41 protein-coding genes and 8 tRNA genes (2 of these 49 running past the window's edge) are annotated in these 57,671 nt (G+C 30.5%); 28 read left to right on the forward strand and 21 right to left on the reverse strand.

The features are described from left to right. Nucleotides 1-325, reverse strand: the 5' portion of a protein-coding gene (locus CR532_RS03090) for a ComEC/Rec2 family competence protein (protein ID WP_108729354.1). It extends 941 nt beyond the left edge of the window; the window shows 325 of its 1,266 coding nt (coding positions 1-325); it begins with the start codon at nt 323-325; the stop codon falls past the left edge of the window. A gap of 104 nt (nt 326-429) precedes the next feature. Between CR532_RS03090 and CR532_RS03095 the strand changes: the two genes are divergently transcribed. Next, nucleotides 430-1,149 (forward strand): CPBP family intramembrane glutamic endopeptidase, encoded by a 720-nt coding sequence (locus tag CR532_RS03095; RefSeq protein WP_108729355.1) that lies wholly within the window; start codon nt 430-432, stop codon nt 1,147-1,149. Between the two features lie 9 nt (nt 1,150-1,158). After that, nucleotides 1,159-3,090: an AMP-binding protein gene (locus tag CR532_RS03100; RefSeq protein WP_108729356.1), complete on the forward strand. Its 1,932-nt coding sequence runs from the start codon at nt 1,159-1,161 to the stop codon at nt 3,088-3,090. Between the two features lie 30 nt (nt 3,091-3,120). On the opposite strand, the gene argS is transcribed toward CR532_RS03100, so the two are convergent. The 3 genes from argS to CR532_RS03115 all read right to left on the reverse strand — a co-directional run bounded on the left by argS (nt 3,121) and on the right by CR532_RS03115 (nt 7,729). Continuing rightward, nucleotides 3,121-4,875 carry an arginine--tRNA ligase gene (gene argS / locus CR532_RS03105; protein ID WP_108729357.1) on the reverse strand — a complete coding sequence of 585 codons (1,755 nt, stop codon included), beginning with the start codon at nt 4,873-4,875 and terminating at the stop codon, nt 3,121-3,123. 69 nt (nt 4,876-4,944) lie between these two features. Continuing rightward, nucleotides 4,945-5,517 carry a hypothetical protein gene (locus tag CR532_RS03110; protein WP_108729629.1) on the reverse strand — a complete coding sequence of 191 codons (573 nt, stop codon included), beginning with the start codon at nt 5,515-5,517 and terminating at the stop codon, nt 4,945-4,947. A 22-nt stretch (nt 5,518-5,539) separates the two neighbouring features. Next, nucleotides 5,540-7,729, reverse strand: a complete 2,190-nt coding sequence (locus CR532_RS03115; RefSeq protein WP_108729358.1) for a methyl-accepting chemotaxis protein — start codon at nt 7,727-7,729, stop codon at nt 5,540-5,542. Between the two features lie 188 nt (nt 7,730-7,917). On the opposite strand from CR532_RS03115, the gene CR532_RS03120 reads away from it, so the two are divergent. After that, nucleotides 7,918-10,119 (forward strand): methyl-accepting chemotaxis protein, encoded by a 2,202-nt coding sequence (locus CR532_RS03120; RefSeq protein ID WP_108729359.1) that lies wholly within the window; start codon nt 7,918-7,920, stop codon nt 10,117-10,119. A 2-nt stretch (nt 10,120-10,121) separates the two neighbouring features. Here CR532_RS03120 and murB read toward each other — a convergent pair whose 3' ends face one another. Further along, entirely contained in the window at nt 10,122-11,039 is a 918-nt protein-coding gene (gene murB / locus CR532_RS03125) for a UDP-N-acetylmuramate dehydrogenase (protein WP_108729360.1), read from the reverse strand. Nucleotides 11,040-11,237: 198 nt separating this feature from the next. On the opposite strand from murB, the gene CR532_RS03130 reads away from it, so the two are divergent. The 4 genes from CR532_RS03130 to CR532_RS03145 are packed head-to-tail and all read left to right on the forward strand — an operon-like array spanning nt 11,238 to nt 16,268. Continuing rightward, nucleotides 11,238-12,686, forward strand: coding sequence for a cysteine--tRNA ligase (locus tag CR532_RS03130; protein WP_108729630.1), 1,449 nt, complete (start codon nt 11,238-11,240; stop codon nt 12,684-12,686). A 3-nt stretch (nt 12,687-12,689) separates the two neighbouring features. Beyond that, entirely contained in the window at nt 12,690-14,249 is a 1,560-nt protein-coding gene (locus tag CR532_RS03135; RefSeq protein ID WP_108729361.1) for an IPT/TIG domain-containing protein, read from the forward strand. Further along, nucleotides 14,239-15,492 carry a serine hydroxymethyltransferase gene (gene glyA / locus CR532_RS03140; protein ID WP_108729362.1) on the forward strand — a complete coding sequence of 418 codons (1,254 nt, stop codon included), beginning with the start codon at nt 14,239-14,241 and terminating at the stop codon, nt 15,490-15,492. Before CR532_RS03135 ends, glyA begins: the two co-directional genes overlap by 11 nt. A gap of 26 nt (nt 15,493-15,518) precedes the next feature. Continuing rightward, complete coding sequence (locus CR532_RS03145; RefSeq protein ID WP_108729363.1) at nt 15,519-16,268, forward strand: J domain-containing protein; 750 nt, start codon at nt 15,519-15,521, stop codon at nt 16,266-16,268. Nucleotides 16,269-16,374: 106 nt separating this feature from the next. Here CR532_RS03145 and CR532_RS03150 read toward each other — a convergent pair whose 3' ends face one another. Continuing rightward, the gene (locus CR532_RS03150) at nt 16,375-18,189 is read right to left on the reverse strand and encodes an integrin-binding adhesin P66 family protein (RefSeq protein WP_108729364.1); all 1,815 of its coding nucleotides are present in this window, start codon (nt 18,187-18,189) and stop codon (nt 16,375-16,377) included. 270 nt (nt 18,190-18,459) lie between these two features. Next, nucleotides 18,460-19,956 (reverse strand): lactate permease LctP family transporter, encoded by a 1,497-nt coding sequence (locus CR532_RS03155; protein ID WP_108729365.1) that lies wholly within the window; start codon nt 19,954-19,956, stop codon nt 18,460-18,462. Nucleotides 19,957-20,032: 76 nt separating this feature from the next. Between CR532_RS03155 and CR532_RS03160 the strand changes: the two genes are divergently transcribed. The 12 genes from CR532_RS03160 (at nt 20,033) to CR532_RS05410 (ending at nt 29,656) form a co-directional block, all read left to right on the forward strand. Further along, nucleotides 20,033-21,211, forward strand: a complete 1,179-nt coding sequence (locus tag CR532_RS03160) for a D-alanyl-D-alanine carboxypeptidase family protein (RefSeq protein WP_108729366.1) — start codon at nt 20,033-20,035, stop codon at nt 21,209-21,211. A gap of 12 nt (nt 21,212-21,223) precedes the next feature. Further along, nucleotides 21,224-21,715, forward strand: coding sequence for a chemotaxis protein CheD (locus tag CR532_RS03165; RefSeq protein WP_108729367.1), 492 nt, complete (start codon nt 21,224-21,226; stop codon nt 21,713-21,715). A 154-nt stretch (nt 21,716-21,869) separates the two neighbouring features. Further along, nucleotides 21,870-23,291, forward strand: a complete 1,422-nt coding sequence (gene pepD / locus CR532_RS03170) for a beta-Ala-His dipeptidase (RefSeq protein ID WP_108729368.1) — start codon at nt 21,870-21,872, stop codon at nt 23,289-23,291. A gap of 98 nt (nt 23,292-23,389) precedes the next feature. After that, nucleotides 23,390-23,464, forward strand: a tRNA-His gene (locus CR532_RS03175). Between the two features lie 20 nt (nt 23,465-23,484). Further along, nucleotides 23,485-23,558, forward strand: a tRNA-Arg gene (locus CR532_RS03180). Between the two features lie 62 nt (nt 23,559-23,620). Continuing rightward, a tRNA-Leu gene (locus CR532_RS03185) sits at nt 23,621-23,701 on the forward strand. Between the two features lie 6 nt (nt 23,702-23,707). Beyond that, nucleotides 23,708-23,779 (forward strand) — tRNA-Gly (locus CR532_RS03190). Nucleotides 23,780-23,820: 41 nt separating this feature from the next. After that, entirely contained in the window at nt 23,821-25,170 is a 1,350-nt protein-coding gene (gene tig / locus CR532_RS03195; protein WP_108729369.1) for a trigger factor, read from the forward strand. A gap of 14 nt (nt 25,171-25,184) precedes the next feature. Beyond that, nucleotides 25,185-25,769 (forward strand): ATP-dependent Clp endopeptidase proteolytic subunit ClpP, encoded by a 585-nt coding sequence (gene clpP, locus CR532_RS03200; protein WP_108729631.1) that lies wholly within the window; start codon nt 25,185-25,187, stop codon nt 25,767-25,769. Between the two features lie 23 nt (nt 25,770-25,792). Continuing rightward, the gene (gene clpX, locus CR532_RS03205; protein ID WP_108729370.1) at nt 25,793-27,082 is read left to right on the forward strand and encodes an ATP-dependent protease ATP-binding subunit ClpX; all 1,290 of its coding nucleotides are present in this window, start codon (nt 25,793-25,795) and stop codon (nt 27,080-27,082) included. Beyond that, nucleotides 27,057-29,465, forward strand: coding sequence for an endopeptidase La (lon, locus tag CR532_RS03210; protein ID WP_108729371.1), 2,409 nt, complete (start codon nt 27,057-27,059; stop codon nt 29,463-29,465). Before clpX ends, lon begins: the two co-directional genes overlap by 26 nt. 41 nt (nt 29,466-29,506) lie before the next feature. Then, complete coding sequence (locus CR532_RS05410) at nt 29,507-29,656, forward strand: hypothetical protein (protein WP_199911305.1); 150 nt, start codon at nt 29,507-29,509, stop codon at nt 29,654-29,656. Between the two features lie 46 nt (nt 29,657-29,702). Here CR532_RS05410 and rpsD read toward each other — a convergent pair whose 3' ends face one another. The 3 genes from rpsD to CR532_RS03225 all read right to left on the reverse strand — a co-directional run bounded on the left by rpsD (nt 29,703) and on the right by CR532_RS03225 (nt 31,854). Beyond that, nucleotides 29,703-30,329: a 30S ribosomal protein S4 gene (gene rpsD, locus CR532_RS03215; RefSeq protein ID WP_108729372.1), complete on the reverse strand. Its 627-nt coding sequence runs from the start codon at nt 30,327-30,329 to the stop codon at nt 29,703-29,705. Between the two features lie 26 nt (nt 30,330-30,355). Next, nucleotides 30,356-30,428, reverse strand: a tRNA-Met gene (locus CR532_RS03220). Nucleotides 30,429-30,486: 58 nt separating this feature from the next. Continuing rightward, nucleotides 30,487-31,854 (reverse strand): cation efflux transmembrane domain-containing protein, encoded by a 1,368-nt coding sequence (locus CR532_RS03225; protein WP_108729632.1) that lies wholly within the window; start codon nt 31,852-31,854, stop codon nt 30,487-30,489. Nucleotides 31,855-31,967: 113 nt separating this feature from the next. On the opposite strand from CR532_RS03225, the gene CR532_RS03230 reads away from it, so the two are divergent. After that, nucleotides 31,968-32,336 carry a hypothetical protein gene (locus CR532_RS03230; RefSeq protein WP_108729373.1) on the forward strand — a complete coding sequence of 123 codons (369 nt, stop codon included), beginning with the start codon at nt 31,968-31,970 and terminating at the stop codon, nt 32,334-32,336. Nucleotides 32,337-32,384: 48 nt separating this feature from the next. Here CR532_RS03230 and cdd read toward each other — a convergent pair whose 3' ends face one another. After that, nucleotides 32,385-32,813: a cytidine deaminase gene (cdd, locus tag CR532_RS03235; protein ID WP_375537739.1), complete on the reverse strand. Its 429-nt coding sequence runs from the start codon at nt 32,811-32,813 to the stop codon at nt 32,385-32,387. 144 nt (nt 32,814-32,957) lie between these two features. On the opposite strand from cdd, the gene CR532_RS03240 reads away from it, so the two are divergent. Further along, nucleotides 32,958-33,917, forward strand: coding sequence for a DHH family phosphoesterase (locus CR532_RS03240; RefSeq protein ID WP_108729375.1), 960 nt, complete (start codon nt 32,958-32,960; stop codon nt 33,915-33,917). On the opposite strand, the gene CR532_RS03245 is transcribed toward CR532_RS03240, so the two are convergent. Next, nucleotides 33,907-35,448 (reverse strand): glycoside hydrolase family 3 N-terminal domain-containing protein, encoded by a 1,542-nt coding sequence (locus CR532_RS03245; protein ID WP_234416436.1) that lies wholly within the window; start codon nt 35,446-35,448, stop codon nt 33,907-33,909. The two genes, CR532_RS03240 and CR532_RS03245, sit on opposite strands and share 11 nt — an antisense overlap. A gap of 345 nt (nt 35,449-35,793) precedes the next feature. Here CR532_RS03245 and CR532_RS03250 point away from each other — a divergent pair. Continuing rightward, a tRNA-Met gene (locus CR532_RS03250) sits at nt 35,794-35,867 on the forward strand. Nucleotides 35,868-35,882: 15 nt separating this feature from the next. Continuing rightward, entirely contained in the window at nt 35,883-36,428 is a 546-nt protein-coding gene (locus CR532_RS03255; protein ID WP_108729377.1) for a DJ-1 family glyoxalase III, read from the forward strand. 109 nt (nt 36,429-36,537) lie between these two features. Here the strand turns inward: CR532_RS03255 and CR532_RS03260 are convergent, their stop codons facing one another. Then, the gene (locus tag CR532_RS03260) at nt 36,538-37,785 is read right to left on the reverse strand and encodes an acetate kinase (protein ID WP_108729378.1); all 1,248 of its coding nucleotides are present in this window, start codon (nt 37,783-37,785) and stop codon (nt 36,538-36,540) included. A 10-nt stretch (nt 37,786-37,795) separates the two neighbouring features. Beyond that, the gene (mfd, locus tag CR532_RS03265; protein ID WP_108729379.1) at nt 37,796-41,164 is read right to left on the reverse strand and encodes a transcription-repair coupling factor; all 3,369 of its coding nucleotides are present in this window, start codon (nt 41,162-41,164) and stop codon (nt 37,796-37,798) included. Between the two features lie 96 nt (nt 41,165-41,260). Between mfd and CR532_RS03270 the strand changes: the two genes are divergently transcribed. The 3 genes from CR532_RS03270 (at nt 41,261) to CR532_RS03280 (ending at nt 44,383) form a co-directional block, all read left to right on the forward strand. Beyond that, nucleotides 41,261-42,223 (forward strand): hypothetical protein, encoded by a 963-nt coding sequence (locus CR532_RS03270; protein WP_108729380.1) that lies wholly within the window; start codon nt 41,261-41,263, stop codon nt 42,221-42,223. Then, nucleotides 42,180-44,243 carry a LysM peptidoglycan-binding domain-containing protein gene (locus CR532_RS03275; RefSeq protein ID WP_108729381.1) on the forward strand — a complete coding sequence of 688 codons (2,064 nt, stop codon included), beginning with the start codon at nt 42,180-42,182 and terminating at the stop codon, nt 44,241-44,243. Before CR532_RS03270 ends, CR532_RS03275 begins: the two co-directional genes overlap by 44 nt. 68 nt (nt 44,244-44,311) lie before the next feature. Further along, nucleotides 44,312-44,383, forward strand: a tRNA-Asn gene (locus CR532_RS03280). Nucleotides 44,384-44,392: 9 nt separating this feature from the next. Here CR532_RS03280 and rnmV read toward each other — a convergent pair. Both rnmV and CR532_RS03290 read right to left on the reverse strand, forming a co-directional pair. After that, the gene (rnmV, locus tag CR532_RS03285) at nt 44,393-44,920 is read right to left on the reverse strand and encodes a ribonuclease M5 (RefSeq protein ID WP_311196363.1); all 528 of its coding nucleotides are present in this window, start codon (nt 44,918-44,920) and stop codon (nt 44,393-44,395) included. Nucleotides 44,921-44,923: 3 nt separating this feature from the next. Continuing rightward, nucleotides 44,924-46,195 carry a M18 family aminopeptidase gene (locus CR532_RS03290; protein WP_199911324.1) on the reverse strand — a complete coding sequence of 424 codons (1,272 nt, stop codon included), beginning with the start codon at nt 46,193-46,195 and terminating at the stop codon, nt 44,924-44,926. Between the two features lie 111 nt (nt 46,196-46,306). On the opposite strand from CR532_RS03290, the gene CR532_RS03295 reads away from it, so the two are divergent. Continuing rightward, complete coding sequence (locus CR532_RS03295; protein WP_108729383.1) at nt 46,307-47,032, forward strand: hypothetical protein; 726 nt, start codon at nt 46,307-46,309, stop codon at nt 47,030-47,032. Between the two features lie 41 nt (nt 47,033-47,073). Here CR532_RS03295 and CR532_RS03300 read toward each other — a convergent pair whose 3' ends face one another. Further along, nucleotides 47,074-48,921, reverse strand: coding sequence for a fructose-specific PTS transporter subunit EIIC (locus CR532_RS03300; RefSeq protein ID WP_108729384.1), 1,848 nt, complete (start codon nt 48,919-48,921; stop codon nt 47,074-47,076). A gap of 90 nt (nt 48,922-49,011) precedes the next feature. Here CR532_RS03300 and pfkB point away from each other — a divergent pair, with 90 nt between their 5' ends. Next, entirely contained in the window at nt 49,012-49,929 is a 918-nt protein-coding gene (gene pfkB / locus CR532_RS03305; protein ID WP_108729385.1) for a 1-phosphofructokinase, read from the forward strand. A 201-nt stretch (nt 49,930-50,130) separates the two neighbouring features. On the opposite strand, the gene CR532_RS03310 is transcribed toward pfkB, so the two are convergent. From CR532_RS03310 to CR532_RS03325, 4 genes are all read right to left on the reverse strand, one after another. Beyond that, a tRNA-Asp gene (locus CR532_RS03310) sits at nt 50,131-50,204 on the reverse strand. Between the two features lie 47 nt (nt 50,205-50,251). After that, the gene (recD, locus tag CR532_RS03315; RefSeq protein WP_108729386.1) at nt 50,252-52,087 is read right to left on the reverse strand and encodes an exodeoxyribonuclease V subunit alpha; all 1,836 of its coding nucleotides are present in this window, start codon (nt 52,085-52,087) and stop codon (nt 50,252-50,254) included. 9 nt (nt 52,088-52,096) lie between these two features. Then, the gene (gene recB / locus CR532_RS03320) at nt 52,097-55,534 is read right to left on the reverse strand and encodes an exodeoxyribonuclease V subunit beta (protein WP_108729387.1); all 3,438 of its coding nucleotides are present in this window, start codon (nt 55,532-55,534) and stop codon (nt 52,097-52,099) included. 4 nt (nt 55,535-55,538) lie between these two features. Then, nucleotides 55,539-57,671 carry the 3' portion of a PD-(D/E)XK nuclease family protein gene (locus tag CR532_RS03325; RefSeq protein ID WP_108729388.1) on the reverse strand. 1,092 nt of this gene lie beyond the right edge of the window, so only the last 2,133 of its 3,225 coding nucleotides appear in the window; its start codon lies beyond the right edge, outside the window — the gene reads right to left on this strand; it ends in the stop codon at nt 55,539-55,541.

Consider the following 57,671-nt stretch of genomic DNA (forward strand, 5'->3'; position numbering starts at 1 on the left):
CGATTTTATATTTATCATTAATATTTTCAAATGTAAAGCTGTACTCATTTCCAAATCCATCTAGTGATTCAATCTTGGTGTTTGAATATTTTGTCATGTAGGTGATATTTGTTATTTTATAGTAATAATCCTCAAATCTTTTAAACTTTAAGCTAGTTTCAAAAATTACTAGAAGGCTTGTGCTAATCATAAAAGTGAGTACTAGATGAGCATTCTTTTTTATTAGAAAAATTAATATTAAAGTTAAATTTAAATATATTAGGTTGAATTGTAAGTAGTATTGTATTAATAAGTTTAATGAACTTATTATGAATAAAAAAATCACTAGAAATCTCTTTTTAAGAATTGTTGTTTTCAATATATCAAATCATTGTTGAATTAGTAATTACTAGGTTTGACAATGTTATGAATATGTATTTATAATTTATTATGAGACTATTAAATAATAAATATCCTATCAAATATGCTTTCTTAGAGCTTTTTTTATGTTATTGTGTGATTACTCTTGTAGCTCCTTTCAAGAGCATTGATGAGGATCTTTGGAATTTTAGTAAAAATCATTATGTGTATTGGTTCTATGCTACTTTTTTAATTGTTTTCATTGTATATTTTTCTAAGCTAACAAGCTCTTATGATTTCAGAGATGAGTTTTATATTCCTAAATTTCGATTAATTTTTGTTTGGAAGTCATTTTGGATCTTTATTAAGATCTTTATTTTATTTATTTTGATATTGACTATTGTTTATTCCTTTCTTTTTTATCTTTTTCCATCATTATTATCTTGGCTTGAAGCAGATGGAACTACTTCTTTTAGATGGAAGATATACAGTAAGCAAGCACTTTATTTAATGGGTATTACTGCTCTTTTTACGGGAGGAGTTGAAGAATTGTTTTATAGAGCTTTTATTATTACCAAACTTAAACAGGTGGGATTTAGTTCGTTGATTTCAGCTTTTCTTAGTAGTATCATTTTTGGTTATGGGCATCTTTATTATGGATTTATGGGATTTTTCGTTACATTGATTATTGGATTTGCTTTAGCTTATATTTATTTAATACACAAAAATGTGTATTACTCTATTTTTGTTCATAGCTTTTATAACATTACTGTTAGTATTTTGCTCTTTGTGTTAAATTATTATAGTTAAGGAGGAGTTATGCTAGATACTATACCCAAACGCTTTAATGAGGTGGCTAGACTTTATGGTGATCTTGATATTTTTATTTATAGAGAGAACGAATCTAAAGATTTTAAGAAACAGATATATTCTGAATTTTGGAATGAAGTTAAGATGATTGCGTCTGGACTTCTGCATTATGGAGTCAAGAGAGGTGAGAGAGTATCTCTTATATCTGATTCGAGAAGAGAGTGGATAATTATCGATATTGCTATTATGAGCTTGGGATGCATTGATGTGCCGAGGGGTAATGATTCTCCTGAAGATGAATTATCGTATATTATTAATCATTCTGAATCTAGCTTTATCTTTGTGGAGAATAATAAACAGCTTCAAAAAATTATTTCTAAAAAGCACGAACTTAAATTTATTAAACACATTGTTGTTATTGACGATGATAAGTTTAATGGAGAGAGGTTAGGAGATATTACAATAATTTCTTATAGAAAATTATTGAGTTTGGGAGATGAGTATTTGAAAGATAATCCTAAGGCATTTGATACTGAGCTTGAAAAGGGCACTACTAAAGATCTTGCTACTATAATATATACTTCAGGCACAACAGGATTTCCAAAGGGTGTTATGCTTCGTCATGAATCTTTTATTTTTCAAATAGATAGGATTTATGATTACTTGCCTTTACTGAAACCAGGGAAAATAATGATATCTATTCTTCCTCTTTGGCATTCATTTGAGAGGGCTTGTGAGTATATAGTTGCTCTTAAGGGAATGTCAATTGCTTATTCAAAGCCTATTGGGCCTATTTTGCTTAAAGATTTTGCAGCTTTAAATCCTTATACAATTATTTCTGTCCCGAGAATTTGGGAGGGGATAAGGATTGGCATTATTAAAAGGGTATCGGAATCTCTTTTGAAGAGAGTTTTATTTAACGTTTTCCTCAAGGTGGGAATTCTTTATATAAAGCTTAAGGAGAAATTTTTAGGTCTTGTTCCTGTTTATAAGAAATCGAATTTATTAGTTTTATTTGTTATGAAATTAATATATCTTTCTGGATTAATTTTGATTTTTCCTTTTAAATTTTTAGGAGATATTTTAGTTTTCAGAAAGATAAGAAAGGCATTTGGAAAAAGATATGAGTTTGGTGTTTCTGGTGGGGGGGCTTTGGTAGACTATGTTGATTATTTTTTTAAAGCCTTGGGGATTAAGGTTCTTGAAGGATATGGCCTTACAGAGACAGGTCCTGTTTTAAGTGTACGATGCCTTAGGCATCCTATTGCAAGAACTGTTGGACCTCTTCTTCCAGATATTGAGTATAGAGTAGTTGATAGTAATGGCAGTGATTTACTTCCTGGTGAGAAGGGTGAACTTTGGATAAAATCACCTCAGGTTATGAGTGGTTATTTTAAAGATGAGGAGATGACAAATGAGGCTTTAACACAAGATGGATGGCTTAAAACAGGTGATTTGGTTCGCGCAACAATTAATCATGAAATTTCAATTGTTGGTAGAAGTAAAGATACAATTGTGCTAAGAGGTGGAGAAAACATTGAACCGGAACCTATTGAGAGAGCTTTATCTAAATCTTTACTTATTGAGAATATTATGATTGTGGGTCAGGATCAAAAATTTTTAGGAGCTGTTATTGTGCCCAATTTTGAAACTCTTGAAAAGTGGTCGAGTTCTAATGGAATAAGCTTTTCTTCTTACGATGAGTTATTATCTAATAATGCTGTTAATAAACTATATTCTAAATGTATTTCGGATATAATTAATTCTAAATCTGGTTTTAAGACTTTTGAAAGAATAGTTGGATTTACTTTATTAAAGGATGCTTTTGTTATTGGAGAAGAACTTACTAATACGCTTAAGCTTAAAAGGTACTATATATTTAAAAAATATCATAAAAAGATAATATCAATATTTAATAAGGATGACTTTGAATTATTGTGATGCAGACTTGTAAAATTAAACGTTACAAGTTTACATCTTTGTTATGTAGGGAATGTTGAGTAAATGCATACAGTTTTTTATTGTTTGCAGAACTATTTTTGATAAACTTATTCTTGAATTTGTGAGTTCGGGGTTGTTTATGTCTATTATTTTTGCTTCTTGGTAGTATGTGCTGAAGCTTTTTGCGAGTGAGTAAGTATAATTAGCTATTAATGAAGGATTTAGATCTTTTGATGCCTTAATAATATGCTCTTCAAATTCAGAAATAATTTTAATTATTTCCCATTCTTTTTCGTGTTCTAAAAGATCTAAATTAATATTTTCTTTAGACAAATTTAATTCATCGTATTTTTCAAGTATACTATTGATTCTTGCTCCTACATATTGAATGTAGGGACCCGAATTTCCAACAAAAGATAAACTATCTTCTTTATTAAATAAAATATCTTTATGTATGGCTGTCTTTAGTAGATAGTAGTGAATAGCTCCTAGCGAGATGTCTAGGGCAGTTTTTTTAATATCTTTTTTATTTGACTGTCTCTTTTTAATCTCTAGTGCAGTTGATGCGGCTAGCTCATGGATGAGAGTATCTGCATCAACTACAGTTCCCTCTCTTGATTTCATTTTGCCTTCAGGTAAGCTTACCATTCCATATGATAAATGTTTGAGGTTATTTTCTTTCGTAATGCCTAATTTATCTGCAACAAAAAATAAAGTTTTAAAGTGATGAATTTGCTCACTTCCAACGACATAAATCATCTCATCAAAATTAAATTCTTCTTTTCTAGTTACTATATTTCCTAAATCTTGAGTAAGATAAATAGATGTACCATTGGCTCTCAAGAGTACTTTCTCTTTAATTTTGATTTCTTTTCCGTCGTTTTCTTCTCTAGGAATGCTTATACATATTGCATTATCTTCTCTTCTATAACATAAATCTTTCTCTAATCCTTTAAGTACAACTTCTCGTCCGATCTCAAATATTTCGCTTTCAAGATAAATTTTATCGAATGTAGTATTTGTAAGATTATACGTTTCCATAATTCCCTCAATAGCCCATTTATTTAATTTCTTCCAGAGTTGCACTGTATCCGTATCGCCGCCTTCCCACTTGTAGAGCAAGTTTTGTATCTCGGCTTCTGCCGACTCATTGTCTTTAGCATATTCGTTATATTTTACATAGAAATCACCAATCAAATGATCTCCCTTTTTTAAGGAGAGTTCGGGGGTAGTATTATTTCCAAATTTTTTGTAAGCAAGCATGGATTTGCAAATATGTACGCCTCTGTCATTTATTAGGTTTATTTTTGTTATCTGACCACCAGAAGCTTTAAGTATTCTTGATAGACTCTCGCCAATAATATCATTTCTAAGATGTCCTACATGCAATGGTTTATTTGTATTGGGTGCGGAGAATTCTATTACTATTTTTTTGCTTTCTAGGAAATTATTTGTACCATATTTTTCCTTTTCTCTATTGACTTTGTGGATTGTATCTTTAATGTATTCTTTTCTATTGAGTTTAATGTTTAAATAAGGACCCATTGGTTTCATGTCATATTGTTCCCCAAGTTGTTTAATGATCTCTTCAGTAATTACAGATGTGCTAAGGTCTAAGATTTTACTAAATTGAAATATTAATATTGATAAATCTCCAAGCTCACTTTTTGGAGGTTTTTGAATTATTATAGGTACTTTATCTAATTTAACATTTTTACTTAAGGCAAGGCTTCTTATTATGTGGGTAACTTTATCTTCTAAATCCTTTTTTATTTTGCTAATCATTATTGATCCCCTTTAATATTTGTTGATGCATTAATAAATAGGATATTAACGCATTAACAAATAAGAGAATTAAGGATTTCTTAATGCATTGATCAATAAGAATATTAATGATGCTACTAAGAAAACATTTGAGCTATAATGCGGCATTTTGGTTATCCCGAATTCTTTAATGATTGATAATTTTGTACTGAAAAGTTGCAAGCTTCCAGTATTTAATATTTCTCTAAAGAGTGACGTTGTTGAGCTTAATGATATAAATGTGATTAATGGTAATTTGGAATATTGTAATATTTTTAAAGGGTCTTTTAGATTTTTAAAAGGTTCATTTTTATGAAATGATACTATTATAACTGTTAAAATAGGAATTGAAAATCTTAGATTGCCATAAAGAACAGGAGTTACATGGTACATAAACAGGTAAGTTAAGCTAACAAAAATACCTATCATTATCAAGTAGATTCCTAATATTTGATTTCTTATTTCTATTTGATTGATGATTATTGCTGGCAATAAGATACAAAATGAGATCCAAATTGATATTATAGTGCCTTCTAAAAATGTTTTTGTATAGGCAAAAATTGGAAAAAGCATTAAAGAGGTTTTTAAATATTGTTCTGTAATATAAAATGTTTTCTTTTGCATAAGCTTTACCTCTAAACGGGTTTTATTTTGTTTTAAATTGATTTGTGTCTTTGTTAATCTCTGTAATATGATTTGAGTTTGTTGTTCCAAAAGTTTTGATTGTCTCGATTGTTCCTATTAGTTTTTTGATTTCTTCTTTTAGACTCTTCATTGAATTTGAAACTGTGATATTAATTTCTTCTAGAACAGAAACTGTATTAATTATTTCTTTATTTCCTCTAAACATTTCATTTGAACCAATTTTTACCTCATATGTTATTTCTCTCATTGTATTTAAAGACTTTAAGATCTCTTGACTACCGATTGACTGTTCTTGCATAGTATGATTTATTTCTTCTATGACTTGAACTACGAGGTTTATTGAATCAAATATCTGATTGAAAGCTTTATTTGTGAGTTCGGATGTTTTTACTGTTTTATTGATTGAATCCATTATTTCATTTATTGATGTCGCAACTGATTCTGACTGTGAAGTAACTTGCTCTGCAAGGTCTTTGATCTCTTCTGCAACTATTGCAAATCCCTTACCAGCTTCCCCAGCATGAGATGCCTCAATGGCCGCATTCATTGATAGTAAGTTGGTTTGACTAGCAATTGATGATATTAGAGCATTGGCTTCTTGAAGTCTTGTTGAATTTTTGTAAATATCTTTAATTTGCATAATAACTTCTTCTTGCTTTTTTCGACCATCATCAGAGAATATTTTAAGTTCCTCTGTGCTTTTTGCAGCTTTTTGTGTTATCTCTGTGACTGATTGTATGCTTCCTATCATCTCTTCAATAGCTGATGATGACTCTTCAACGCTTGCAGCTTGAGTTTCAATTGAGTTGTCAAGTGATGCAATATTTTTAGATAAACTTTCGATTGTGTTTGTTGTATTTGAAATAAACTCGACTTGCTTTTCTACTTCTCCCTGTGTTTTTTCTATGTAATTGTTTGAATTTGTTATTGTATCATAAGCGTTATTTATTTCATTAAATAGCAAATCGCCATTATCCTTTAATAATTTTACTCTATCTTGTAGTGAGTTTATTACCTTCTTTAAGTTTTCAATGAAATGTCCGAAATGATTTATTGTGTCACTGATTGAGTCTTTCCCCGTTGATTCAATCTTAATTGTTAAATCGCCCTCTTTGACTTTTGGGATAATCTCATTTAGCTTGACTATTTTTGACACTACTAAATTCTTGATTGTAAATATCATTATTAATATAAATATCACTACAAGTACTGATATTATTGATATTGACATCAATTTAATCTTGTCTAGCTCATTTGAGAATATATTATCATAGTTAATTTGTATGGCTAAGTACCAAGATGAAGTTGTAAGTCTTACCAAAGAGAGCATGTTATTATTGTAGTTAATATTATAATTACTGGTTCTTTTAGATATTGCATTCAGCAATTGAGTTGTTATTTTGGGATTGTTTTCGAATAAGTTATTTATAGATAATTTTGTAGGCTCAAGTGTTTCTTCATCTTGTTCACCAAAAACATCGCCCAGGTTGTTGATAGTATATATCTTGAAGTAGTGAGAACTTTTGTGGTGATTCCCTTTTTCTAATAAAGACCTTTCTATAAGCATAAATATATTTTTTCTCAAGTGTCTTATATGTTCTAGTATGTCTACATATAAGATAATATACTCATTATGATTTGTGGCTCCTTGTTCTGAGTTTATGTTTTTATTATACAAATCGTTTTGGCTTGTTTTGTAAATCTTATAAATCATTGGTATGTAAGCCCTATTGTTTATTTTTGTTAAATTTTTATGTAACCTAAGTATTTGAGTTGTATTTGTATTACCTTCTCTTAAATCTTTCAAGGTTATGCGGGTGTTGATTCTCTTCTCATCACTTGAATATAATATTTCGCCACTTTTATTTATATATTCTATTATTTTTATGTAGTTTGGGAATAAGCTTAACTTATTGTTAGATATTATGTACTTCAAGCTTTGACTGCTTTGTGTCTTGGTATGCCCAATAAGATCATTAATAATTTCCAGCATCTCTCTTGTATCATCAGCGAAACTTTTTATCATAATGTTATTGACGAATTTTGTAAAATTTTTAAGCTCTTTTGTTATTATTCTTCTGTATCCATAGTTTAATAGTAAAAAAGTAGTCGTAACAATAACTATTGTGTATATAAGAATGACAGCATTAAATTTATAAAAAAGAGTGAAACTGGAATTTTTTCTTTTCACTTAAGTCCTCACAAAACTTTTTACAAAATAATATAATCAACTAGTATTATATATGTTTTATTATATAATTATATACATATATCTAAATAATAAAATAATTATTCGGATATGTGTTTAATTATGTAAATATAATGTTTTATAACAGCTTGAAGTTTTGTTTTTGTAGGTTTAATTTTGGAGAACTTTCTATGCATGATGATTCAGTAAATGTGAAATTAAAAAATATGAGATTTTTTATTTATTTCATGCTTTTTGGTTTTGTTTGCTTTAGTTTGTTGTTTATAGGCCAAGCATATTTAAGCTATAAAAATGGATATTTGGAACGTGTTAGGTCTGATTTTAGGATATTTTCAAGTAATGTTACTTTTCAGTTTAAGAACAAATATGATTATGCTATTCACATCCTTAATAATTTTATTAAGGATGATGAAGTTTTGAGTGTTTTGAAGGATGCTTCGGGTAGTTTTATTTCAAGTATTGACTTGAAATCTATGTATGATTTGAAAGTCAGTAGTGATTTGTTTTTAAATTCGAAAGAATTTAGTAAGGTAAGCAAAATTTTTAAGTATATACCTTTTAAAGAGGATTCTTTGGAGGGAATTTTTTATATTCCTATTGGACAAAATGTTTTGATTGCAAGTAGAGACTTTTCATTCTTGGATATAAATAATATTATTGAGCATCCAATTTATTTTATTCCTGCAAAGACTAATGTTGCTTATTATTCAAGTTATCAGAAAGTAAGGAATAATTTTTACACTGTTGTAAGTGTTCCGGTTGTTAAGAATGGTTCTGAGGTATTGGGTGTAATCTGTTTGGTAGTTTGTTTTGAGGATTTGCTGAACAATATCGCAAGTCAATTTAATTCTGGTCTTAAATCTAGCAATACAAACTATGAATTTTTTGTGGTTGACAGAGAGTTTAAGCCTTTGTTTTTAGGTATTAATGAAATAGGTGCTGATAATTTTTCAGAAGGGTATGAGCGCAGTGCTGTAAGTAGATCTTTGGGATATGTTAAGACAGATCCTAATATTTTTGAGCATATTTTTCAACATGGGAATTCTTCGTATTTATTAAATACGATCCAGATTGATGGGAATGTGGTTCAAGGTTTTATATGGAATATGAGCTCTGCCACTCTTGGATTTCAATCAAATTCGGTATTATTTTTGGGATTTTTGTTACTTTCTTTGTTTATTATATTTTATCTTTGCAAGAGCCTAATTTTGCCTGTTATGGAAGATTTTAGGATTATGTTTCAGCATAAGAAGGCAAAAGATGACATTTTAAATATTGACCCTCCTTTAGAAGTTAAATACACATCTTTGATTTTCTCTTATATTGCTTCTGAATTTAATAGCTTTTCTTCAAAAACGATTGATGCTATCAATAGAATTAAAAGTTATTCACATAAGTTAGGTAAATATTTAGATGAGATAAGCATATCTGAAACAGAAATAGACAAGGTGGGTACTAGTCTTTCTATTTATGAGAGAATAGGGGATACTTTTTCTAAAATTGAAAAATCAATTCTTAATATTTTGAAAGATTTTGAATCAATATCTGAGCCAATTAGTGATCATAATAAAAATATAGCAGATATTGCTACTAGATTTGAAGATAATGCCACTGCTTTTTATGGCATAGATAAGAATTTAGAGATCTTCAATAAAGTTGTTGCAGCAAATTCTACAAATATTGATAGTGTTAAAAGTAGAGTTTTTGAATTAAATTCTATTTTTGAAGGTGTTAATAAGAATTTTTCTGAACTTTTATCTCAGACGAATAATCTTCAAAGTGCAAATAAGCTTTTAGTGTTAATATCAGCTCAAACGAATATGCTTGCGATGAATGCAGCCATTGAGGCTGCCAAAGCTGGTGATGCTGGTAAAAGTTTTGCTGTTGTTGCAGAGGAAATTAGGAAGCTTGCTATAAATTCTGGTAAATATTCAACAACTATTAAGGATGAACTTAAAACGGTTAATAATATTATTTCGGTTATAAGTTCAGAAATTGATACTATTTATAAGAATTTTATGGATATCCAGGATAATGTTAATAATAATTCTGTGCAGCATGAGCGGATAAATATTACGATTAACAAACATATTAAGGAAATTAAATCCTTTGAGGGTAAGTATTTATCTCATGATATTAAGATTAAAGATACTAAGAATATGTATAAGGAAATATTTAATAATTACCTTTTTGTGAACGGAAAGTTCAATAATTTAAATAATGATTTGAATGAATTTGAAGTTTCTAAGATGAGTTTAGATGCATTAGGGCCTTTGCGTGAGCATATGGATTTAGTTAGGGGAGCTAGAGAAAAAATCACTAAGATGAAAGATATTGTTGAGGGTATTGATAAGGAACTTCAGGGGATGTAGTTTTAAGTTTTGGTTTTAAAGCCAATATAGAGGATTTCTTCCTCAAGTGAAAAGCTGGTTTTTATTTGTACCTCAGTTTTTACTTTGTCAATTAGAGCTTTAATATCTTTAGCGCTGGCGTTTTTATGGTTTATAATAAAGTTTCCATGGTATTGTGATACTGATGCGTCTCCAATTTTTAGTCCTTTTAAGTTACATTCTTCAATTATTTGTCCGGTAGGTTTTAAAAAATTTTTATTATTTTTAAATGTACTTCCGCTGCTTGGAAAGAGATAATGACCTCTATCTATTCTGTTTTGTTTGGTTTGTTTCATAATTTTTTCAATATGCGTTTTATTCCCCTTTGCTAGATTTAATGTGACTTTTAGTATGAAAAGGTTTTTATTTTGAAATGGGGACATTTTATATGAAAATTCACTTTTATCAAATTTTTTGCAAATAAGCTTACCATTTTCATCTATAAAAATAACCAGATCTAATATTTCAGAAATTTCATTTCCAAAACACCTAGCATTCATCCAAACTGCGCCCCCAAGTGTCCCAGGAATTCCATATATAAATTCTAATCCTCTTAATTCATTTTCCAGTGCAAAATTACATAAATCTTCAAAATTAGTTCCGCATTCAGCAGTAATTTTATTACCTTGGAGTTCAATTTTATTTAAGTATCCAGTGTATATTATGGGAAAATCAATTTCTCCTTCATCGTTTATTAATAGATTGGATCCACCACCTAGAATGAATATTTTAACCTTTTCTTCTATTGCTGTTTTAAATAGATGCTCGGCATCTTTGATGGTTTTGGGTGCGAAAAATAGTTTAGAAATGCCCCCTATTTTATAGGTTGTGTAGTTTGCAAGATTTTCTGTTATAGGATTAGCATTGATTTTACTTAAGAAGTTATTTATGTTTATTAGCATATCTGCTTAATTTTATATTAGACAATTACTTTTTTCAAACTTGAAGTAAAAATTTTGGGAATTATTTGGTTAAATAAATTTTAGAAATTATAACGATTGTATTGTTAATAAATTTGTCAAATTATTTTAAATATAATAAACTTGTAAGTAGGTTAGGTGGAGATTGTATTAGCCAGAAAATTAATTTTCACAGGGTTTATGATTCTTAAATTATATAATACAAAGACAAGGGATTTATCTGAGGTAGAAAACTCTAACTGCATTAAAGTCTATGCTTGTGGTCCTACTGTTTATAATTATGCACATATAGGTAATCTTAGGACTTATATTTTTGAAGATTTGCTTATTAAGTCTTTAAGATTACTAGGATACAAGGTTAATTATGCGATGAATATTACTGACATAGGTCACCTGACAGGTGATCTTGATGAAGGAGAGGATAAGGTAGTTAAGGCTGCGAGAGAAAGAGGACTTACGGTTTATGAGATTAGTAGATTTTTTGCAGAAGCTTTTTTTTGTGATTGTGAAAAGTTGAATATAATACGTCCTGATAATGTTCTTGTTGCAAGCGAATATATTGATAACATGATAGAAGTGGTCAAAGTTCTTGAACAGAATAATTACACTTATTTTGCTAATGGTAATGTTTATTTTGATACCTCTCGTTTTAAAAATTATGGTCAGATGGCATGCATTAATCCAAATAATTCTAATTATGTTTCTGTTTCTAGAGTGGAAGTAGATATATCAAAAAAGAATAAGTCAGACTTTGTTTTGTGGTTTACGAATTCAAAATTTAAAAATCAGGAAATGAAATGGGATTCACCTTGGGGATTTGGTTATCCAAGTTGGCATTTAGAGTGTGCTGCCATGAATTTAGATTGCTTCAATGATGCTCTCGATATTCATTTAGGAGGTGTTGATCATATCGGTGTTCATCACATAAATGAAATAGCCATAGTTGAATGTTACTTAAATAAAAAGTGGTGTAACATATTTGTGCATGGCGAATTTTTAATTATGGAAGATGAAAAGATGTCAAAATCAACCAATAATTTTATTACCATTCAGGACTTAGAGGATGATGGATTTTCACCTTTAGATTTTAGATATTTCTGTTTAACGGCACATTATAGAACTCAACTTAAATTTACATTGAGTAATCTTAGAGCTTGCAGGTTAGCTAGGGAAAATATGCTAGGTAAGTTAACATCTCTTTATACTATGTTAAGTCAAGTTGATATAGCATTGCTTAATAAGGGGGATTATCACGATATGGGAGCTTCTCTAGAGAGTAGATATTATAATGATTTTTTAGAAAAAGTGGCTTTTGATTTAAATATTCCACAAGTATTGGCATTACTCTGGGATATTTTGAAAGATGATAACTTAGAAACGCTTTGCAAGCTTACACTTACGTTTAAGATTGATGAGGTTTTATCTCTTAGTTTAAGAGAAGAAGTGTTAAAAAAGCTCAAGAGAGATAAGGTACACCTTGATAGCTCCATGAATGCTTTATTGGAAGAGAGACGACTTGCAAAGCTAAGAAAAAACTTTAAACGTGCTGATGAGATTAGAGATTATTTTATTTCTAAGGGATTTGTATTAATTGACACGCAAGAGGGGACTAAGGTTAGAAGAGGTTAGTTTTTGGCAAGGGTTTTTAAGAGTAAATATTTTGTTTTAAGCTTGGTTTTTTTAATTTTACTAGGGTTATTTATTTTTTCTGGATTCTTATTTTATTTAAAACCTGTAATTTATGAAATATCGCCAATTCCTGCTTCGCATGAAAATATAATTGTGATTAGAGGACATAATTTAGGTACTAAGGTTGGAGATATTAATATTAATGATCACTATTTAACTAAGAGTAGCATTGTGAGTTGGAGTGATGAGGAAGTAGTATTCAAAATTACAGATGAAATACATTCGGGTTTGATTTTTATACGGAGTGAAAAAGGAATTAGTAATGAACTTTTTCTTGTTATTAGTAGGCAAGTTCCAATTAAACTTAAGAGAGTGAATGAACCTTTTATTTTTGCTGTTCAGGGGCTAAGGTTAACGACAAACATTCCTGTTATACTGAGAGGCAGAAATTTGACAACAGCTGCTGCTGATGTTCAGATATTTATTCGAACAAAGGAAGAACTTTACAAAGTTCTTCCTCAAGATGTATTAAGATTGAGTGGCGAGGAGATAGAGTTCATTCCGCCAAAGACTCTGCGCCTTAAGGGTGAGATTTTTTTATTGGTTGATGGAATTGAAAGTAATAAGATATTTTTTAACTTTGAACCGAATTTTTTTAAGTGGACTTTGGGTAGAGTTAAAAATTTTAAGATATCTCATGAAATTTATTTTGTGCAAGATACCAAGAGAGATTCTAGTTTGAAGCTGCATGATATTAATTTTAATGTTTTTTATTTAAGTCCAATTGAAAATGCAAGGCAGAAAATTAAGTTTTCAGAGAATAATGGTATTGGATTAGATTTAAATAATTTATTTTTTAAAAGCCTAAAAGGGGATAAACATCATTTTAAATTTGAAGTTGAGACTTATAATCTAGATTTAGAAATTTTTGATAGAAAAGCTTTAGAGAATATTAAGGTGAATACAGATAAGGATATGCATGAATTTAAGGCATATGTTTTAAATAAAAAAAATAAATATTCGTCTTATGAGTCACTTGATTTAAATCCAGTGACTCTGATTATAGGTAAAATAGATAGTGGGTCAGTTTATGAATTAGCTAAGTCTATTATTGATGCTTTAATTTTGTATTTCAGAATTACCGATAATGATTTAAATTTGGCTGAGTCTATTAAAGTGAGAGAAATTTCGGCCGATAATCTAATAACTCTTACAAATTTGATATTTTTGCAAAAAAATATACCGTTACGAACTGCAGTTGGATTTTATTTTGATTCTGAGTCTGCTACCCTTAAAAAGCATACTTGGTGTGAATTCTTTTTAGATAATATTGGGTTTATTTATTTTGATATAATAAATGCGGTATTATTTAAGGATAGTTCTAGTTATTTTTTAAATATGTCAGAGAATTATATTCATTATGGATACAAGGAAGATTTTGATGATCATTTAATATCTAGTGAATACTTAGACTTGGCACTATTGAAATATAAAAGCTTAAGCAATGACAATTATTCTCTGAATTATAGGTTTTCTTTGGAGGAAAATATTAATGATAGATAGGGTTGTGTTTGATTTAATTAAAAGGGAAACTAAGAGGGAGAGAGAGAACATTGAATTGATTGCTTCAGAGAATTTTGTATCGTTGGATGTAAGACAGGCTGTTGGAAGTATTTTAACTAACAAATATGCCGAAGGCTATCCTTCTAAGAGATATTATGGTGGGTGTTTTGTTGTTGATGAGATTGAAAGTTTGGCAATGGTACGAGCAAAAGAACTTTTTAGTGCAAGTTATGCTAATGTGCAGCCTCATAGTGGATCTCAGGCTAATATGGCTGCGATAATGGCACTTATTAAGCCTAAAGATAGAGTCCTTGGAATGGAATTGTCTCATGGTGGGCATTTAACTCATGGTAGTAAGGTCAATTTTTCTGGAATTTATTTTGATGCGTATTCTTATGGAGTGTCAAAGGATTCTGAGATTATTGATTACGATGAGGTTAAGCGAATAGCTAAAGAGTGTAGGCCTAACTTAATAATAGCCGGTGCTTCTTCTTATTCAAGAGAAATTGATTTTAAGAAATTTCGCGAGATAGCTGATGAAGTTTCTGCGTATCTTTTGTGTGATATTGCGCATACGGCAGGTCTTATTGCTACAGGCTTCCATAACTCTCCTATTGATGTTGCACATCTGACTACAAGCACCACACATAAGACTTTAAGGGGACCCAGGGGGGGATTAATTCTATCAGGAACAGAAGCTAAGAGCATTATTAATTACAATAATAAGGAGCGAACACTAGAGAATGCAATTAATTCTTGCGTTTTCCCAGGAACTCAAGGGGGACCTTTAATGCATGTTATTGCTGGTAAGGCGGTAGCTTTTGGAGAAGCTTTGAAAGAGGACTTTAAAGATTATATTGCTAGAGTAATAGATAATACCAAAGCCATGGCTGAATATTTTGACTCAGAGGGTTTTAGGATAGTCAGCGGTGGAACTGATAATCATTTATTTTTGGTTGATCTTGGCGTTTTGGGTATTACGGGGGCTGATGCTGAAAAGATTCTTGAGGGTGTAAATATTACGCTTAATAAAAATGTGATCCCTTTTGATACAAGAAATCCTTCTTTAGCTTCTGGTATTCGAATTGGAGCTGCTGCTATTACTTCCAGAGGGCTAAATAGAGATGATTCTCTTAGGGTGGCTTATTTTATTGTTAGAGCTTTAAAAACTAAATCGGAGGATGTGCTTAGAGCTATAAAGCGAGAAGTCATAGAATTTATTAGTAGTTTTAATATGCCTTAATTTTAATTAATAGGTTACCTGTTTCGATGTCTAATTTGTTTCGGATTTTATTTTTATTGTTGTTACTTGTTTTGATTTTCAATCCCTTTACTTTGGGCATACTGTTCATGTTTATTATTTTTTTTATAATCTCCAGTCTTTTGGGGGGTTTTAGGGTATATACAACAAGAGGTTATTCTTATTCTAAGTCAAGGGAATTTGAATTTTATAAGCTGTCTTTTTTATTAATGGCTAAGTTGATTTCTATTTTGGGATCAATGACAGGTGAACAATTAAACTATATTAACTTTATTATTAATTCTTTAAATTTGTCTGAAAGACATAAGACAGAGCTTTATAATATATTTCATTTCTATATTACTAAGAACAGAAATGCAGACAAAATATTGTATACACTAAAACTTGGATACTTTCAGCATAAAGATCTTTTTGTGTGGCTTGTTTCAGCTCTAAAAGAGATTAATAAGCTAGCTAGGTATAAGAATGCAGAAGGAGATAGATTTATTCTTTATGTTAGTTCTTTTCTTGAGCTTGATTTTGAGAATTATGATACTTACAAAAACATTAATATAGAGATTGTGAATCCTTATGCGGTATTGGGTTTAAAGCACAGCTCCAGTGATGATGACATAAAGAAAACTTATAAAAAACTGGTTATGCAATGTCATCCGGATAGATTTGCAAATGAACCTATTAAGCAAAGAGAAGCGAATGAAAAATTTATTAAGATTCGAAATGCTTATGAGAAGATCTGTAAGGATAGGAATTTAAAATAATCAACATAAGGCTTACATCTGAATAGCTAAGATTATTGATATAAATGTATGAATTTATATCTTGTATAAAGAATAAATTTCTATTCTTTATACAAGTTTATTTTATTTAATTGAAAGCGATTTTAAATTTGAGGAATACACTTCCCATTTTGTCTTTTTTTGCCAAGATATCATTTGAATCCCATCCAAGTGAGACTGTTGTGGCCTTTATTAAATTGTCCAGCTCAAGTCCCGCTTTTAGGTATATATTACTATCACCTTTAAGTGAACTTAGGACGTGGGTTCCTACATACGGAGTTATATACGCCTTTGGTGATATAGATTCTACAGGTACTGCGTAATCGAGGTATAAAGCACCACCAAGTTTAGTAGCTTCTACAAATGAAGGTGATGCGATACCCCCAGCATCATCAGATTGTGCAAGAATAGTTATTATATCCTCTGCCTTAGGCTTCTTTTTTAATAAATCGTAAACTCCCATTGAAGCTATCCAACCAAGGCCAGGTAGGATTCCTTTTTTATTGTCTTCATAAGTTGAAATCTCAACATTTAAAGTTTTAAATGCGTTTTGAGCGATATCTTTTACTAATTTTTTTGAAGACTTAGGCTGATATAAATTTTGTCCATAATTAATTCCAAGTCCAATTCCAGATTTTTTATCTTGTTCTCCGAATACTCTTGTATTAAAAGAATCTTTTCCTTTAATTGACCATGATTCTTTTTCTCCCTCATCTTTATTCCAAGCTAAACCTATATTAGCCCCTACAGAGAATGCAGTGTTAAAGGATTTTTTTTGGTCGAAGGCAAGTTTATTTACTTTTTCGTGGAATACATCTTTATCTTTTGGATCGTCAGGATTAGTCTTGAAGGTATTTGCCTTTCTAGAGATGTGTCCAAATGTAGAAAAATCACTGGCAAATAAATCGAATCCAACGTCAGCTCCTGTTTGCAAAACAAGATAGGTATTCTTGTCGTTGATTTTTGAAAGCCCCATCTTATATATAAATCCAAGAGAGGTCATAATAGATGTATTTGATAAAGTGGGAATGAAAAGATCTGACCCAGCAAGGGATTTATCCTTAAGTCCATACGTTATTGACGAGTCATTAAATACCTTGTTACCAACCGCTCCAGAGATTCCAAAGTTTAATTCAAATGGAGACTCTGCCATGACAGCAGTGGTGTCTTTTTCCAACACATTTTTTATTGGCTTCCATTTTGCCTGTATCCCGTAAAGCATACCCCTGTAAACATCATTGTAAGGCGTATCTTCTTTTTTCTTTTTATCGTCATCTGATTCACTACCGGTTATTTTATCATTTCGATTACCTGTTCCTGTAGCTCCAATTGCAAGCACAAGTTCTAACTGAGGTAGCGTGTATCCAAACTGTAGTGTACCTATTTTTTTTGCTGTACCTCTTGCAAGAATTGTTTTACTAGTAGCTCTGTCATTGCTAGGGAAACCATAGTATTTACTTTTGATGGAAGTCATTGGGGCGAAGCTAAATAAAGACTCTTGATTAAAATCAAAATCAGTCATTGAATCCATTTTGATGTAAAAATCATACATATTGATTTTTGCTGTAATATTCCCTACATCAAGCTTAAATGTAGCATCCTTCTTTCCTTTAACTTTTAAACCCAAATCTTCTACTTTAATGTAAGCTGAGAAAGGATCATTCTTGCCCAATTCTGCATTTTTTTCAGATGGTAAAAATTTGATGCCTATTTGGGTTTTATTTTCCAAACCAGGAACGAGTTCATCCATGTCGAATCTAAACTCACTGCTGTTTTCGAATTCAAATTTAGGACTCCATGGATTTAATTTAAACGCATCTTTTTCCGTGTCTGTCTCATCTGCAAAAGCCGAGACGGAAAAGATTAATAACAGTATAAAAATATAAGGTATTTGGTTACGCATATTATGCTCCTTGAATGTAAAATTTAGATATATTATATATATTAAATTTTTTAAATAATATGTTTTTTAAATAATAGTGAACTATTATTTAAAAATAAAAGTTCGAATATTTTCATAATTCATAATATTAAGTATTAAATAAAAATTCAAGCATTTTTATAGGTTATGTTGATTATTTTCCAATTTATAGGTTATGTTGATTATTTTCCAATAAGACTTCCACAAGCTTTTGTTAGTCTTATTGGTTTAAATTTTTAATTTTTTCTAATTTTATAGAAAGTATACTAATATTCCTGATATAAAAATATAGCAAAGAGCGTATATTATAGTTTTTGAGAGCAATTTTCCTTCTTGTCCAACAAGTCCTGCAGTTGTTGTTGCTATTGTGATATTTTGAGGTGAAATCATCTTTCCCCCTGTTGCCCCTGTTGTGTTTGCGGCTGCAAGCCAGTAAGGATTAGCATTAATATTTTCTGCAATTTGTGTTTGTAAGGGGCCAAATAAGATGTTTGAAACAGTGTCGCTTCCTGTTAAGAAAGTGCCAAGAGCACCAATTAATGGACTAAATAATGGGTAGAATGTGCTTGTCAGTGTTGAGATACCATTTGCAAGGTCTTTTATCATTCCGCTATGTGTCATTAATCTTGATATTGATACTATGCAAATAATTACGAATGAAGATACTGCCATTTTTTTTATAGTGAGAATAAATACTTTAAATTGCTCAACTATAAAGACGCCTCTTATTGAATAAGATACTACTGTTGCAAGAATAATTAAGAGCCCCGGTGAGGTTATCCATTTAAAGTGCAAGGACGATGCTCCTGGATAAATAGAAAGAATAGTTTTAAAGCTTGATAGATATTTGTTTATGCCATAAAAAAGTGGTGAAACAAGTATTATGAATGAGACTATTAAGATATAGGGCAAACATGCAAGGAATCCTTGCATTGCTGATACTTTTAAATTGTTATGAGTTGTACTTCTTTTTTCAAAAAACTTTACATAAATTATTGTTATTGCCATTGAAAGAATACTTCCCAATATTGCAGGAAGTTCAGGGCCTAAGGCTTTTGACACATAAATTTGCGAGATCGCTATTGATGCTCCTGAGAGGAGTGTAAGGGTAAATATACCTCTAACGCCTTTAATTCCGCCGCCTACAAGCATCACTAGAATAAATGGTATAATAAGCGTAGGCAATATCAGTTGTAGAGCGATATCAGACGATACTATTTTAACATCAAGTTCTGTTGCTTGGGCTAGAGATATTATAGGGATTCCTACAGATCCATAGGCAGTTGAAGATGTATTCATAATTAAACATAGTAAACAGGCAAAAAATGGTTCAAACCCCATTGCTACTAGTATTGAGACTGGAATGGCTACAGCAGTTCCATATCCGGCAACTCCTTCTAAGAAGTTTCCAAATCCCCATGTTACAAGTAAAACTATTACTCGCTTATCAGAAGATACGCTTGATAGCATAGCTTTTATAATTTTCATGTCATTTTGGCTTTCAGACATTTTATATGTGAAAATAGCGGCTATAATAACTATAACTATTGGCCATATGCCCATTATTGTTCCCTCAAGTATTGCAAGACTTGTGTTAGCTACTCCTAATTTTTTATCAAACAGGACTATTGCAATAGTTACTACTAAGCATATTGGTATTACGTAGTAGGCTGGTTTTTTTATTATCCCAAGTCCAATAATTATTAGTATGATTGGCACTAAGGCTTTCATGAAATCATAAGAAGTCATAATAAGATTTGCTCCTTTCTAAATTTACCATTTATTTTATAATAAATTTTTATCCAATAATATATAATATTAATGCATGAAAACTATCTCTACTATTCTAAAGATTTTAATGTTATCCGGTGATCTTTTTTCAATTAATTTATTTGAGCTTGAAAGAGTAACAGAATATGCAGAATCAGCTGTTCTTCTTGATTATGATACTAATCGTGTTCTTTATGCTAAAAATCCAAATTCAATTTTTCCACCAGCATCTCTTACTAAACTTGTTACTATTTATACTGCGTTAATTGAAGCAAGGAAAAAAAATATAGATTTTAAGAGTAATGTTCCGATTAGTAGTTTTGCATCATATTATAATGCCCCTTTAAATTCTTCATTAATGTTCTTAGAAGAAGGGCAAAGAGTGACTTTTGAGGAATTGCTTAAGGGACTTGCTATTGCTTCAGGCAATGATGCTGCTATTGCCATTGCTGAATTCATAGTGAGAGGGAGTTTAAGTAATTTTATTAATTTAATGAATATTAATGTGTTAAACTTAGGACTTGTAAATATGCATTTTGTTGATACATCAGGGTATAGCAGTGATAATAAAACCACGGCATTAGAAATGGCATTGTTTGCGAAAGCCTACATAGATAAATTTGGATTTATGATGAATATACATTCTCTTAAAAGTTTTATTTATCCAAAACTTGAAAATTTAGGAAATACATCTTATTCAAAAGTGTTAAATTTGAGACAAGAGAATAAAAATGTTTTAATATTAAACTATCCTTATGCTGATGGATTAAAGACAGGCTATATTGGAGCATCTGGTTTAAATTTGGTTGCTACAGCTAAGAGAGGTGATAGAAGGTTAATAGCGGTTGTTTTGGGAGTGAAGAAGGAGGTTAGCAATATTGGGGAAAAAAAGCGTGCTTTAGTTGCACAGAGACTATTTGAGTACGGATTTAATAACTATTCTAAATTTTCTTTCATGGTAAAATCCAGAGAAAAGATCTATAATGGAGTAGTAGATATGGTCGATATCTCTTCTAAAGAGTCTTTTAAATATGTTTTTTCAAAAGATGAAGTTGGTAGGGTAAGAGTAGAATCCAATATAAAAGAATTAATAGCTCCACTTAGTGACAATGTAGTAGTTGGAAAAGCTACAATTTTTTTGGATGATAGTAAGTTGGGTGAACTAGATTTGTTTGGTCAATGTGTTGAAAGATTAGGATTTTTTAATAATGTTTATAAATTTTTTTTTAAGTGAGTAATAAGGTTTATGTTGGATCATTTTAATTTTAAATTAAAGCGAGATGTTACAATAATAGTTCCAGGTGAAGCTTTTGTGTCAAACAAGAGAGTTGTTTCTACAATACTTGGGTCTTGTGTTGCTGTTGTACTGCATGATAATGTTCATAATATTATAGGCGTAAATCATTATGTTTTAGTGAAGTCTGATTTAGTAGTAGATTCTTCACAGAGGGGTAGGTATGGAGTTTATGCTATTCCTATGCTAATTGATGCTATGTTAGATAATGGGGCATCAAAAAATAATCTTAAAGCTAAACTTTTTGGAGGTGCAAACTTCATGGCAAAAGGTGCAATAAAGGTGGGCATTGAGAATTCAAATTTTGCGGTTAATACGTTGGCTCAATATGGTATTCCAGTTTTGTCTACGGATTTTAATCAATCTAAATCCAGAAAGATTTTTGCTTTTCCTGAAAATTTTAAGATTATTGTGGAATACCCAGACGGTGCTAAGATTTTTTAATTTTGCTTGAAATTAATTTAGCAAGCGAGCTTAATGAATCACAATACAATGCTGTGGCTACTATTTTTAAGAGACTAATTTTTTGAAGTAATATATAATATAGTTAAAGGGAAGTTTAAGCTTAAACTTCTTTTTAACTATATTAGGGGAAAATATGGAAAATATTGTAATTGATTATTTTAGGAGAATATCCCAAATTCCTAGATGTTCAAAGAATTTAAAAGGTATTAGTAATTTTATTAAAGAAGAAGCTAAAAAATTTGGACATTCTTTTAGGGAAGATAGTACTGGTAATATTGTAGTTGAGATTAAATCTAATGGTGGTGGCAATACAGGGCCTATTATTTTGCAAGCTCACACAGATATGGTTTGTGAGAAAAATGAATCTGTGATTCATGATTTTCAGCGTGATCCAATCAAGATAATTGAGAATAATGGGTATTTTAGTGCAGCAGGCACTACTCTTGGTGCTGATGATGGGATTGGAGTTGCTATGATGCTTGGGATTATGAGTGAGTCTGAGAGTTTTAAACATCCTAGTTTAGAGCTTCTATTTACTGTTGATGAGGAGATAGGGTTGATAGGTGCTATTGGGCTTGATCCGAGTTTATGTAATGGAAGACTGTTAATTAATCTTGATGGGGAAGAAGAGGGATATTTTTTAGTTGGATGTGCTGGTTCTCGACTTGTTAATGTTAACTTTGAACCGAAATATAGACAGGGTAGGAAGAGATTGGGTATTGAGATTTTGTTCACAGCCCTTAAAGGTGGGCATTCAGGTGCAGATATTCATATGGACTTAGCTAATTCTTTAAAATTAATATTTTTTGCTTTAAGTAGACTCAGGTCAAAGATGGAATTTGAGATTGAATATATCTATGGTGGGGATAAGAGTAATGCAATCCCTAGAGAGGCAAAGACTTTAATATATATTGAACCTGAGAATTATCCCTTACTGGAAAGAGAGTTAGAATTATTTAAGATTCATTCAAAAGAAATGTATACTCTTGATTGTGATTTTGAGATTATTTTAAGGAAGGTAGATTCTTCTGACAATGTTTTAGATGATATGGATCAAGACAAACTTTTAAATGTGGGTATGGCATTTCTACATGGAGTGCAAAAGGTTGAAAATTATGATGAAAAACTTGTCAGAACATCTCTAAATTTTGCCAGTCTTTCAAAAGTTGACGATAAATATCAGTTTGTATTTACTATAAGGTCTTTACTAGATATTGAGAAAGAATATATTTTTAGTCACATAAGTGCGATTGGTAATCTAGCAGGTGTTGATCTTGAAATAGTGTATGATTATCCCGCTTGGAAACCGGCTCATGATAGTAGGCTTTTGCAGCATCTTAGGGATGTATATAAGGATATGTACCATAAAGATGCTAAAACTATAGTGATTCATGCTGGTCTTGAGACTGGGATAATATCTTCAAAGTTAGGAGGAATAGATTCAGTTACAATCGGACCTTGGATTGAGAGTGTTCATACACCAAGAGAGAGGGTCGATATTGCTTCAACTATTAGGGTTTATGACTTTTTAAAGAAAAGCTTAGAGGGTTTATAGATTTTGTACTTCTATATTACTTAACTTTGAGTATATGTTTTTATTGACTTGTCGTTTAAATGTATATAAAATAGACTTGTATAAAGTGGAATATAGCTGGTGGTTGTAGCTCAGTTGGTAGAGCACCGGATTGTGGTTCCGGCTGTCGCGGGTTCAAGCCCCGTCAATCACCTTTTGATTTATTTTTTGCGCTGCACTCATAGCTCAATTGGATAGAGCAGTGGACTTCGAATCCGAAGGTTGCAGGTTCGAGTCCTGCTGGGTGCGAAATGCTGATTTAGTTTTTATACTTGAAAAAGCTTTTTAAGTTTTGTATACTACCTAAATATGCAGGAGTGGTGAAACTGGCAGACACGCTAGACTTAGGATCTAGTGCCTTTGGCGTGTGGGTTCGACTCCCACCTTCTGCAAGAAATGCGAAAGTAACTCAGGGGTAGAGTGTCACCTTGCCAAGGTGGAAGTCGCGGGTTCAAATCCCGTCTTTCGCTTAACTGTTATCATTGATTCATTTTTTGATTAGAGGAATAGTGTGATATTAAGTAATAGTGTAAAGTTGCTTTCAGACTCTAAGGTTGAAGCTGTTATTAGAATTTCAAGAGAGTTTGTTAAGAACAAATACAATGAGTTTTTAAGAGATTATTCTACCCGTCTTAAGGTTCAGGGGTTTCGAGTAGGAAAAATTCCTTTTAGTATTATCGAAAGTAAATACTCTAGTAATTTAAAAGCTTTGACTATGGAAAAAATTATTCATAAATCTTTAGAAGAATTTTTTAAAAGTGCAACTTATAAGCCATTGGGGTATGCTGTTCCTAAAGTAATAGATGAGAAATTGGAAATAGATTTTGAGAAGGATTTTGAGTTTACTGTTATTTATGAGACTTATCCTGAATTTGAGATACCAGACATTTCTCATATTTTGGTAGAAATTCCGGAAGTTGTTGTCTCTGATTCTGATGTTGAAGATGAGCTTAGGTTATTACAGATTGAAAACTCGATTGTTGTTGAGGATAAGGGAGATGTTAAGAGAGATAGTATTGTTAAGGTAGATTTTGTTGAGCTTGATGATTCTTTAGGAGAGATTTTAACAACTAAGAGACAAGATTTTGTTTTTACTGTTGGAGAGTCCAATAATTATTATGGGTTTGATGAAGATATTATTGGAATGAAGAGGCATGAGGAAAAAATAATAGAGAAGACTTATGGCGTAGATTATAAATTTAGTGAACTTGTTGGTTCTTTAAAGCGATTAAAGATTACTATTAAGGACATAAAGAAGCGAGATATTCCTGATCTTGATGATGATTTTGCAAAAGATATTAATGATAGTTTTAATACACTTGAAGAACTTAAAGAACACATAAGGAAGAACATGTTGACAATGACTAAGGAAAAGCAAAAATCTCTTAAGCTTTCAAAATTATTATCTGATGTTTCAGAAAGATTAAGCATAGAAATTCCACCTGCTATGTTTGAGGCTGAGCTTAAAAATGTTTTAAACGAATTTTCAAAGCAAAATAAGATTAGTCTTGAGCAATTAGGCAATTCTTTACAAAGTTTAGAAGGTTTTGGTGATGATATTTTTAGGGATAATGTGCTTAAAAATTTAAAGTCTAAGTTAATTTTACAAAAAATGGTAGATGATGATATAGAGGAAGTTACGGATGTTGATTTAGATAAGGAGCTTGCTAGGCAGGCTGAAAATACGAAGATGGAACTCTCAGAGGTTAGAAGATTTTATGAGGAGAAGAATTTATTGGGCATTTTGAAAGATGAGATTAAGGAGCAAAGAGTTAAAAGTAAGATTTTAAATGATGTGAAAGAAGTTAAATTAAAAAAAATTGCTTTTAGAGAGTTTATTAGTTATAAAATAGGTGAATAATGATAAGAGAATATATGCATAATATAGTACCTACTGTTGTAGAGCATACGGGAAATTATGAACGCGTGTTTGATATATATTCAAGATTGCTGAGAGATAGAATAATCTTTTTGAGTGGTGAGATTAATGATCTTAGAGCTAATACAATCATTGCTCAACTTCTTTTTTTAGAATCTGAGGATTCCAAGAAGGATATATATATTTATATAAATTCTCCAGGAGGCAGTATTACCTCGGGGCTTGCAATTTATGATACTATACAATATATTAAGCCAGACGTAAGAACAATTTGCATTGGTCAGGCAGCTTCAATGGCTGCGTTTTTGCTTGCAGGTGGTACTATAGGCAAGCGGGAATCATTATCGTATTCAAGAATAATGATTCATCAACCTTGGGGTGGAATCGGTGGGCAGGCCAGTGATATTAGTATACAGGCAAATGAAATTATAAGACTTAAAAGATTGATAATAGATATTATGTCTGACAAGATAGGGGTTTCTAATGAAAAGTTATCTGTTGATATTGAACGAGATTACTTTATGACACCAGAGAATGCTCTTGAGTATGGGATTATTGATAGTATCTTAAAGAGGAATTAATTTTATTTTGGGTGAGATTTTATATGGCAAGAAGTAAGAATCAAAAAATTGAGGGATGTTCTTTTTGTGGGCGAACTAGAACTGAAGCTGAGGGTCGAATGATTTCAGCAAAATCCGTTGCTATTTGTTTTGAATGCTCTAAAGTATGTTATAATCTTTTTCAAGAAGAGGCAGAAAAGCCTGTAGGCGATAAATCTTCTAGAGGACTTCCGACACCTAGGCAATTGAAAAGTTATTTGGATCAATATATTATTGGTCAGGAGGATGCAAAGAAGGTATTATCTGTAGCTGTTTATAATCATTATAAAAGGATATTTAAAGGTAGTAATCTTGATAGTGGAGTTGAACTTGAGAAGTCTAACGTGTTACTTGTGGGACCTACTGGGAGTGGTAAAACTTTGCTTGCAAAGAAGTTGGCAGCTGAGATGAATGTTCCATTTGCACTTGCAGATGCTACGACGCTTACTGAGGCTGGCTATGTGGGTGAGGATGTTGAGAATATTTTACTTAAACTGATTCACGCTGCTCATGGAGATATAGGTTTTGCAGAAAGAGGTATCATTTATATAGATGAGATAGATAAGATTGCTAAAAAGGGTGAGAATGTTTCAATTAGTAGAGATGTATCTGGTGAAGGTGTTCAACAAGCTTTACTGAAGATAATTGAAGGCACTACTGCGAATGTACCACCAAAGGGTGGGAGGAAACATCCTTATGAGGAAACTATTGAGATTAATACGCAAAATATACTATTTATATGTGGCGGAGCTTTTGTGGGGCTTGAGAAGATTGTTAAGAAAAGACTTAGTAAAAATTCTATTGGTTTTTCATCTAATGATAAGAAGGATTTCAGAGAGGATAATACTTTAAAACAATTAGAGATGGAAGATTTAATTAAATTTGGCCTTATTCCAGAATTTATTGGTAGACTTCCTGTACATTCTTATCTTGAAAAGCTAGAAAAGGAAGATTTAATTAAAATATTAATTGAACCTGAGAATTCTATTGTGAAACAATATTATCATATGTTTAAGATGGATAATGTTGAGCTTGTATTTGAAAAGGATGCACTTGATGCAATTGCAGAGGAAGCGATGCTTAAAAATACGGGTGCTAGGGGATTGCGTTCTATTCTGGAAGTACTACTTAAAGATGTCATGTTTGAAATACCTTCGATTAAGCAAGTAAAGAAGGTTATTGTTACTAGAGAATCTGTTTTAAATAGCGATGTTGAGCCTTTAATTTTGATAGGAAAACAAGTTAATAGGCCTTGGGCAAAAGAACTTTATGAAATCAATTCTCAATCTAATTAATTCTAAAAAGGATGATCTTCCAGTTATTTTTTTAGGGCAGAATGTTTTTTTTCCAAATGTAACTTTATGGGCTACTTTTGAAGATAGCGTTTCGATTGACGCTATATATCAGTCCATGTTAGAGGATAGATTGATTTTGTTTGCCTACGTTAAGGATGTTAATTATAATAGTTCTGAAAAGGTTAGTTTAAAAACTTTACATTCTGTTTGTACTTATGCAAAAATTGTTCAAATTGTAAAGGTTGCTAAAGATTTAATAAAAGTTTTAGTTGAATGTCAGTATAGAGTTATTATAAAAAGTCTTTTAAAAAAGAATAATTACTTTAGGGCGAAAGTTAACTTTGTATCTGATGAGAATAGCTTTAGTAGTGAACTTTTCACTTATTCTAAATTGCTAAGAGAAACTTATGAGATTTATAAATCTTATTTATCTGTAAAAACGTTAGAGGATGGTAATGAAGGTGTCAATTTTTTTGATAGTCCAACTAAGTTTGTTGATGTTATAGCATCTAGTGTGAACTTGGGATATGGAATAAGGTTGGAACTTCTGCAGGAATTGGACGTTCAGGTTAGAATAGAGAAATTAATTATTAATTTAAATATTGAGATTGATCTTTTGAGTCTTAAAAAGGATATTAAATCTAAGGTTAAAGCTAAGCTTGATAAGGGACAAAAAGAATATTTTTTGAATGAGCAAATTAAGGAGATTCAAAAGAGATTGGGAAAAGATGAGACGGATTATCTTGAGAGGTTAAATTCTAAGGATATTCCTGAGGATATCAAGCTTAGGATTGAAAAGGAAATATCCAGAATGTCTCGTATGAATTCACATTCACCGGATGTTAATATTGTTAGAGGTTATGTTGAGTTACTTCTTGAGCTACCTTGGAATGAAAGTACTGTTATGGAAAATTCTTTAGGTGGAATTGAATTTATATTAAAAAATTCTCATTATGGAATGGATGAAGCTAGGGAGAAAATAATGAACTTTTTAGCTGTTTACCATATTAATTCTAAAATTCAAGCACCTATTATATGCCTTGTGGGTCCGCCTGGCACTGGGAAAACCTCTGTTGCTTTATCTATTGCTAAATCTCTTTCTAGGAAATTTGCAAAGATATCTCTTGGTGGGGTCAGAGATGAGACAGAGATTAGAGGGCATAGAAGATCTTATATTGGAGCTCTCCCGGGTGTTTTTATTAATGCGATGAGAATAACAGGTAAAACTAATCCTGTGATTCTTCTTGACGAGATAGACAAGATTAATAGTACTTATAAGGGAAATCCAGAAGCAGCACTTTTGGAGGTTTTAGATGCTGAACAAAATTCCAAATTTGTTGACCATTATTTAGAAATTCCTTATGATCTCTCTAATGTATTATTTATTGCAACTGCTAATTCGCTTCATGAAATTTCTAAACCTCTTCTTGATAGGATGGAGATCATTAAGATAGAGGGGTATTCTTATATTGAAAAATTAGAAATTGCTAAAAGATTTTTAATACCAAATATAATTAGAGAAAGTTTTTTAAATAAGGTTTATATAAGAATAGAAGATGATGTTATTTTGCACATAATCAAGAATTATACCATGGAGTCTGGGGTTAGAAATTTAAAAAGGGTTCTAACGAATTTGATTAGAATGGTTGTAAGAAAGTTGCTTCATGTTTATTCAAAGGAAGATATAATTGAGGGCAATTTTTATTTTCCAAGTTCCTTAATACACGGTAGTAATTCAATCTTTACTCATGATCCTGATATTCCTGGTATTTACAAAATCATTAATATGAATAATTTTCATGTTTACATGGATCATGAATATAATTTTAATTTAATTAGGATCAATTCTTCTGGGTTTGTTTATGGTCTTGCTTGGACAAATTATGGTGGTGCTGTACTTCCTGTTGAAGCTATTAAGTTTGATAAGAAAGGTGATATTATTTTAACGGGTAGTCTTGGGGCTGTTATGAAGGAAAGTGCGCAACTTGCTTATTCTGTTGTAAAGACTTACTCTTCTAAGCTTAATTTTGATATAAAGGAGAGTCCTGAAATTCATCTTCATTTTCCAGAAGGCGCAACACCAAAAGATGGACCTTCTGCCGGAATCACTATTGCAACAGCAATAGCTTCTATAATATCTGACAAAAAGATTCCTTTAGATCTTGCGATGACTGGAGAGGTTACACTTAAAGGATCGATTCTTCCTGTGGGGGGCATTAAGGAGAAGGTGCTTGCAGCTTATAGGAGTGGCATAAATAAAGTAATTATTCCAAAGGATAATAAAAGAGATTACGCTAGGCTTCCAGAGGAGATTAGAGATAATATGTATGTTAAGTATGTATCTCATTTGGAAGAGGTTTTTGATTATTTAAATATTATTTAGAGTTTTATGTGTTAAAATTTGATTATAAGGAGGAGGGATATATGAAGGATGGAGTGAGAAAACCTTCGGGAAGTAGATCATCATTTAATTCTCAAGGTACTACTAAAAGTTCCAATAAGAATAATTTTTCGACTTTTTCAAAGAATAATTTTGGAAAAAGTTTTACTAAGAGTAAAAAAAAGGGCAAATAATGGGATTGCAAGCCGCACTTATTTGCTTAGGCTCGCACTTATTTGCTTAGGCTCTCTTAGAGTAATACTCAACAATCATTTGTTCATTTGCCAAAGTAGGTATTTCGTCTCTTGCTGGAGGACGGGTTACTTTAACCTTTAAAGCATCAGCATTGACCTCTATCCAAGTTGGCAGTTTTCTAAGAGTTGATGTTTTTTCTATGTTAGATCTAATAAGTTTCCTTAGGTTATCTTTTTCTTTGACCCATATCGAATCATTTGCCCTTAAAGTAATAGATGGAATTGTAACTCTTCTTCCATTGACCATGATAATGCCGTGTGAAACTATCTGTCTTGCGTGAGCTCGTGAAATGGCAAATCCAGCCCTGTAAACAACATTATCAATCCTTCTTTCAAGCAGTGCCAAAAGATTATCACCTGTAACTCCATGAAGTCTTCTTGCTTCCTTGAAAATATTAGTAAGCTGTCTTTCATTTACGCCATAAGTAAACTTCACCTTTTGTTTTTCGATTAGTTGCTTTCCATATTCTGTAATCTTTCCCTTCCTAGATCGACCATGCATGCCAGGTGGATGAGGTTTCTTCTTAAGTAATTTATCATATTTTGGCTGTTCAAAAATATTAACGCCAAATCTCCTCACCATCTTACCCTTAGCTATGTTTTTTCTATTCATTAATTCCTCACATCTTCAAATAATTATAGCAGGGATAGGACTCGAACCTATGACCTTCGGGTTATGAGCCCGACGAGCTACCAACTGCTCTACCCTGCGGTTTACAATTAAGCATATTAGCACAACTTTATTAGAAGTGTCAATTGATTTTGTTTTGTTACATTAAAATATGAGTTTCGTATATCTCGCTATGATGTTTCTTTATAGTTTCCTTTATTGTCGCTATCTGTTTTATTAAACTTTCTAAGTCATGTTCATAACTTAAGTCTAGTTTTACATGAAGATTTAAATGATTTCCTTCATGAGAGCAATTAAGTTCTTTGAAATTTATATTAATATTTTTTAATGTGTTCTTTACATCTCTTTTTAAGTCTATATCTTGCTTAGAGAGAAGATTATTCGCGTTTTTTAGTATTACATGTAATCCTTCTTTTATGATTATAAAACTAATAAATATAGATATTATTTTGTCAAAACCAGTCCATACATAATTAGCAAGCAATAAACTTAATGTAGTGCCTCCATGGGAAAATATACAGTTTTTATCAGCTGATGATAGTGCTAGAAGTAAATAGTTATTATATCTTTTCCCGATCTGGAATTTTACTAAGTATTCGAACATCTTTACTAAAAAGAATATAAAGGGTATTAATGGTATCCAAATACTTTTTTTAAAGGATTTATTTGAGAATATTTCAAGTATATTTTTTTTATCCTCTTCGTGGTGGTCATGAGAATGATCGTGAGAATGGTCATGGTCGTGGTCATGGAAATGGTCATGATCATCATGATCATGAGAGTGATCGTGAGAATGGTTAGGATGGTAATGAATATGAAATCCAGATTCACCCCCAAGACTAATTAACTTATTGAGACCTGTTGTGTTTAAAAATATTGTAAATCCTGCGATTATTATAATTATTCCTATAATAAATGATATCAGGTTCTCCATTTTTTTGTATCCATAAGGATAATAAATGGTCTCAGGTTTGTTTGTAATTTTTAGACTAAAGTATGTAATTGCAGATAGTACAAAATCCGACATAACATGAAAGGCATCTGCGATGAGTGCAAATGAATTGAAAAGGATCCCTACAGTAAGCTTACATGCTATCGATACTACTTCTGCCAATACTGAGATAAGTCCGATTCCCATTATAAACTTATCTTTTTTTATTTCAGATGTTAAGTCTTTTTCATATATGCTATTATTATATTCAAATTCTAAGCTTCTAAGTACTTCTTGTACCTCAGAAATTTCGCATGAAATTTTTTTTAGTCTATTTTGTTTACCATAATAAATCAGGTTATTAATGATTATTCTCTCTATTCCCTCTGATTTAAAATGTGAATCAATATAAAAATCATTGACTTTAATTTCTGCGTTTTTTATTTGTGCTTTAAGATATGCCACTGCTTTAGCATTATTTTCTATGTAAGCTATATAAATTTCATCTTTTTCTAAGCTTTTAAGCTTTAAATTGGTGAATTTGTTAATGTTTTTGTCGTTAATTACTTTAACCATAATATTTGCATTTTCCCCCACTTTTATTGCATAATTTTTAGTATGGGTAAATATACCATTATTCTTTTTAAAGTTCAATCTATTTTGTTAAAATTGTAAATTAAGAGGAATTTATGTTACAATCGCATGTTTTTGTTAAAAAATGTAAAAAACACATTTCTCAAGATGAAAGTTTAATGAATACTCTTAAGAAAATTGAAAGTGTGTTTTATGATGTTCTAAAGATTTTTAATAAAAAGTCTTTAGAATATGTATTCAATTATTATTATGAGAATTTTGATTTTGATGAGGGAATATATGTTTTTGTTGATAGATTTGTTCCAATTATTAACTTTTTATCATTAGAGAGTCTTGATTATGGATTTAGTCTTGATGAGAAAAAGCTTATATTGGAAGTTTTTGACTCTTCTGCACAAACTTTTGAGTCCAATAAATTAAGTGAACTTGGCAGCGCCATTGTTTCTCTTGGTATCCTAGATTAGTGTTCCATTCGGGTTTTTACACAGAGTTTAAGTGCTTCTTATCTTGCTTTAAATTACCCTTGAAAGTTCTGCTTTATCAAATGGAATTTTAAGTAAATCTTTGAGTGTGTAAGTTTTTGATATTGTTTTAGTAGTATTAAACTTGCTAGGATCTGTTATTAATATTTTAGTGTCTTCTTCAAAAAATTCTGACATTACCTGAAGACATATTGCACATGGAATAGTTTCTGGAATTGTTGTAAGCAATATAAAATCTATTTTTTGTATACCAACGGACGATATCATGCTTAGTATAGCACTTCGCTCTGCACAGCAAGTTGCTCCAAAGCTTGCGTTTTCAACATTTGTGCCTTGAAAAAATAAGTTATTTTTAGTTTTAAGACAGGCTCCCACTTTAAATTTTGAGTATGGCGAATATGAATTATTTCTTGCCTCCTCAGCCATTTGGAATGCTTGTTTAATTGAATTTTGATCCATATCCTTCAAATAGGACTCCTTAGCTTGTGGTATTATCAAGTATATCATCGTACTTATGATTTTTGTAAAAATATTGTAGAATACTTAATGATAAAATGTAATTGTTGATGTTGATCTATATGAAGGGTTTATAAATATTTGTTTATGATAGTTCCTATTGAATTTATTAGAAAATACGATAATTTTATTATTATTGGGCATAAGGATCCTGATTTTGATTGTATTGGCTCATCTTTAGCTTTAGCATCTTTTTTGTCTAGAATAGGTAAAAAATCCATTATGCTAAATGAGGGTCCTTTTGTTCGCAAGGAACTAATACCTTTCAAAGATAAATTTTTATCTGTATGGCCTGATATTGATTTTTCAGATTATGCTGTTATTATTTTGGATTGTTCTATATTGGATAGAATTGGAGATGAATTTGTTTTTTATGTAAAAGATATGCCTACTCTTGTTATTGATCATCATGCATCAGGTGATAAGTTAGATGTTCCTGGGTATATTGATCCTTTAGCCCCCTCAACTACTTTTTTAATTGAGAAGTTAGTTAGAGAGTTTGGGTATGAGGTTACTAAAGCAGAAGCATGGTATATTTTGGTGGGGTTTTGCACAGATACAGGATTTTTTAGATTTATTTCAAGAAGTGATCCTGAGCCTTTTGAAATGGTAGCTAGACTTGTTGCTAAGGGGTTGAGCCTTAAGGACATTTATAGTTATATTGAAGCTGTTAAGAGTCTAGATGCAATAGAGATGCTTGGTTTGATGTTAAACAATCTTAAATCTTTTTATAATGGAAAAGTATTGCTTACGGCCTTACCTTACGATCCTAAGAGGGATAATAATATTAGTGGGGTTAATGAACTTTTTTATGCACTTCTTAATAATGTTGAGTATAATGAGGTACTCATTATACTCAAGGAAACAGAAGATGGATCTATTTTGGCGGGTCTTCGCTCTAGAGAATATTTTGATGTAGGTGAACTTGCGCAACGTTTTGGAGGGGGAGGCCATAAGCATGCTAGTGGATTTAAAATCAAAATGGGTTCTTTGAAGCTTTTAGAGAATCAAATAATCTCATACATAAAGGATGACCTTAAGGCTTAAAATTTAAGGGGATTGTTCCTTTTGGATCAAAATCGCCTGAGAGAGTTAAGAAGCCAGATTTAAATGATAGTATTGTTGTTCCATATACAATTACTATGTTTTGTATCCAGTCTAATTTTTTAATGTGTTGTGGTGTAAGTGATACAATTATACTTATTTTATCTTTATATTCTTTTAAATTTTCTATGTATTTTAAACTACCAGGTGTTGAAAGATTGAAAATAACTTGTTCATGCTCTTCGATTAATTTTTTTATCTCCTGAAGTTTTTTAGGGCTAATGCTGTTTAAAGGATAATAGTCATAGTAATAACCGGAGCTATTTTTAAATATTTTTCTTCCTTCTGAAATCATTTTATAATAGGTCGATATTAAAAGTGTTTTTTTATGCTTTGAAACTTTTTTTGAGAGCTTAATTTTTGTTATTCCCCTTAGTGTGCTTTGGTCGAAGAATCTTTCAGCTTCCTTGATAGGTATTTCTTGAGCCTTTTGATAATTCGGATAAACTTCTACTTTATTTTGGCTCTCCTTTAAGTATTCTAGCTTGATTCTGAGTATTCTCTTATTAGATTTAATAATATTTTCTCTTATCTCATTATCTGTCTGCATGAGAGCTAATAGTTTATTGTAAGCAGTATTTTGTATATTTTCGTCCGATGATATTAGTAAAATATCGGTTTCAGTTCTAATAATTCTCTCAATTGTATTATAGATGCTTTCATTTTTATATCTAACAGCGTTCATTAATAAATCATCTGTTATTATTAAATTATTATATTTCAGTTTTCCCCTAAGTATTTCCTTTATAATTTTAATTGACGATGATGCAGGTATTTTATCTCCATTTGTAAGAGTTGGATATGCTAAATGACCGCTCATAATTATTGGAATGTTTTCTTGTATTAATGTTTTGTATGGTAAGAATTCGTTTTCGAGTATTTCTTTTAAGTTTGAGTTTATTATTGGCATACTTGTATGAGAGTCAACAACAGTATTCCCATGTCCTGGAAAGTGTTTTGCTGTTGAAATTACACCTGCTTGTTTTTGACCCTTGTAAAATGCTAAAGCAAAAAGAGAAACTATTTGTGGATTATTGGAATATGTTCTTGGGCCTATTGTAAAATTGTCTTCATGGCTGTAGATGTCTGTTAAAGGGGCAAAATTGAGATTGATTCCAAGTCGATTAAGTTCATCTGCTATGTAATATCCTGTAAGGTAAGAGTTGTTAGGCGAGAGGGTAGCGGTGATTCCAAGATTGCCTATTGTCTGGGACGTTTTGAGCTTTACATGTTGTGTCCATCCACCTTCTTGATCTGTTGCAATAAATAAGGGAATTTTAAATCGATTGTCTTGGGATACTGTTTGTGCTTGTTTTATGCTTTCTATTAAGCTTTGTAAATTTTTGGCATTCCATCCAAAAATTTTTATTCCGCCTAAGTTTTTCTCTTTAATAAAATCCAGAGCAAATTTTGTTATTTGTTCTCCTGGATAACTGATCATAAACATTTGCCCCAATAGTTCTTTGTCATTCATTTGACTTACTATTTTGTCTATTAATTTTTCTTTGTCTTCTGTAAGCCAAAAGTCATAAGAAAAACAATTGCTGCTTATAAAAAAGATGACAATACAAACAATTATTTTCATTTAAACCATACTAATATTCTATTTTATATTCTTGATTCATAAGCATATCATATTGTACTAAACTCCATAAATTTGGATTTATGGTTTTAAATTTTTCCTTTTTAAATGCAAATTTTCCTATGTTTACTAATAATAGTCTTTTTGATAGCATTGTTCTGTATATAATTAATATCAATCTTTTTTATAAATATATTGACAAAATATTTCTGAATTTATACACTGTAAAGGCCACAAGCTGATGTAGCTCAGTCGGTTAGAGCACTCGGCTCATATCCGAGTTGTCGTGGGTTCAAGTCCCTCCATCAGCATCAAGGAGTTTTATTATGAGAGTAGCTGTTATACTTGCAAATGGTTTTGAAGAGATTGAAGCTGTAGTTCCTATTGATATTTTAAGGCGAGGTGGCGTTAGTCTTAGGGTTATTAGTTTAAATGATGATAGAGTTGTTGCAGGGGCTAGGGGAGTGACTTTTTGGGCTGATGAAAAGATATCGGATTGTAGTGCAGGTGATTTTGATTTAATCATACTGCCTGGGGGTATGCCTGGTGCTACTAATCTTTTTGCATCAAAGGATTTGGATCAAATATTAAGAGACATGGTTTTGAAAGGCAAGTTGGTTGCAGCTATTTGTGCCTCACCAGCAGTTGTACTATCTGCAAAGGGACTTTTGGGTGTAAATAGATTTACATGTTATCCGGGATTTGAAAATAGCATTACTGATGGCGAATATGTGGATGAGAGTGTTGTTATTAGTAATAATTTCATTACTGCTAAGGGAATTGGTACAGTTTTTGAATTTGCTTTTGCTTTACTTAGAATTGTTAAGGGTGAGAGAGTACTTGAGGATGTTAAGAGACAGGTCTTACTTTGATGTTAGAGTTGTAATTTTTAAGTGTAGATTAGCTTGTGCAAGGGATATGTTTGCTTTTTAAAATTACTTTAGAATTGTACATTGTTTATTTTTGTTGCATTCTTTGTTTTTATATTTCTTTGGGTTTGGTTTTTTCTTGAATATGTGGATTTTCTGAAATTAAGCTGTAAGTATCTTCAAGAATGGTTAACTCTTCATTGGTTGGGATTATGAGTATTTTTGTCTTACTTTTTGAACTTGAAATGTCTGATTCTGCGTTTTTTGTTCTTGCTAGGTTGTTTTTTGTAAGATCTATCTCTATCCCGATTTTCTCAAAACCTCTTAGTGCCAGTTCTCTTATTCCATAGTCGGTAACACCAATACCAGCTGTGAAAACTATTGCGTCGATATTAAAGTCAAGAACAGCAAGATAAGAGCCAATATATTTTTTTATTCTGTAAGCCATTATTTCAGTTGCAAGCTTGGAATTATACTCATTGTTTTCTACGCCTTCCCAAATATCCCTTAGATCATTTGATCTAAGGGATACACCAAGCATACCACTTTCCTTGTTAAGAATTTCTTCGATTTTTTTTGATGTCTTATTTAGTAGCCTACTCATTAAAGGAATAATTGAAGGATCTATGTCGCCACTTCTTGTTCCCATGACAAGTCCTTCAAGTGGTGTAAGACCCATACTTGTATCGTAAGATATGCCGCCTTTGACAGCATTGATACTTGCACCATTGCCCAGGTGTAATATTATTAAATTTAGATCTTTTGTGTTTTTTCGAAGTATTGTTGCAACTCTTTTTGTTATATATGAATAAGATAATCCATGGAAGCCGTATTTTCTAATATTATAATCTTTATACCAAGAGTATGGTATAGCGTATAAGAATGCACTTGCACTTATGGTTTGATGCCATGATGTGTCAAAGCATAAAACCTGTTTTGCATTTGGAAATATTTTAAGCGTTGCTTTTATTACTTTTATTGCAATTGGATTGTGAAGAGGAGCAAGCTCAGATATCTTTTGTAATTCGTTTAAGATATTTTCATTAAGTATTACTGAATTTTTTAAATTTGGGCCCCCATGTACAATTCTGTGCCCTATTGCTTGGATTTCGCTGATATTGCTTAGAATTTTTAATTCCTTGTTTGTTAGCATAGTAACCAATTGTTTTAATGCTTGCCTGTGTGATTTAATGCCCAAGACTACTCTTTCTAATATTCCATTTTTGGTTTGAATTTTAGTTATTGATTCTTTTGCCTTTATTTTTTCAATTATCCCCGATGCCAATATTTGTGTGTCTTTATATTTGTAGAGTGTGAATTTTAGTGACGAACTTCCTGTATTGAGCGTTAATATTTTCATAGTTGTTATATTATTTTAATAATAAATTGAGATTTTTGTATATACAATGAATTTTATCTGATTCTTGAATATTTGTTAGGTTTAGGAAAATAGAATTTTTATATTTTGGGTTTATTTTGAGCATAGTAGGATTAGCGTTTATGATGCTCATTATTTTTTTGGTAGGGATGCTTTCGATGTCTACATATTCAATTTCTAGCAACCCATTTCTTTCTTTAAGGCTGGCAATATTGAGTCTTTTTGCAAGTATTTTTAATTCTGATAGTATAAGTAAAATGTTTAATTCTTGTGGAATTGGTCCAAATCGATCATGAATTTCAGATCTTATTTTTTTATTTTCTTCCTCGCTTTGAATGCCTGAGATTTTTTTGTAGATTAATATTTTATCTTGTTCACTATCTACATAGCTATCAGGGATAAATCCATTGTAGTTAATTTCAATAATGGTTTCATTTTCTTTAGAACTCTTTCCCATTCGCTTTTCAATTGCTTTGTTTAGCATTGTTAAGTAGTAATCTAGACCAATAGATTCAATCTCACCGTGTTGTTCTTTGCCAAGTAGATTTCCAACACCTCTTATTTCCATGTCTTTCATTGCAATTTTGAATCCTGCTCCAAGTTCTGAAAATTCAGAGATTGCTCTTAATCTTTCAATGGCGTTTTCGTTTAAGCTCGAATTTTCTTTATATAAAAGATACGCAAAGGCTTTCTGAGAGCTTCTTCCAACTCTTCCCTTTAGTTGATATAATTGCGAGAGACCAAATCTGTTAGCATTGTTAATTATTATTGTATTTGCATTTTCAATATCTATTCCATTCTCAATTATTGTTGTTGCTAGGAGTATCTGGTATGATTTATTTATAAAGTCGTGCATAATATTTTCAATTTGATCCCCTGTAAGCTTGGCATGAATAGTTGCAATTCTTGCATAGGGAACTATTTTCTCTAATATTACTTTTATTGAATCTAATTCTTTGATATTGTGATGCACAAAAAAAACTTGCCCATCTCGGGAAAGTTCATTCTCAATTGCATGCTTAATTAATAGTTCACTGAATTCTTCTACGTAAGTTTCTATTCTAATCCTGTTTTTTGGCGGGATTCTTAAAACGGAAATGTCTCTTAATTTAATGAGTGACATATGAAGAGATCTTGGAATTGGTGTTGCCGATAGGGAAAGACAGTCAACAGAAGCTTTTATTTCTTTTAGTTTCTCTTTTTCTTTCACACCGAATTTTTGCTCTTCATCAATTATAATGAGTCCTAAATTTTTATATATTAGTTTACTGGACAGTAGTTTGTGTGTTCCAATTATTATGTCGAGTTCTCCTATGGCTAAGTTTTTAATAATTTCTCTTTCTTTTGCCGTTTTTGTAAATCTACTCATAATTACAATTTTGATTGGAAAATTTTTGAATCTTCGCTTAAGTGTATTAAAGTGTTGTTCTGTAAGAATTGTTGTTGGAGAAAGTATTGCTACTTGCTTACCCCCCATTACAGCTTTAAATGCGGCTCTCATTGCTACCTCAGTTTTTCCAAATCCAACGTCACCGCATAAAAGTCTATCCATTACTTTGTAGCTCATCATGTCTGATTTTATTTCTGAGATTGCAGTTAATTGGTCTGGAGTTTCATCGTATGGAAATTCTGATTCAAATAATAATTGCCATTCATTGTCTTTGGGATATTTGTATCCTTGAATGTTTTCTCTCTCTGAGTAAAGTGCAACTAGTTTATCGGCAATTGCATCAATTCTTTTTTTTGTATAAGTTTTTTTCTTATCCCAGGTTTTTGAACTGATTTTATCTAATGAAATGTTTTGATCAACACTTCCAATATATTTTTGAATAAGGTGTGTTTGTTCAATTGGAATAAATAATTTTTCATCATCTGCATATTCAATTTCAATATAGTCTTTCTCAAGAAGACTTGTTTTAATTCTTTTTATCTTCCTGAATATTCCAATTCCGTGATTTATGTGAACAACGTAGCTATTTTTTTCAACTTCTACAAATGAATCAATAATTTTTGTTTTTGATGATTCAAAATTTTTATTCATTTTTTGTTGTCTATTGAATATATCTGATTCAAGAATAATAGCTATTTTTTCTTTAGCTTTTATAAGAGAGCTAGAAATTTTTAGAACTTCAATTATGATTTTTGGTAGATCTTTGAATATATATTTTAATTTTTCTTTTTGTGATTCAGATTCTGCTGCAATGATTACTCTAAATCCGTTATTTAACCAGTTTGTTAGTTCTTCCTTAGCAAGTGCAATATTCGACAAAAAACTACGCTTGCTCTCAATTTTGAATTCTATTAGCTCTTCTGTTTGGATGCTTTCAGGTTTGGAGAAAAGAATATTATTTTTTAATTTAAAGTCTTTTGGATTGATAAAAATTTCTTTTGGTGCAATTGTTCTTTTGCCCGATTCTATTGCTTGACTGTAAAGCGTTTCATACTCTTTGTGAACTTTTTTGATTTCTTCTTTAAAATTTAAAATTTCAAAATTTATAATAGGAGTATCTATATTTATTTCTTGGCTTAAGTAGGTGTCTCCTATCAATGGATAGAATATCTCTTCTGCTCTTGAATCATGTTTTGTTTGAATGTCCTCAAATAATTTGCTGTATTCATTTGTTTTTATTTGCTGTTTTAATTTGTTCATGGTTGCAATATCCCAAACAACTTCCTTTTTAGGTATGATTTCAAATTTGGAAAGTTCATTACCTTCTGTTAATTGAGTTAAGGGATTAAAGGGTTTAATTCCTTCTAGTTTATTAAACTGTAGTGAGATTCTTATTGGCTTTTTCTTATCAAATGAATATATATCTATTACTTCTCCCTTTAATGTAAATTCTCCAGGTAGCGTAACTCTTGTTGCTTGTTCATATCCTAGTCTTTTAAGCTGTCTTTCAAGCGTTTCTATATGTATTGTTTGCCCTATCTTAATTTTATAAATGTTTTTAAGTAGATTTTCCTTGCTAGGAATTTTGCTAAGTAGGGATTTTAGGGAAACAAGATAAATTCCAGGATTATTTTCATAAAAATTGATTAGAAATTTTACTCGCTCGCTAAAGATTTTAGTTTTTGAACTAATCCCTTTATATACAAGAGGACTGAAATAGTTAAGTTCGTATATTTGAGCTGTAATTTGAATTAAATCATGTTTAATTTCATCTAAGATATTTTCATTTTGAACTATTAGAATCACTTTATTACTGCTACTATATTCTTTTATTTTGTTGATTAAAAAAGCCTTAAAAAATCCTTCATATCCTACTAATGTAAAGGGTAAATTTTTTTCAATGAGTTGCTGCATTTTGTTTAAATTATGATTATCTCTGAGTTGGGAAGTTAATTCTTTATATATATTCATTTTTAACCTTTTTGTTTCTGTAGTTTAGTATAATATTATATATTATAGTTATTATCGGTTTCTTTATATATAATATAATTGGATTTTGAGGAGATTATGAAGTTTAGAAAGTTATTTGTTTTTGCGTCTCTTGCGTTTGTTCCTTTTATTCTTTTTCCTAGGGATTATAAGGGTCTTGATTTTAAGATAAAATTTTTCAATCAATCAATCTATCGTGTTAATAGTAATGTTTCTATTGAAGTTTCTCTTAGTAATTTATCTGATGATTTAATAACTCTTGAGATGGGAGATATTAATACTTTCGGGTTTGATTTCGATGTTGCAGATACTACTAACTTGAGAGTTAAGAGACCTATCGAGTATGTTAAGGATAGATCAAAGAATGTTGCAATTCCTGTTAGAAATCTTAGTTTAAGACCTAATGAGAGATTTTCTGTAGTTATGAGTTTAAATCAGTTTGTACAATTTAATAAGGATGGAGTTTATTTTGTCAAAGGTGTGTTTTTTCCAGATATTTCAGATCCGCATAAACGTATAGAATCTAATGTTATTACATTGTTTTTAAAACCTAAGATGGATGATGCTTCTGAGAAAGTTGATTTTGCTAATTTAGCTTCAAATCACGAGATTCAGGATGTTTTAAAGCGAGAAAATTTATCTCCTGATAAAATTGTTGAGTATTTATTTGGAGCTTTGCGTCTTGGGGAGAAAGAGAAATTTTTCTTATATATTGATCTTGAAAGTCTTATTTTAAATGATCAAAATAAATCATATCTTTATAAGCATGAACTTAAGACGGGTTCTAGTAATATGCTTGAAGAGTATAAGGAATATTTATGGAGCGGTAGTAATTCTGACATTTCGAAGGCACCCAACAAATTTTCTATTGTTGAGACAACTTATACAGACTCTACAGGAAAAGTTGTCTCAGACTTGTATTTTGATGATGGTCATTTCTATATAACCAAACGCTATACTTTTTTCTTTAAGAAGTATGATTCTTATTGGATAATTTATGATTATACCGTTCAGAATACTGGGATTAAGGAGAAATATTAATTCCTTTATTGTGGAAATCAAAGGAATTAGCATTTTTTTATGGATAATAAGTTCTGCAAGTTTATATGCTAATTTTAAACATGAAGTGGTTAAGGGCGATACCTTATATTCGATTTCGCTTAAGTATAGAGTTCCAATAAAAGAACTTAAAAGGGTAAATAATCTTAGTTCTGAGAATATTAAATTAGGACATGTATTAATTATTCCAAGTTCTTTCGATATGAACAAAAATGTTGCCGAGAAGAAGAAAAGTAAGAAACATAGTGTAAGGCGTAATGTTAACTTAAAAACTCATGTTGTTAAATCTGACGATACGATTGACGATATATCAAAAAGATATAAAATTAATAAAAAGGAATTAATGGCTTGGAATAATTTAGATTCTAGAAACCTTCAAGTTGGTTCTAAGTTAATTTTAGATGAACCGGACTTTTTAAAGCCATATATAGTCAAAAAGGGTGATTCTCTTTCAGAACTTGCTGTGTATTTTGATATTAGTATTAAGGATATTATAAGATTAAATTCTTTGGAGGATCAAAATTTAATAATTGGGCAAAAGTTATATATAAAAAAAGCTTCAGGTGATATTAATTTTCATTATGTAAAGCGAGGAGATACACTTGGTAAGATTTCATATATTTATGGTGTTACCGCAAAGCATCTTGTTCGTCTTAATGGTGAACGAGCAATAAATTTGAAGGCAGATTCGATTTTAGATGTTTCGAAAATTGTTGAAGAAAATTTGGGAAGTTTTAAAATTTCAAAATCAAAGATCGATAAACGAAGCAATGATAAATTTATATCTCATAGGGTATCTGTTGGTGAAACATTATACAGTATTGCGCGTAAATATGGAGTTTTGCTTGAAGAGCTTAAAAGTTGGAATAATTTAAGTGGAAATAATATCTTTCACAATCAAGAACTTAAAATTTATGATAAACGTGTCGATTCAAATGTTGCGAGCACAGATCTAAAGGAGCCTTTAAAACCTAATAGTTCTAAGAGTAAAGTTAGAGCTATTGCAAATATTCATTCTGCTAAGAGCAAGAAGTTAGATTTAGATTTTTCCAGTGTTGTAAGAAAGAGAGATACTTTTGATATTAGTGCTTTAGTTGTTCTGGATCCTAAAATACCGATATTTGAAGTTAATGGAGATTTTTATTATTGGTATAAACCTAAAAAAATAAGTCAGCCCAGTGAGTTCTATTCAGAAGATTGGCACTCACCTTTAAATTCTTATAAAAAAGCTAGTCAGCTTTTTAAAAGTTTTGAAAATCTTGTAAAATCTAGATCAGTTAAGAATAATAAGCTTAAAAATAAGTTAATAATTATTGATCCTGGACATGGAGGACTTGACCCTGGTGCTATTGTTAAATCTAGGGATGGACTTGGTAATGAAATTTTTGTCGTTGAAGATGAATATGTTTATGATATTGCCTTAAGGCTTTATGTATATCTTAAAGAATATGGAGCTAATATTGAGATGACTATTTTAGCCCCTGATCATTTAATTAGAGACAGTGTATCTGCTAATAATACATTTGTTAATGTTAAGAATGAAGTTTATAATGATTATGATTTAAATAAAAATGATACAGTTGACTCTTGGATAAGCGGTACTCAAGAAGGCTTGAGAAAAAGATTATCTGTTGTTAGAAAATTTATAAATAAGTATAAAAATATTAAAGATAAAGATATACTCTATATTAGCTTGCATGCCGATAATAGTATTGGCGCACCTCGAAGTATGGGATTTTATTATCAATATGACGAAAAGAGTTCTGATTCACATTCTAAGGCTATTATTGAAAAGGTGACAAAAGGTTTAAAGAGAAGCTTCTACATTAAGGGACAAAATCTTTATGTGCTAAAAAATAATGCTGTTAAGACTAAATTTTTAGTTGAAGTTAGAAATTTGGCATTTGATGAGGAGGCTTGGGCAATTAGGTCTTCTAAGCTTAGAGATCAGGATTCGAGAATTCTTGCTGATGTTATTTTGAAAATATTATCACAGGATTGATAAGTTTTGATGATTTAAGAATGCTTGACAAAAAATTTTCAATTTAGGATAATGTTTTAAGTGTTCATTCCCCTATAGCTCAGTGGTAGAGCGGGTGGCTGTTAACCACTAGGTCGGAGGTTCAAGTCCTTCTGGGGGAGTTTTTATTTTTATTGAATTATTTCCTCTATTTCTTTTCGTTTTATTTCAAAGTAGTTAATTCTTTCAAGTAGTTTCTTAGTGTTTCCGCTTCCTAGGTTGAAGTGTTTTTGCACTTTTGATCTTCTTTCTTTAGATTGACTTCCTGTAATGCCAAGTTCTATTAAATCATTTAAACTTAAATGTTCTTTGTATGTTTCATGCGAAAAAGTGCCTATCTTTTTTAGGATTTTTCTTATCTCAAGTTTAGAAGATGCTTCAACCTCTCTATTCTTACTTTGAAGGTGAGCATGTTTGATTTTATCTTTGTTTAAATACCCCACTCTTTTAAGTATTTGTCTTCTAATTAATTCGCCGGCTTTGTCGCTATCAGTGAAAATAATTATTCCATTTTTTACTATTGCTCTCTTTAACATATTAATAGTTTCTGCTTTAAGATAAATTCCACCAGTTTCAACTATAATACACTTAAATAATTCTTTTATTCTCTTAGCATCATCTTTGCCCTCAACGACAATTATTTCTTTTAATTGTTCCAGGGTTTAACTCCAATTTTCGAAGAATGATCTAAGTAGTTTTATTGCTTCTATATGATCTGATATTGCAACAGTTTCTCGCAAAGAGTGCATTGCCCACATTGGAGTTCCAATGTCTATAGTTTCGATACCTGTTTGTGCGTTTGAAATTGGGCCAATTGTGGTTCCGGAACTAGCATTTGCTTTCATTAGTATTTCTTGAATTTTAATATTATTTTTTATGGCTAATGCCTTGAGTTTTGCCCATCCATTTGCTGTTGTTGCATATTTAAAATTAGCATTGCTTTTAATAGTTACGCCTTTTCCTAGACTTGTTTGATAACTTGGGTCATGCTTACAGATGTATCCTGGATGAATACCATGTGCACCATCCATTGAAATGTTGAATGATTTATTCAACTTTATTAGATGTTCTTCTCTTCCCAAGTTTAAAGCATAGTCAATTCTTTCTAATATTTCTGTCAATAGCCCCGAATCAGCACCTCTTGAAGTTAAAGATCCGATTTCTTCATTGTCGAAAAATACAGCTATTTTATTGTTATTGTTATTTGTATGAATAAATGCATTCATGATAGCATGGCATCCAGATTTGTTATCGAGGTTTTTTGATGCTAAAAATTCACCATCGCTGCCTATAATTTTAGAAGGTTCAGATGCTGTGAATATTAAATCACATGATAGAAAATCTTTTGCTAGTATTTGCAATTTTTCTAGTATTGTATCTTTAATGCTTTTTTGAAAACTTGTAATAATTACAATATTCTCATGAGTATCATATGTAAAACCTTCATTGATCTTTCGATTTAAGTGAATTGCAGCATTGGGTATGATTCCAATATTCTCAACTGTTATGAGTTCTGAACGAATGATTCCATTTTTATTAAAATATACAACCCCTGCTAAGTTTAAGTCTCTGTCAGTCCAAGTTGAAATTATTGGACCTCCATAAACTTCAATGTGATTAGAGAATACATTACCCTTTTGCTTGTTAGATTCTATTTTAAGTTTTAACCCAGGACTATCAGAGTGTGCGGCTGCTATTAAGAAGGGCTCATGTATTTTATCAGTATTGATATTAAATGAGATAAGACTTGTGCCTTCTTTTTTGACATAGTAATACCCTGTTTTTAATTTCCATTGCTCATTAAGTTTTAATTCCTTTGCATTAAGATAATGCACCAATTTTTGCTCGATGTAGTTTACTAAGTGGTATGGAGTTAAGCTGTAATCTAATAAATTTTGGAAATATGATATATCTAAGGTGGTGTCGTCCATTATTATTTTGCTCCTATAATTTTGATGATTTTGTTGTTTTTACCTAATATTTTATTATAATAATTGACATATGTATATATTGTTAGACTGTGTATATATTACTAAGGAGATTAGATGAAGAGATTTGATAAATTGTTACTCATGTCTTTACTCTTTATTGGTTGTACTGCAAGTTCAGAAATTCATTTAAAAGATGATATGAGTGGGACAATTTCAATAGTAGTAAATGTTAATAGGGAATTTGAAAACATAAAAAAAGAACTTATAACAACTCTTGGAGGAGCAGAATTAGCAGGAATGCCTCTTTTTCCGGTTGATGAAATAAAGAAATTTTTTGATGGTTCAGGGAGAGAATGGGGTCTGGAACTTTTAGAAATTAATAGAAAAGGTGATTCTCTTAAATTAGTTGTTAAGTTTGGTAATTTGCTCGAGCTTTTAAAAGATTATCAGATTAGAGAGGAAGTGCCCATATTTAGGGTAGGAAAAAAGAATGGCAAGAATATTATTAATATGGATATTAATTTGAAAAATGTTACAAGAGTTGTTGATATTAATAAGGAGTATGTAAATGATTCTCTTGCAGCACTCCTTCCTTCAGAAGAAGTTCCAATGTCTGAGAAGGAGTATAAGGATGTTTTAGTTTACTTTTTATCAGACTTTACTACAAAGGCAAGTGAGCTTATTGATAACTCTAGTATTAAAGTTAGAATTAAAACTTCAAGGAAAATTCAAGAACAGATTGGGTTAAAGCAGATTGACTTAAATACTGTAGAATTTAAATTAAGTATGATTAGGGGCTTAAGTCTGGAGAATCCAATAGAAATGAGATTGGTTTATTGAATATATCATTTATATAAATAATATATTAAAAGAGATAGAAACTAATTCCTATCTCTTTTAATGAGGCCTAATAATATTGCTGTTATTGTGCTACCTACTAAGATGGATATTATCCACATTAAGGGGTTAGTTACTATAGGAAGAATAAAGATTCCGCCATGTGGAGCCATAAGTTTTACTTTAAAGAATGCAGATAAAAATCCTCCGATGGATGAGCCTAACATGCAGACGGGTATTACCTTTAAAGGATCTGCTGCTGCTAGGGGAATTACTCCTTCTGTTATGAAACATGCACCTAGAACGTAACAAACTTTTCCAGTTTCTTTCTCTTCTTTTGAGAACTTGTTTTTGAAAATGCTAGTTGCAAGTGCAACACCAAGTGGAGGGATCATTCCTCCGACCATTACGCTTGCATGAGGAATATAATTTTCTGCAGTTATCATTGCAATTCCAAATGCGTAGGCCGCTTTGTTTATAGGGCCACCCATGTCTATTGCCATCATTCCGCCAAGCAGTGCACCCAGTAGCGCCATATTTGTTCCGCTAAGCGAGTTTAGCATACTTGTTATTGAGATATTAATAAATGCGATTGGTGCTAGTAAGAAATATATTAAAAAGCCTGATATTATTACCGAGAAAAAAGGGTAGATTAAAACAGGGTTTATGCCACTTAGTTTTTGTGGTACTATTTTGGCACTTATTGACTTTATACCTAAAGTTACATATCCTGCAATAAATCCTGCTAGAATTCCACCTAAGAAGCCTGCATTTCCTTTACTCATCATTAATCCTGTAATCATTCCAGGTGCAAGTCCAGGACGTTCAGCTATGCTAAATGAGATATATCCAGCAAGTATGGGAATCATTAAGAAAAAGGCATTACTACCGCCGATTTGCATTAAAATATCTGCTATCTTATTATAGCTTGAGTCATTTGGGTCAAAAGCTTTAATTCCAAACATGAATGATATTGCAATTACTATTCCTCCTGAGACCACAAATGGAAGCATAAATGATACACCATTCATTAAATGTTTATATACATTACCTGTTTTTGTGATTTTTTCACTCTCGTTTTGTATTGTTTTGCTTTTGTAAATTTGTGCTTTGCTATCCAGAATGTTTTGTATTAGTTCTTTTGCTTTATGTATGCCGTCTTTAACACCAACCTCAATTAGTGGTTTACCATTAAACCTTTCTTTTTGCACAGCTTTACCAGATGCTATAATGACACCCTTTGCTCTTTTTATTTCATCTTCGTTGATTACATTATCAATACCACTAGAACCATTGGTTTCTACTTTTATCTCTATATTTAGTTCCGCTGCTGCACGTCTTAGACTATCGGCTGCCATGTATGTGTGAGCAATCCCTACAGGACAGGCTGTTACTGCTAAAATAAAATCTTTAGAGTTAGATTCATTGATTGTTTGCTCTGTATTGCTATTTAGTAGGACTTCTAAAAATTTATCTGTGTTGTTTGTAGTCATAATTTCTTGCCTTAGAGCATCATTATTAAATATGTTATTAAGATAGGATATTACTTTAATATGAGCATTGCCTGTGATTTTTTCAGGAACGGCCATCATAAAAAACAATTTTGAGAGTTTATCATCAGAAGCACTAAAATCAAATCCTTCGCCTTTAACTCGGAGTATGGCTATTCCATGTTTGTTAACGAAATTGCCCTTTGCATGTGGCATTGCGATGTGTTCTTCAAGACCTGTTCCGTTTAGTTCTTCTCGGTTTTTAATTTCTTTGATAAAAGTCTCTCTATCGTTCAGATATCCGTGTTCATTAAGCATGTCGGTCATTTTTTCAATGACATCATTTTTATTTTTAGCCTCATAATTCAATGATATTAAGTTTTTGGAAAACAAATTTTTCATAAGCAACTCCTTAATGTATTATACTATAATACATATAGTTAGAAACTATATGATTATTTAGTCATTTAATATATTTACAAGGAGGCTAGCTTGATATATACGTTGACTCTTAATCCTGCTATTGATTATAAAATAGTTGTGGATGGGTTTCAGAAAGGATGCCTAAATCATGCTCTTTCGAGTAACTTTTTAGCTGGTGGTAAGGGAATAAATGTAAGTAGTGTACTTAAGAATTTTGAAACAGAAAGTATTGCTTGTGGGTTTTTGGGCGGATTTACTGGTGATTATATAAAGTGTTCTCTTGATTTAAGAGGAATAAAGAATGACTTTATTAAAATAGCTGAGCATACTAGAATAAATATTAAAATGATGTCAGATGGAGAAGAGACAGAGATTAATGGGAATTCACCTGCAATTCTTGAGAGCGATTTCAAATATTTGATTAAAATATTTAAGAATATAGATAAAGATATATTGATAATGTCTGGAAGTATTCCAACCTCGCTTGGGGCTAATGCATATAATGAGATCGCTAAGAATCTTTCTAGTAATGCCCAGTTAATTATTGATACTAGTGGAATTGCCCTGCAGAAAGCTGTAGAGCTTAAACCTTTTTTAATAAAGCCAAATATTCATGAACTTGAGGAACTCTTAGGTATCAAGTTAAGCTCTAGGCAGGATGTAGTTAAGGGTGGATATAGCCTTATAGAGAGGGGTGTTCAAAATATTATAGTGTCAATGGGAGGTGATGGGGCTGTTTTTATAAGTGATAAAGAAACTTATATAGCAAGTGTTCCAAAAATTAATTCGATTAGTACTATTGGAGCGGGAGATTCTGTTGTTGCTGGATTTGTACATGCTTATCAAAATGGGAATTCTTTTTATGATTCTTTTAAATTTGGAATTGCATCAGGAACTGCAACAGCTCTTAAGGGGCAACTTTGCAGTGTTGATGATGTTAAAGAGATTCTTGATAAAATTAATATACAGCAGCTTGCTTTGGAATAGTTTAAATATTTTTTTGTATTTAATGATGTTAATTATATTAAATTTTTAAATACTTGTATTTTTTGAGTTATTTTTTTAATTTGCTTTGGTTAGTTATTGCTTGATAAGGAATTATTATTCATATGGATGTATATCTGTATTTATGAAGAAGGGAAAAGTATAAAGAGATACCTTAAATGAGTAGTGTAAAGCTCTTAGTATCGGGAGCGACGGGTCTCGAACCCGCGACCTCCTGCGTGACAGGCAGGCGTTCTAACCATCTGAACTACACCCCCAAATGCAATACCTTAAGATTATATTTCTTTTCTTTTTGTTTGTCAATTTATTTTAATGCATTTATATATTCTGAAATTTTTGAATCTCTCTTTATTGTTTTTAGACTAATATTTTTAATTGTTTCTTCGTTTGATATTATTTCTACGCTTTCCTTAGCTCTTGTTATTGCAGTATAGAGTAATTCTTTTGTTAAGAATGGGTGGTCTTCTATTATTATTTGTACATATTTGTACTCAGATCCTTGGCTTTTATGTATTGTTGTGGCAAAGCTAAGTTCATATTTTTTCAGTAAATTAAAATTTATCTTTTTATATATCTCATTCTCTCTTTTAATTAAGGCGTAAATTTTGGAATTTTCTTTAAATAAAACACCTCTTTCTCCATTAAATAGGTCATTTTTATAGTCATTTTGAGTAATCAGAATTATTTGGCCAATTAGATTGCCATAAATTTTTTTTAAATGCATTTTTATTATTTCATTTATTCTTTTTGTCCCAAATTTTCCAATATTTCTTGAACATAAAATAGTTTTGTTAAGCAAAACATTAAGTATTGATTCAATTTCTTCATTTCTTAGCGATTTAAGGTCAAAATTTAAGATATTATTGTATAAGTTTTTTGTATAATTTAATAATTCATTTTCAATATTTATGTTGTTTATTTCCTGTAAAAGTATACTTTTGCTATTCCTAATTTGGAGAGAGATTAAATCTTTATCTTCTTTGTATATCGCTTCTGCTAATAAAGCTATCTCATCGTTGCTTCTGAAATTTTTTTTAAGTATTTCTACATTGTCATTATTTATATCTTTTATTTTTATAAGACTTGAATATACACTACCTCCACCTATTGATGGGAGCTGATTTTTGTCGCCTGCTATTATAAGTTTTGTGCTTGCTTTAATTGCCTTTAGTAATTTTAAGAACATGCTTGCATCTACCATAGAAGCTTCATCAATAATTATTATGTCAAATTCTAGAGGGTTTGCTTCATCGTATTTATTGCCTTTATTGATGAATGAAATTTTTAGTAATTTTTGTACTGTGCTATATTCTGTTTCAAGGTTTGTAAATGATTCTTTTAGACTTGATTTAAGTTTTTGACTTGCTTTTCCAGTTGGTGCTACAAGAGCTACTTTTTGCTTGACATTTAAATTAATTAAATTCATATCAATTGCCTTTAAAATATAATTGATGGTTGTTGTTTTGCCTGTTCCAGGACCACCGCTGAGTATAAGCAAGTTGTTTCTTAGAGACTTTTTTATTGAGCTTATTTGCGCTTCGCTTAAGTCGTCAACATTTAAATTAGTCATGATATTTTCTATTGTCTGCTCGCTGATTTTAATTTTGTTATGTATTAGTCTCTTGTATATTTTTTTAATTAATTCTTCTTCTTCTCTAAAGGTTTTTTGAGTGTAAATATGAATATCATTTTCTAATATCAAAGGAGTTGTGATTTTTTCATTCATGTTGAAATCGCTTATTATATTGTTTGCTTTTAAGTGAAGAATAATTTCATTAATTTTTATTGCTTTGCTCAATTCTGTAAGTTCTTCTAGTATTTTTATTGCTCTTTTATAGAATTTGTCATCAGCTTCAAGTTCAAATAAAGCACATTCGATTGTTTGCTGAATATCTTTTGATAGTAAGGTAATATTGGCTCTTAAGTGTCCTTTAGAGAGATAATTAAATAGAAATATTAAGAAAATAGTAAGCTCTTCTGATTTTTCATGCACTAGTTTTTCTGTAAGCAAGTGTGATTTATAGTAATTTTCTATGTTAATATTTAATATTTCAATTATTTCATAAATTTTGATCTCTGGATTTAAATAATTTCTCTTGTCATTCTTTAAAAATTCTCTTAAGACTAGATAGTTTCTCATATTTTCCTATTAAGTTTTCAGTTGTAAATAGATTTGCTCTAAATCTAATTCTTGAAAATTTGGTAAACTTGAGTAGATACCATTTTGAGTGCCAAGTTGATCTTCAGGGTTTTCTTGAAACGCTCTTGTAAAGATATAGATTATTCCGCCAAAATTTTTATTATACGTCTCTATGTTTCTAAAGAGTATTTTTTTTATTCCTAGCGCGTAAATTTTATATTGCAAGTCATACTGTTCTTGCGTCATTATCTTCTTTAAGTTTTCTAGGTTGTAATCGCTAGGGTTTTGTCCGAGATAATTTGTTTTATAGTCTAGAATGTATACTTTATTATTAATCTTAAATATAAGATCAATAATTCCTTTTATGTATCCATTATTTAAGTTTAAATCTAGTTCCTTGTAGCTCTTAATTGGATTATTTTGTATATTAGCCTTGATGTCTATTTTCATTAAAAATTCCATCTCTTTTTGCAATTCTTGAATGTCACATAGCCTTGCATTAATAAATTTAATTCTTGTGCTTAATATGTTGTAAATCATCTGTGTGAGTGATTCTTGTATCTCGGCTGTGTTTAGGTTTGAATTAAAATATTTGATTTTTTTCTGTATAAGATTGATATTCATTTTTTGAAAGTTATTGAAGGTGTCTTTTGCATCGCTAAAATTTATCTCTTCCATTACTGCATGTAAAATATTACCAATGTCTTTGCCTTTTGGAAGAGTTTCCTTAGTGCGAGTGGTATCATTAGCATAGTTCTCAGCATCTTCTATCTTTCTGCTTGTATGATAAATAGACTTATACAGTGATGCAAGACTTGTATAGCTGTGTGTATATTCTTTCCTAAATAGGGTTTTGTCTATTGCTGTTGGAGGGAGTAATTTTGTATCTTGATGATAATTTATGTCTAATTTATTGAATTGATGAGTTTGCAGTAGAGTGTATATATTGAAGTCTTGATTTATTCCATCAATTGTTTTTATATCTGCTAACTCTAGCAATTTGTTTACTGTTGAGCCTTTATTGACAATAAAGAGAGCAAATCTAGGCCTTGTTGTCCCTACATAAAAAATGTTTTTCTCCTCATTTAAGGCTTTATGTGTGGCAAATTTTTGATTCTCTTTTAATTTTAAAAAATCATATTCTATTTTGTCTTTTAAGCAAAACTTATAGAATGTTTCAGAATTTTTTAAGAGGGTAGTATTCTTTTGAAGGTCGCCTACTAAGAATACGATATTAAAACTTAAGCCTTTTGCTTTATGAATGGTCAGTATTTCTATGGATTGACTATCTGTGAAAGTTGTATTGTCTTCATCTTCTTCAATGTCTTGATTGATTATTAGTTCTTCTAGAGCAGATATTAATGATTCTATATTTCTCTCTTCATAGTAAATTTTGGAAATAAAGTCTAGGCTTGCCTCGTAATTCTTAAGTTCTTCCAAGTTTCCTTCATTTATTAATGTTTCTTTGTAACTTTTTTTTGCGTTTGCAAATTTGGTAAGAGTTGGGCTTTTAAAAGTTCTTGCCAAATTTATCCATAAATCTTTATTTGATATGATTGTTTCTATTGCTTTTATCAATGTTATTTCTTTATTTTCAAGTGAATATATTATGTCACTAATGAGTTCTTCTATGTAATGCATTGCATCTCTTTCAAGGAAATCTAGGTATAATTCCCATGGCAGATTTATTATTTTGCTAGTGAGGACATAATTTAGAGTTTGAAAACCCTGTTTCTTGTCTAGACATTTTATTAGATAAAGTATTTCACTAAATTCTTTTGTCTTAAAGAGTACATCTTCAATTTTATTCGTTTGTATATCTTGATTTTTAAGTATTTTGCATATTAGGTCTATTTCCTTGCCTGTTCTGCAAAGTATTTTGATGTCTGATTCTTTAATTCTTCGCAGTTGATTATTGTCATAAATTTTTCCGTTTGTTAACAAATATTTTATTGTTAGTGCTGTCTTTTGTAGAGTATTCTCATTCTCTCCAGTCTCTATTATGTTTATTCCTTCTATTTCTTGCTCATTGATGAAAATGTTATTATTATCATTTTTGGGATTTGTGCTTGATTTAATAAATTCGATTTGCTCAATTGTTGATGTTTCTGTTTTATTGTAGAGATTATCAAATATAATATTTAAAGGTTCAACTAACTTTTTATTTGCTCTATAATTTGTTGCTGAAGTTATTTTTGCATCATCTGTTATTTTATGTTTTATTCCTTGGTTGTAAAATGAGACATCAGCATTTCTGAATGCATAAATTATTTGTTTAGGATCAGCTATAAATACTAGTTTTATGCCACAAGAGTTAAGCATTTCAAATATTTCTATTTGTATTAGGTTTAAATCTTGTGCTTCATCTATTAATATTATTTTATATCTGTTTTTTATTGAATTTAATAGTTTTCTGTCGGGAGATTTTAGATGGGTTTTAAAGTTTAGTATTATATGTCTTTGATCTATAATGCTTGTTGCATTTATAGTGTTTGTAAGTTCTTTTTCTATGTATTTGAGTATTTTATATTCGACTTTTAACCTAATGTATCTCTTCAGGGTGTCTTTATCTTCTGTGTCTGTATTTGTTGCATGACTAAGATTTCTTAAAGCAGTTTTTATTTTAAGTTCCTTGTCTGAGAGAGTAGTATTTTTCTTAAGATTGGATTCCATAATTTTAGAGAAGAATTTGTTGTTTGTGAGCACGTCTGCTATTTTTACTATGTCTTGTTCATTACTATATTTTATTTCTGAGATTGAAATTCCTTTTCTATGTTTGTCTAGGAAAGTTCTCCTCTCTTCCATAGTCATACAGTTTAGTTCTTCTATTATTAAGGTATATTCATGTACTAATCTGTCTTTATTTGTAAGTATGTTTTGAAACATTGTTTGCTTTTCTATCCAACTTCCTAGTTCTTTCGTTTTGTCTCTTTTATAACCTTGTTTTATATTTTCAATCATGTCTTTTGTATATTTAAAGTTGGATTTAAATATTTCAAATTCATCGCTATTTATGGATAATTCTTTGCATAGTGTATCTGATTTTCGTAAAAATTCATAAATTATTTCGTCTATTTCTGATGTAAAGTGTTTTACCTTGTACTTAGAAAAATTTTCTGTTTCAATTTGAAAATTGTTTAAAGAGTGTAGTGCAAATTTATGTATGGTTGAGATAAAAATTTTACTTGATTGCTCATAAATTTCTTTTAGAAGTTTGTTTGTCTTAGAATTCTGATATGCGGTCTCAATTGTCTTTAATATTCTGATATGCATCTCTTCTGTTGCTTTTTTTGTAAATGTAAGCACTAAAATCTCGCTTGGAGAATATATTTTACTTGCAAGTAAGCTTGTAATGGCATGCTCAAGTGTGTAGGTCTTTCCAGTTCCTGCTGAGGCTTCAATTAATATTTTATCAAAGTGGTTTATTTTATCTATTAGCTCACTCATAAGGTTAAATTTTAGGCTTCATGAATTTAGCGTAAAAGGTTTGAAGTAAATTTTTTAAGTTTTCATCTATGTTTAAATCGTTAGCATCTTTAAATCTGTTATAGTATGGGCACCATGTTATATCTTGTTGTTTAAGAATGAATTCCATAGCTTTAGTAGTGGCAATGCTTTTTTTTGGGTATTCTATTTGTGTTTTAAGTACTATTGGGAATTCGTTTATATTTTGTGCTTTAATTAGACTTTTCTGTATTAAATCTTTATAAATGGGAGTAGGGTAGCTTGAAATATATGCTATCTGTTTTAGTAGATTTTCAAGGTCTAGTGAGTTTATTTCTGTATGTTTATATTTATTATCAAGTGATAGTTTAGAAGTATCATAAGATATTTTTATTTCGTAAATTGCGTCTATATTTTCTATTTCACTTTTTAACATTAGTGCTATGATATATAGATCTATTTTTCTGATAGTGTTGTCTTTACTGGAATCTTTTTTTTCTAAGCGTAAGTAAAAATAGCTGTTATTAACTTTGTATATATTTTTAAGTTTTCCATTCAACTTAAATTCTAGTGTTTCACCTTCAAAGTTAATAGGAATGCTTTTATGTAGTGTGATATCAGACGCTTTCATTCTGAAAAATTCTGGGAAATTTATTTCAATATTATTTTTGATATCATTAAATTTTATTATAAATTCTTCTTTTATGGCTTCTTTTTTGGTGTTTAGAGGGAGTATTCCTCTTTGGATTTGGTTCTCAACTATACTATCTATTCTTTCTAGCATGTAATGTTTGTTGACTTCATCTTTAATGCATTCGTGTATTGAAAAAAAATTGTTCAGTAACTTATAGTTAAAATTAAAAATATTTATAATTTGTTCTTCTGATTTTTCCTTGATTTCACTGATTTGACTTATATCTTTGATATATACACTTAATATTTGTTCGTAGAAGTACTTGTATGAGTTAGTTACAGCTTTATTGATATCTTCTATTCCTAGTGTGAGTTGACCTTTGAGTTTGAGTCTTTTCTGTTTAAATTTTGAAGTGTGATCATTCCTTAGTGATTTTGCAATACGGAAAGCTTCTGTGTCATAATTTATTAAATAATTAGCTCTGTCATCTTTAAAGTATTCAAAATCGTAATTTTCATTTGGGTGTATTTCAATTTTGAAGTTTTGACCCATGTTATTTATGTAATTTACTATCTTATTTATTACTTTAGGTTTATTAATATCTGGATTTACAGATTTGTTTAGTGAATAATAGAAATAAAACCTATTCGATGCTGCCAAAATAATGTTAATTAAATTTGAAATATTGTCTTTTTCTAGATTGGCATAATCATAATATTCATTGAGTAAGTCCATGTTATCAAAATTAATGTTTGAATTTAGTTGATCAGTTCCCAAGAAGTGTATTTCGGATTTTTGTAGATATTCAATTTTATCAGAACTTGCAACAAGTATGCCTGTATTTTGAGTGTTTGTTTGATATGATTTTTGTTTCATGCTTTCTTCTAGCATTATTTTGAAAAGTGCAAATTCAACCTTTTTATCTTTAACTTTTGCCATGTAGTCTTTATAAAGGTTTTCATTAAAATCTCTTGAAAAATTTTTAAGGTATTGTATTCTTGTGTTTATGTATTCATCAATTTTGTCATCAGTTTCAAGTTTGATGTAATTTTTTATAAAGATCTCTATTATTTCTGCCCATTCATATATTGTGTATTCTCTTCCTTTAAAATACATTATATCCTCGTATAAGCTTCTTATTATGGTTATTAATTTTATTATTGAATTTGAATCTTGAAAGCTTATACTTTCCTGAAAATTTTCACTTTCGTATTTTTCATTAAAAATTTCAGACATTAAGAATCTATTAAAACCATTTTCCCATGAATTTAAAAAGTTTGTATCATATGATAAATTTTCTTTATGAGTATCATTCATTCCAAAATTAATATTCACGATGTCGCTAAATTTTATTAAGTGTTCTAATTCACTACTTGAGATATTAAATTTATTCATTACTTTTGTGTTACTTAAAAATTCAATTATTTCTTTTCTGTTAAAATTACTAATTGTCCCTCTGTTTGAAATAAAGAGATTCATTAATTTCTTTAAAGCGATTACGCTTTT

The organism is Candidatus Borreliella tachyglossi (assembly GCF_003076595.1).
Classification (GTDB): domain Bacteria; phylum Spirochaetota; class Spirochaetia; order Borreliales; family Borreliaceae; genus Borrelia; species Borrelia tachyglossi.

Excerpts from the sequence above, each read along its gene's own strand:
- CR532_RS03295 (WP_108729383.1), top strand. The coding sequence starts at position 46,307 with ATGAAGAGATTTGATAAATTGTTACTCATGTCTTTACTCTTTATTGGT.
- recD (WP_108729386.1), bottom strand. The coding sequence starts at position 52,087 with ATGAGAAACTATCTAGTCTTAAGAGAATTTTTAAAGAATGACAAGAGA.
- CR532_RS03275 (WP_108729381.1), top strand. The coding sequence starts at position 42,180 with ATGATTATACCGTTCAGAATACTGGGATTAAGGAGAAATATTAATTCC.
- CR532_RS03110 (WP_108729629.1), bottom strand. The coding sequence starts at position 5,517 with ATGCAAAAGAAAACATTTTATATTACAGAACAATATTTAAAAACCTCT.
- recB (WP_108729387.1), bottom strand. The coding sequence starts at position 55,534 with ATGAGTGAGCTAATAGATAAAATAAACCACTTTGATAAAATATTAATT.
- mfd (WP_108729379.1), bottom strand. The coding sequence starts at position 41,164 with ATGAATATATATAAAGAATTAACTTCCCAACTCAGAGATAATCATAAT.
- glyA (WP_108729362.1), top strand. The coding sequence starts at position 14,239 with ATGATAGATAGGGTTGTGTTTGATTTAATTAAAAGGGAAACTAAGAGG.
- CR532_RS03150 (WP_108729364.1), bottom strand. The coding sequence starts at position 18,189 with ATGCGTAACCAAATACCTTATATTTTTATACTGTTATTAATCTTTTCC.
- CR532_RS03230 (WP_108729373.1), top strand. The coding sequence starts at position 31,968 with ATGTTACAATCGCATGTTTTTGTTAAAAAATGTAAAAAACACATTTCT.
- lon (WP_108729371.1), top strand. The coding sequence starts at position 27,057 with ATGAAATCAATTCTCAATCTAATTAATTCTAAAAAGGATGATCTTCCA.
- CR532_RS03100 (WP_108729356.1), top strand. The coding sequence starts at position 1,159 with ATGCTAGATACTATACCCAAACGCTTTAATGAGGTGGCTAGACTTTAT.
- CR532_RS03225 (WP_108729632.1), bottom strand. The coding sequence starts at position 31,854 with ATGGTTAAAGTAATTAACGACAAAAACATTAACAAATTCACCAATTTA.
- argS (WP_108729357.1), bottom strand. The coding sequence starts at position 4,875 with ATGATTAGCAAAATAAAAAAGGATTTAGAAGATAAAGTTACCCACATA.
- clpP (WP_108729631.1), top strand. The coding sequence starts at position 25,185 with ATGCATAATATAGTACCTACTGTTGTAGAGCATACGGGAAATTATGAA.
- CR532_RS03095 (WP_108729355.1), top strand. The coding sequence starts at position 430 with ATGAGACTATTAAATAATAAATATCCTATCAAATATGCTTTCTTAGAG.
- CR532_RS03240 (WP_108729375.1), top strand. The coding sequence starts at position 32,958 with ATGATAGTTCCTATTGAATTTATTAGAAAATACGATAATTTTATTATT.
- CR532_RS03155 (WP_108729365.1), bottom strand. The coding sequence starts at position 19,956 with ATGACTTCTTATGATTTCATGAAAGCCTTAGTGCCAATCATACTAATA.
- cdd (WP_375537739.1), bottom strand. The coding sequence starts at position 32,813 with ATGGATCAAAATTCAATTAAACAAGCATTCCAAATGGCTGAGGAGGCA.
- clpX (WP_108729370.1), top strand. The coding sequence starts at position 25,793 with ATGGCAAGAAGTAAGAATCAAAAAATTGAGGGATGTTCTTTTTGTGGG.
- CR532_RS03245 (WP_234416436.1), bottom strand. The coding sequence starts at position 35,448 with ATGAATGACAAAGAACTATTGGGGCAAATGTTTATGATCAGTTATCCA.
- rpsD (WP_108729372.1), bottom strand. The coding sequence starts at position 30,329 with ATGAATAGAAAAAACATAGCTAAGGGTAAGATGGTGAGGAGATTTGGC.
- CR532_RS03130 (WP_108729630.1), top strand. The coding sequence starts at position 11,238 with ATGATTCTTAAATTATATAATACAAAGACAAGGGATTTATCTGAGGTA.
- CR532_RS03145 (WP_108729363.1), top strand. The coding sequence starts at position 15,519 with ATGTCTAATTTGTTTCGGATTTTATTTTTATTGTTGTTACTTGTTTTG.
- CR532_RS03270 (WP_108729380.1), top strand. The coding sequence starts at position 41,261 with ATGAAGTTTAGAAAGTTATTTGTTTTTGCGTCTCTTGCGTTTGTTCCT.
- CR532_RS05410 (WP_199911305.1), top strand. The coding sequence starts at position 29,507 with ATGAAGGATGGAGTGAGAAAACCTTCGGGAAGTAGATCATCATTTAAT.
- CR532_RS03255 (WP_108729377.1), top strand. The coding sequence starts at position 35,883 with ATGAGAGTAGCTGTTATACTTGCAAATGGTTTTGAAGAGATTGAAGCT.
- murB (WP_108729360.1), bottom strand. The coding sequence starts at position 11,039 with ATGCTAATAAACATAAATAACTTCTTAAGTAAAATCAATGCTAATCCT.
- pepD (WP_108729368.1), top strand. The coding sequence starts at position 21,870 with ATGGAAAATATTGTAATTGATTATTTTAGGAGAATATCCCAAATTCCT.
- CR532_RS03165 (WP_108729367.1), top strand. The coding sequence starts at position 21,224 with ATGTTGGATCATTTTAATTTTAAATTAAAGCGAGATGTTACAATAATA.
- CR532_RS03120 (WP_108729359.1), top strand. The coding sequence starts at position 7,918 with ATGCATGATGATTCAGTAAATGTGAAATTAAAAAATATGAGATTTTTT.
- CR532_RS03160 (WP_108729366.1), top strand. The coding sequence starts at position 20,033 with ATGAAAACTATCTCTACTATTCTAAAGATTTTAATGTTATCCGGTGAT.
- CR532_RS03260 (WP_108729378.1), bottom strand. The coding sequence starts at position 37,785 with ATGAAAATATTAACGCTCAATACAGGAAGTTCGTCACTAAAATTCACA.
- CR532_RS03300 (WP_108729384.1), bottom strand. The coding sequence starts at position 48,921 with ATGAAAAATTTGTTTTCCAAAAACTTAATATCATTGAATTATGAGGCT.